The sequence below is a fragment of the Parasporobacterium paucivorans DSM 15970 genome (assembly GCF_900141895.1).
Classification (GTDB): Bacteria; Bacillota; Clostridia; order Lachnospirales; family Lachnospiraceae; genus Parasporobacterium; species Parasporobacterium paucivorans.
This window is the reverse complement of record NZ_FQYT01000010.1, coordinates 1-57,671: the sequence shown is the minus strand read 5'-3', so window position 1 is coordinate 57,671 and position 57,671 is coordinate 1. Positions and strand designations below refer to the sequence as shown.

Annotated in this window: 51 protein-coding genes, 4 tRNA genes, 1 rRNA gene, 2 pseudogenes and 1 other annotated feature (1 of these 59 running past the window's edge); of the genes and pseudogenes, 14 read left to right on the top strand and 44 right to left on the bottom strand. The window is 42.9% G+C overall.

Going from position 1 to position 57,671, the window contains the following annotated elements:
• Positions 1–1,938: the 3' portion of a pyruvate carboxylase gene (locus BUA79_RS05845; protein ID WP_073993431.1), read on the top strand. Its footprint begins 1,533 nt before the window's first position; only the last 1,938 of its 3,471 coding nucleotides appear in the window; its start codon lies off the left edge, out of view; the stop codon is at positions 1,936–1,938.
• A 58-nt stretch (positions 1,939–1,996) separates the two neighbouring features.
• Here the strand turns inward: BUA79_RS05845 and sigH are convergent, their stop codons facing one another.
• From sigH to ispF, 8 genes and pseudogenes are all read right to left on the bottom strand, one after another.
• Complete coding sequence (gene sigH, locus BUA79_RS05840; protein WP_073993430.1) at positions 1,997–2,611, bottom strand: RNA polymerase sporulation sigma factor SigH; 615 nt, start codon at positions 2,609–2,611, stop codon at positions 1,997–1,999.
• A 14-nt stretch (positions 2,612–2,625) separates the two neighbouring features.
• Positions 2,626–3,399, bottom strand: a complete 774-nt coding sequence (gene rlmB / locus BUA79_RS05835) for a 23S rRNA (guanosine(2251)-2'-O)-methyltransferase RlmB (RefSeq protein WP_094757329.1) — start codon at positions 3,397–3,399, stop codon at positions 2,626–2,628.
• 1 nt (position 3,400) lies between these two features.
• On the bottom strand, positions 3,401–3,850 hold the full coding sequence (locus BUA79_RS05830) for a Mini-ribonuclease 3 (protein WP_073993429.1): 450 nt from the start codon (positions 3,848–3,850) through the stop codon (positions 3,401–3,403).
• Entirely contained in the window at positions 3,835–5,244 is a 1,410-nt protein-coding gene (cysS, locus tag BUA79_RS05825; RefSeq protein WP_073993428.1) for a cysteine--tRNA ligase, read from the bottom strand. The genes BUA79_RS05830 and cysS overlap by 16 nt, the downstream gene beginning before the upstream one ends.
• Complete coding sequence (gene epsC, locus BUA79_RS05820) at positions 5,231–5,887, bottom strand: serine O-acetyltransferase EpsC (RefSeq protein WP_073993427.1); 657 nt, start codon at positions 5,885–5,887, stop codon at positions 5,231–5,233. Before epsC ends, cysS begins: the two co-directional genes overlap by 14 nt.
• A 40-nt stretch (positions 5,888–5,927) precedes the next feature.
• Positions 5,928–6,150 (bottom strand) — a binding site (T-box leader).
• Positions 6,151–6,208: 58 nt separating this feature from the next.
• Complete coding sequence (locus BUA79_RS05810) at positions 6,209–7,270, bottom strand: GNAT family N-acetyltransferase (protein ID WP_073993425.1); 1,062 nt, start codon at positions 7,268–7,270, stop codon at positions 6,209–6,211.
• Positions 7,271–7,279: 9 nt separating this feature from the next.
• Positions 7,280–8,071 (bottom strand): annotated as a pseudogene (locus tag BUA79_RS12890) (DUF2156 domain-containing protein); the annotation flags it as partial.
• Between the two features lie 111 nt (positions 8,072–8,182).
• Positions 8,183–8,689 (bottom strand): annotated as a pseudogene (ispF, locus tag BUA79_RS12885) (2-C-methyl-D-erythritol 2,4-cyclodiphosphate synthase); the annotation flags it as partial.
• A gap of 123 nt (positions 8,690–8,812) precedes the next feature.
• Between ispF and BUA79_RS05795 the strand changes: the two are divergent.
• Positions 8,813–8,885, top strand: a tRNA-Val gene (locus tag BUA79_RS05795).
• Between the two features lie 20 nt (positions 8,886–8,905).
• Positions 8,906–8,979 (top strand) — tRNA-Met (locus BUA79_RS05790).
• A 122-nt stretch (positions 8,980–9,101) separates the two neighbouring features.
• On the opposite strand, the gene BUA79_RS05785 is transcribed toward BUA79_RS05790, so the two are convergent.
• Both BUA79_RS05785 and BUA79_RS12490 read right to left on the bottom strand, forming a co-directional pair.
• The gene (locus BUA79_RS05785; protein WP_073993424.1) at positions 9,102–10,739 is read right to left on the bottom strand and encodes a class I adenylate-forming enzyme family protein; all 1,638 of its coding nucleotides are present in this window, start codon (positions 10,737–10,739) and stop codon (positions 9,102–9,104) included.
• A gap of 92 nt (positions 10,740–10,831) precedes the next feature.
• The gene (locus tag BUA79_RS12490; RefSeq protein ID WP_178138544.1) at positions 10,832–10,984 is read right to left on the bottom strand and encodes a hypothetical protein; all 153 of its coding nucleotides are present in this window, start codon (positions 10,982–10,984) and stop codon (positions 10,832–10,834) included.
• A 149-nt stretch (positions 10,985–11,133) separates the two neighbouring features.
• Here BUA79_RS12490 and BUA79_RS05780 point away from each other — a divergent pair, with 149 nt between their 5' ends.
• Positions 11,134–12,054 (top strand): diacylglycerol/lipid kinase family protein, encoded by a 921-nt coding sequence (locus BUA79_RS05780; RefSeq protein ID WP_073993423.1) that lies wholly within the window; start codon positions 11,134–11,136, stop codon positions 12,052–12,054.
• Between the two features lie 26 nt (positions 12,055–12,080).
• A complete protein-coding gene (locus BUA79_RS05775) occupies positions 12,081–12,767 on the top strand; it encodes a phosphatase PAP2 family protein (protein WP_073993422.1) in 687 nt (228 codons plus the stop codon).
• Here the strand turns inward: BUA79_RS05775 and BUA79_RS05770 are convergent.
• Together BUA79_RS05770 and BUA79_RS05765 are read right to left on the bottom strand one after the other, a co-directional pair.
• On the bottom strand, positions 12,693–13,709 hold the full coding sequence (locus BUA79_RS05770; RefSeq protein ID WP_073993421.1) for a glycosyltransferase family 2 protein: 1,017 nt from the start codon (positions 13,707–13,709) through the stop codon (positions 12,693–12,695). The two genes, BUA79_RS05775 and BUA79_RS05770, sit on opposite strands and share 75 nt — an antisense overlap.
• Positions 13,710–13,723: 14 nt before the next feature.
• The gene (locus BUA79_RS05765; protein ID WP_073993420.1) at positions 13,724–14,569 is read right to left on the bottom strand and encodes a CPBP family intramembrane glutamic endopeptidase; all 846 of its coding nucleotides are present in this window, start codon (positions 14,567–14,569) and stop codon (positions 13,724–13,726) included.
• Positions 14,570–14,713: 144 nt separating this feature from the next.
• Here BUA79_RS05765 and BUA79_RS05760 point away from each other — a divergent pair, with 144 nt between their 5' ends.
• The 3 genes from BUA79_RS05760 to BUA79_RS12485 all read left to right on the top strand — a co-directional run bounded on the left by BUA79_RS05760 (position 14,714) and on the right by BUA79_RS12485 (position 15,961).
• A complete protein-coding gene (locus BUA79_RS05760) occupies positions 14,714–15,430 on the top strand; it encodes an AzlC family ABC transporter permease (RefSeq protein WP_073993419.1) in 717 nt (238 codons plus the stop codon).
• Positions 15,427–15,735: an AzlD domain-containing protein gene (locus tag BUA79_RS05755; RefSeq protein ID WP_073993418.1), complete on the top strand. Its 309-nt coding sequence runs from the start codon at positions 15,427–15,429 to the stop codon at positions 15,733–15,735. Before BUA79_RS05760 ends, BUA79_RS05755 begins: the two co-directional genes overlap by 4 nt.
• Before the next feature lie 61 nt (positions 15,736–15,796).
• The gene (locus BUA79_RS12485) at positions 15,797–15,961 is read left to right on the top strand and encodes a hypothetical protein (protein WP_178138543.1); all 165 of its coding nucleotides are present in this window, start codon (positions 15,797–15,799) and stop codon (positions 15,959–15,961) included.
• A 50-nt stretch (positions 15,962–16,011) separates the two neighbouring features.
• Here BUA79_RS12485 and argS read toward each other — a convergent pair whose 3' ends face one another.
• Genes argS through BUA79_RS05735 form a run of 3 tightly spaced genes read right to left on the bottom strand, consistent with a single transcriptional unit; the run spans position 16,012 to position 19,980 of the window.
• Positions 16,012–17,784, bottom strand: coding sequence for an arginine--tRNA ligase (argS, locus tag BUA79_RS05750; protein WP_073993417.1), 1,773 nt, complete (start codon positions 17,782–17,784; stop codon positions 16,012–16,014).
• Positions 17,785–17,807: 23 nt separating this feature from the next.
• On the bottom strand, positions 17,808–19,019 hold the full coding sequence (locus tag BUA79_RS05745) for a UTP--glucose-1-phosphate uridylyltransferase (protein ID WP_073993416.1): 1,212 nt from the start codon (positions 19,017–19,019) through the stop codon (positions 17,808–17,810).
• 46 nt (positions 19,020–19,065) lie between these two features.
• Complete coding sequence (locus BUA79_RS05735; protein WP_143147877.1) at positions 19,066–19,980, bottom strand: hypothetical protein; 915 nt, start codon at positions 19,978–19,980, stop codon at positions 19,066–19,068.
• A gap of 157 nt (positions 19,981–20,137) precedes the next feature.
• Here BUA79_RS05735 and BUA79_RS05730 point away from each other — a divergent pair, with 157 nt between their 5' ends.
• Both BUA79_RS05730 and BUA79_RS05725 read left to right on the top strand, forming a co-directional pair.
• The gene (locus BUA79_RS05730) at positions 20,138–20,665 is read left to right on the top strand and encodes a cob(I)yrinic acid a,c-diamide adenosyltransferase (protein ID WP_073993413.1); all 528 of its coding nucleotides are present in this window, start codon (positions 20,138–20,140) and stop codon (positions 20,663–20,665) included.
• A gap of 54 nt (positions 20,666–20,719) precedes the next feature.
• Positions 20,720–21,067 (top strand): DUF1292 domain-containing protein, encoded by a 348-nt coding sequence (locus BUA79_RS05725; protein ID WP_073993412.1) that lies wholly within the window; start codon positions 20,720–20,722, stop codon positions 21,065–21,067.
• A gap of 38 nt (positions 21,068–21,105) precedes the next feature.
• On the opposite strand, the gene BUA79_RS05720 is transcribed toward BUA79_RS05725, so the two are convergent.
• The 4 genes from BUA79_RS05720 to BUA79_RS05705 form a co-directional block, all read right to left on the bottom strand.
• The gene (locus BUA79_RS05720) at positions 21,106–23,100 is read right to left on the bottom strand and encodes an ATP-dependent helicase (protein ID WP_073993411.1); all 1,995 of its coding nucleotides are present in this window, start codon (positions 23,098–23,100) and stop codon (positions 21,106–21,108) included.
• Between the two features lies 1 nt (position 23,101).
• Complete coding sequence (gene gltX, locus BUA79_RS05715; protein WP_073993410.1) at positions 23,102–24,562, bottom strand: glutamate--tRNA ligase; 1,461 nt, start codon at positions 24,560–24,562, stop codon at positions 23,102–23,104.
• An 80-nt stretch (positions 24,563–24,642) separates the two neighbouring features.
• Positions 24,643–25,089: a threonine/serine exporter family protein gene (locus BUA79_RS05710; RefSeq protein ID WP_073993409.1), complete on the bottom strand. Its 447-nt coding sequence runs from the start codon at positions 25,087–25,089 to the stop codon at positions 24,643–24,645.
• 5 nt (positions 25,090–25,094) lie between these two features.
• Positions 25,095–25,853, bottom strand: a complete 759-nt coding sequence (locus BUA79_RS05705; protein WP_073993408.1) for a threonine/serine exporter family protein — start codon at positions 25,851–25,853, stop codon at positions 25,095–25,097.
• 79 nt (positions 25,854–25,932) lie between these two features.
• On the opposite strand from BUA79_RS05705, the gene BUA79_RS05700 reads away from it, so the two are divergent.
• On the top strand, positions 25,933–26,610 hold the full coding sequence (locus BUA79_RS05700; RefSeq protein ID WP_073993407.1) for a hypothetical protein: 678 nt from the start codon (positions 25,933–25,935) through the stop codon (positions 26,608–26,610).
• Here BUA79_RS05700 and BUA79_RS05695 read toward each other — a convergent pair.
• The 15 genes from BUA79_RS05695 to BUA79_RS05625 all read right to left on the bottom strand — a co-directional run bounded on the left by BUA79_RS05695 (position 26,600) and on the right by BUA79_RS05625 (position 44,450).
• Complete coding sequence (locus tag BUA79_RS05695) at positions 26,600–27,130, bottom strand: ECF transporter S component (RefSeq protein ID WP_073993406.1); 531 nt, start codon at positions 27,128–27,130, stop codon at positions 26,600–26,602. The two genes, BUA79_RS05700 and BUA79_RS05695, sit on opposite strands and share 11 nt — an antisense overlap.
• A 17-nt stretch (positions 27,131–27,147) precedes the next feature.
• Complete coding sequence (locus BUA79_RS05690) at positions 27,148–28,014, bottom strand: DegV family protein (protein ID WP_073993405.1); 867 nt, start codon at positions 28,012–28,014, stop codon at positions 27,148–27,150.
• A gap of 232 nt (positions 28,015–28,246) precedes the next feature.
• Positions 28,247–28,654 carry an ATP synthase F1 subunit epsilon gene (atpC, locus tag BUA79_RS05685; RefSeq protein ID WP_073993404.1) on the bottom strand — a complete coding sequence of 136 codons (408 nt, stop codon included), beginning with the start codon at positions 28,652–28,654 and terminating at the stop codon, positions 28,247–28,249.
• A gap of 14 nt (positions 28,655–28,668) precedes the next feature.
• A complete protein-coding gene (gene atpD, locus BUA79_RS05680; protein ID WP_073993403.1) occupies positions 28,669–30,066 on the bottom strand; it encodes a F0F1 ATP synthase subunit beta in 1,398 nt (465 codons plus the stop codon).
• A 14-nt stretch (positions 30,067–30,080) separates the two neighbouring features.
• A complete protein-coding gene (atpG, locus tag BUA79_RS05675) occupies positions 30,081–30,965 on the bottom strand; it encodes an ATP synthase F1 subunit gamma (protein WP_073993402.1) in 885 nt (294 codons plus the stop codon).
• A gap of 4 nt (positions 30,966–30,969) precedes the next feature.
• Positions 30,970–32,982, bottom strand: a complete 2,013-nt coding sequence (gene atpA, locus BUA79_RS05670; RefSeq protein ID WP_073993401.1) for a F0F1 ATP synthase subunit alpha — start codon at positions 32,980–32,982, stop codon at positions 30,970–30,972.
• Between the two features lie 4 nt (positions 32,983–32,986).
• A complete protein-coding gene (atpF, locus tag BUA79_RS05665) occupies positions 32,987–33,466 on the bottom strand; it encodes a F0F1 ATP synthase subunit B (RefSeq protein ID WP_073993400.1) in 480 nt (159 codons plus the stop codon).
• A gap of 19 nt (positions 33,467–33,485) precedes the next feature.
• Positions 33,486–33,707, bottom strand: coding sequence for an ATP synthase F0 subunit C (gene atpE / locus BUA79_RS05660; protein ID WP_073993399.1), 222 nt, complete (start codon positions 33,705–33,707; stop codon positions 33,486–33,488).
• Between the two features lie 27 nt (positions 33,708–33,734).
• Positions 33,735–34,418 (bottom strand): F0F1 ATP synthase subunit A, encoded by a 684-nt coding sequence (locus BUA79_RS05655; protein ID WP_073993398.1) that lies wholly within the window; start codon positions 34,416–34,418, stop codon positions 33,735–33,737.
• 484 nt (positions 34,419–34,902) lie between these two features.
• Positions 34,903–37,536 (bottom strand): pyruvate, phosphate dikinase, encoded by a 2,634-nt coding sequence (gene ppdK, locus BUA79_RS05650; RefSeq protein WP_073993397.1) that lies wholly within the window; start codon positions 37,534–37,536, stop codon positions 34,903–34,905.
• 289 nt (positions 37,537–37,825) lie between these two features.
• Positions 37,826–39,202: a glycine--tRNA ligase gene (locus BUA79_RS05645; protein ID WP_242941650.1), complete on the bottom strand. Its 1,377-nt coding sequence runs from the start codon at positions 39,200–39,202 to the stop codon at positions 37,826–37,828.
• 36 nt (positions 39,203–39,238) lie between these two features.
• The gene (locus BUA79_RS05640) at positions 39,239–39,865 is read right to left on the bottom strand and encodes a hypothetical protein (protein WP_073993395.1); all 627 of its coding nucleotides are present in this window, start codon (positions 39,863–39,865) and stop codon (positions 39,239–39,241) included.
• Between the two features lie 67 nt (positions 39,866–39,932).
• Positions 39,933–40,586 (bottom strand): DNA repair protein RecO, encoded by a 654-nt coding sequence (gene recO, locus BUA79_RS05635; RefSeq protein WP_094757326.1) that lies wholly within the window; start codon positions 40,584–40,586, stop codon positions 39,933–39,935.
• 24 nt (positions 40,587–40,610) lie between these two features.
• Complete coding sequence (gene era / locus BUA79_RS05630) at positions 40,611–41,516, bottom strand: GTPase Era (protein ID WP_073993394.1); 906 nt, start codon at positions 41,514–41,516, stop codon at positions 40,611–40,613.
• Positions 41,517–41,528: 12 nt separating this feature from the next.
• Complete coding sequence (locus tag BUA79_RS05625; protein WP_073993393.1) at positions 41,529–44,450, bottom strand: insulinase family protein; 2,922 nt, start codon at positions 44,448–44,450, stop codon at positions 41,529–41,531.
• Positions 44,451–44,584: 134 nt separating this feature from the next.
• Between BUA79_RS05625 and BUA79_RS05620 the strand changes: the two genes are divergently transcribed.
• Positions 44,585–45,454, top strand: coding sequence for a DegV family protein (locus tag BUA79_RS05620; protein WP_073993392.1), 870 nt, complete (start codon positions 44,585–44,587; stop codon positions 45,452–45,454).
• 46 nt (positions 45,455–45,500) lie between these two features.
• On the opposite strand, the gene BUA79_RS05615 is transcribed toward BUA79_RS05620, so the two are convergent.
• The 4 genes from BUA79_RS05615 to BUA79_RS05600 all read right to left on the bottom strand — a co-directional run bounded on the left by BUA79_RS05615 (position 45,501) and on the right by BUA79_RS05600 (position 51,568).
• Positions 45,501–49,259 (bottom strand): phosphoribosylformylglycinamidine synthase, encoded by a 3,759-nt coding sequence (locus BUA79_RS05615; protein WP_073993391.1) that lies wholly within the window; start codon positions 49,257–49,259, stop codon positions 45,501–45,503.
• A gap of 12 nt (positions 49,260–49,271) precedes the next feature.
• Positions 49,272–49,976 carry a TIGR01906 family membrane protein gene (locus BUA79_RS05610; protein WP_073993390.1) on the bottom strand — a complete coding sequence of 235 codons (705 nt, stop codon included), beginning with the start codon at positions 49,974–49,976 and terminating at the stop codon, positions 49,272–49,274.
• Positions 49,973–50,818 (bottom strand): Mrp/NBP35 family ATP-binding protein, encoded by an 846-nt coding sequence (locus tag BUA79_RS05605; protein WP_073993389.1) that lies wholly within the window; start codon positions 50,816–50,818, stop codon positions 49,973–49,975. The genes BUA79_RS05610 and BUA79_RS05605 overlap by 4 nt, the downstream gene beginning before the upstream one ends.
• A 216-nt stretch (positions 50,819–51,034) precedes the next feature.
• The gene (locus BUA79_RS05600) at positions 51,035–51,568 is read right to left on the bottom strand and encodes a cysteine hydrolase family protein (protein WP_073993388.1); all 534 of its coding nucleotides are present in this window, start codon (positions 51,566–51,568) and stop codon (positions 51,035–51,037) included.
• A gap of 253 nt (positions 51,569–51,821) precedes the next feature.
• On the opposite strand from BUA79_RS05600, the gene BUA79_RS05595 reads away from it, so the two are divergent.
• Positions 51,822–53,357 (top strand): DEAD/DEAH box helicase, encoded by a 1,536-nt coding sequence (locus BUA79_RS05595; protein ID WP_094757333.1) that lies wholly within the window; start codon positions 51,822–51,824, stop codon positions 53,355–53,357.
• A gap of 44 nt (positions 53,358–53,401) precedes the next feature.
• A tRNA-Pro gene (locus BUA79_RS05590) sits at positions 53,402–53,476 on the top strand.
• Between the two features lie 52 nt (positions 53,477–53,528).
• Here the strand turns inward: BUA79_RS05590 and BUA79_RS05585 are convergent.
• The 6 genes from BUA79_RS05585 to BUA79_RS05560 all read right to left on the bottom strand — a co-directional run.
• Complete coding sequence (locus tag BUA79_RS05585) at positions 53,529–54,911, bottom strand: aminopeptidase (RefSeq protein ID WP_094757332.1); 1,383 nt, start codon at positions 54,909–54,911, stop codon at positions 53,529–53,531.
• A 68-nt stretch (positions 54,912–54,979) separates the two neighbouring features.
• The gene (locus BUA79_RS05580; RefSeq protein ID WP_073993386.1) at positions 54,980–56,032 is read right to left on the bottom strand and encodes an acyltransferase family protein; all 1,053 of its coding nucleotides are present in this window, start codon (positions 56,030–56,032) and stop codon (positions 54,980–54,982) included.
• Between the two features lie 279 nt (positions 56,033–56,311).
• Entirely contained in the window at positions 56,312–56,548 is a 237-nt protein-coding gene (locus BUA79_RS05575) for a hypothetical protein (RefSeq protein WP_073993385.1), read from the bottom strand.
• A gap of 77 nt (positions 56,549–56,625) precedes the next feature.
• Complete coding sequence (locus BUA79_RS05570; RefSeq protein ID WP_073993384.1) at positions 56,626–57,045, bottom strand: universal stress protein; 420 nt, start codon at positions 57,043–57,045, stop codon at positions 56,626–56,628.
• Between the two features lie 143 nt (positions 57,046–57,188).
• A tRNA-Trp gene (locus BUA79_RS05565) sits at positions 57,189–57,259 on the bottom strand.
• Positions 57,260–57,378: 119 nt separating this feature from the next.
• Positions 57,379–57,671: ribosomal RNA gene (locus BUA79_RS05560) — 23S ribosomal RNA — on the bottom strand; the annotation flags it as partial.

The window sequence follows — 57,671 nt, the reverse complement described above, 5'->3', positions numbered from 1 at the left end:
GGATCCAAGGATCTATTTAGAGAACTGGGGCCGGTAGGCTTCACACAGAAAATTCTTCATGATGAAAAGCTTTACATCACGGATACAACTATGAGAGATGCACAGCAGTCGCTCATGGCAACACGCATGAGAACCAGGGATATTGTAGCGGCGGCCAAAGCAACCAATTCTCTGCTGCGGGGGGCTTTCTCCGTTGAGGCTTGGGGTGGAGCTACCTACGACACTGCCTATCGCTTCTTAAAGGAATCCCCATGGAGTCGTCTTGAGCTTTTAAGCGAATTGATGCCTAATACTCTGATTCAGATGCTTCTTCGCGCATCCAACTGTGTTGGATACAGCAATTACCCGGACAACCTGGTGAAACAGTTTATCCGGACATCTGCTGAAAAAGGTGTGGATGTATTCAGGGTGTTCGACAGCCTCAACTGGGTTGAAAACATGAAAATGCCTATCGATGAATCATTGAAGACCGGCAAAATTGTAGAGGGCGCCATCTGTTATACCGGCGACATCCTTAATCCTGACGAGAAGAAATACACATTGGAATACTACCTTAAGAAAGCTAGAGAACTGGAATCCTTGGGATGCCATATTTTCACAATTAAGGATATGGCTGGTCTTCTTAAACCATATGCTGCCAAAGAACTTTTTACGGCTCTTAAATCTGAGCTGAAGATTCCTGTAAACCTGCATACCCACGATTCAACCGGAAACGGAGTCAGCACTGTGCTTATGGCCGCTGAGGCAGGAGTTGATATCGCCGACCTTGCTATCGAATCCATGAGTTCCCTTACCAGCCAGCCATCAATGAATGCAGTTGTGGAGGCCCTGAAGGGAACCAAGCGCGACACCGGACTTGAATTTGATGACTTGAATGAATTGAGCCGTTACTATGCCGGAGTCAGAAAAGTATATAAACAGTTCGAGAGCGAAATGAATGCGCCAAATACAGAAATATACAAATACGAAATCCCCGGAGGACAGTACTCCAACCTTCTTGCTCAGGTCAAGGGAATGGGATCGGGAGACAGTTTTGAAGAAATCAAAGCCCTTTACAAACAGGCAAATGACCTTCTTGGAAATATAATCAAGGTTACCCCATCCTCAAAAGCTGTAGGTGATTTTGCAATTTTCATGTTCAAGAACGGCCTGAACAAAGATAACATTCTGACCGCTGGAAAGGACCTTTCCTACCCTGAGTCTGTGGTTGAGTACTTCAAGGGACTGATGGGACAACCGGAAGGAGGATTCCCTAAGGAACTTCAAGAAATCGTATTGAAGGGTCAGGAGCCGATTACGGTTCGTCCGGGCACACTGTTACCGGATACTGACTTCGAAGAGATTGAAAAGCACTTAAAGGAAAAATTCAACTTAAAAGATCTTTCCAAAGAGGAAATGGAACAAAAGGTATTGAGCTATGCCCTCTATCCGAAGGTTTACGAGGATTATTGTGAACACACTGAAACATATAATGATGTTTCAAAACTGGATAGCCACGTATATTTCTATGGCCTCAGAAAAGGCGAGGAAACCATCATCAATATCGGAGAAGGTAAAGATCTGATCATCAAATTCCTTGAAAGATCCGATCCTGATGAAAAAGGATATGTGAATCTGGTGTTTGAAATAAACGGTTCTCTTCGAGAAACAAAAGTACTGGACAAAACACTGGAAGTGAAATCAGACCGAAAACTCAAGGCAGATAAGTCAAATCCTGCCCACCTCGGTTCAACGATTCCAGGCACCGTATCTCAGGTTGCAGTTAAGGAAGGCGACAAAGTTACCGTAAATATGCCCCTTATGTCCGTGGAAGCCATGAAAATGGAAACCACATTCGTATCCAAGGTAAACGGTATCGTAGACAAGATCTATGTCTCATCTGGCGATATCGTCGCTCAGGAAGAATTGCTGATATCCTTCGTATTGGATGAAGCATAAACAATAAACCACTAACGGCGCAGTACGAAAAAGTACTGCGCCGTTTCTATTTAAATTTCTATATTATCTGCATTACCTTGGCCTTGATTCTCTGCAGGGCATTGTCAATGGATTTCGGGGATTTATCTATCTGTTCCGCTATTTCATTATAATTGCTGCCTTCCATGTATAATCGGAGGACCTCTTTTTCAAAACTGCTGAGTCTTTTTTCTATTTCCAATTCAATCCGCTCAGTATTTTCCTTGTCAATGAGTATTTCTTCAGGATTGCTCATTCTGCAAAGGGATACGGCTTCCATTATGGAGTTGCTTTCATCTTTTTCAAAATTTCCGCTCCCGTCAAATGATATATAACCATTCAGGGGTGCGTGCTTTTTTCTCTGAGATGCATTAATGGCTGTATAAATCTGCCTGTTTATACACAAATTGGCGAAGCTAGAAAAGGAAGCATCCTTATCTGACCTAAAATCCCGGATAGCCTTGTAAAGTCCGATCATTCCCTCCTGGATCAAATCGTCCGTATCCCCTCCGACCAGAAACATGGCTCTGGCTTTCTTCCTGACCATGTTTTTATATTTTTCCAACAGATAATCCATGATTTCATCATTTCCCATCCGCAATAATTCAAGTAATTTTTCATCGGCCATTTGTCTATGCTTTTCTTCTATGGGCATATCTGTCCTCCCACTTATTTCCCTAGTCTTTGTCTCACAATTTCATAGGAAAGTACTCCTGCTGCCACAGAGGCATTCAATGAGTCAATCTGTCCAGTATTCGGAATGGTTGCTATAAGATCACAGTTTTCTCTTACCAGCCTGCTTACACCTTCTCCTTCATTGCCTATAACAATCCCGATCGGCCCCTTCAAATTCAGGTCATACATGAGCGTTCCATCCATGTCTGCACACACAATCCACAGGCCTTCCTTTTGCAATTCTTTTATGGCTGTCGACAGATTCGTAACCTTTGCCACAGGTGTATAATTTATTGCACCGGCGGATGTTTTCGCCACGATTGCCGTCAGCCCGACAGCACGACGTTTCGGAATGATGACGCCGTGAGCTCCTGCCGTGTTGGCTGTTCTTATAATGGCCCCCAGGTTATGTGGATCCTCAATATTGTCCAGCAGGATAACGAACGGATCCTCATTTTTAGCTCTTGCAGCACCCAGTATATCTTCCATCGTTGAATATTCATAGGCAGCTGCATGCGCAACGACTCCCTGGTGTTTCCCTGTCGTGGCCATCTGATCCAGACGTTCCTTGGTCACGAAATTAATTATGCTTCCCTGTTTTTTTGCCTGACGAAATATGGAATTAAGAGGGCCATCATGACAGCCTTCCAGGATAAACAGCTTGTCAATGGTTTTTCCTGAACGGAAAGCCTCCATTACTGCATTTCTTCCTTCAATTACGCTTACTTCCAGATCATCATCCAATTTATTGTTATCGTCTATGTCCATTTCAATCCCTCTTTTTATTGTTGGTGAATTTTTCAATTCCAGTTTTAACAAGGTACATCATTCTTTCAAATTGTCCGGACAGATACAGATAGCCGACTAACGCTTCCAGTCCCGTGGCCATTCTGTAATCCGCAACGGTCGCATTTTTTGCCATTGTTACAGACTTGGCATTCCTGCCTCTTTTATATACGCCCAGTTCTTCCTGTGTAAGCTCATCCATAATCTGCCGGGCAATTTGCGCCTGACTGGCTGCCTTGGCCAAATCACTTGTCATCTTATTGATTCTGCTTACGGCTGTATTGTATTTTGCTACGATGACCGTCCTGATAATGAGCTCATACACCCCGTCTCCGATAAATGCCAGACTGAGGGATGAATAGGAGGAAGGATTCGTCTCACCAAGATGAAACATTTTTTTGGTATGTGACAGAAAGTCTAACTCCTTTTCCATTTGACTCCCTCGCGCGTATCTTCCAATATAATCCCCTGAGCAGCAAGCATATCCCTTATTTCGTCGGAGCGTTTGAAATTCTTCTCTTTTCTGGCTATCTGTCTTTCATTTATAAGGCCTTCGATTTCTTCATCCAGAATCTCTTTTTCTTTTTCCGTTATGATTCCAAGTATGCCGCAAAGCTTCGTAATCCTTTGCTTCAGTCCCTCCAGATATGAGGGAGAGGATTCCTCGGATACAGCTGTATTCGTGAATTTCACCAGTTCAAATACAGCCGCAATTGCATCGGCAGTATTGAAATCATCTTCCATCGCCTCTTCAAATTTTACAATAAAGGTATCTGAATCCCGCAGGCTTTCTTTTTCCTTCTCGGTTTCCACTTTGCCCTTCTCCCCGTTTGCAATCAGATATTCCAGATTTTCAACAGCCGTCAAAATTCTGTCAAGACCGTTTTTGGAGGCCTGCATGAGCTCTTCGCTGAAATTTAAAGGGCTCCTGTAATGGGCGCTGAGCATAAAGAAGCGCAGGACCTGAAGATCGTATTTTTCACCAACATCCCTGACGGTAAAGAAATTCCCCTCTGATTTGGACATTTTACGGTTATCAATGTTCAGAAAAGCGTTATGCATCCAGTATTTGGCAAAGTCCTTTCCGTTTGCCGCCTCACTCTGGGCGATTTCATTTTCATGATGAGGAAAGATCAGGTCCTCTCCCCCCGCGTGAATGTCAATTTGGTCTCCCAGATACTTTCTGGACATAACCGAGCACTCAATGTGCCAGCCGGGTCTTCCGTCCCCCCAGGGCGATTCCCAACATGGTTCCCCTTCTTTCTTCGGCTTCCAGAGAACAAAGTCCAGGGGATCATCCTTCTCCCCACCGCCGGCCACTTTGATTTCACGGTGTCCGGCTTCCAGATCCTCCATATTCTTCTTGCTGAGCTTTCCATATCCTCCAAATTTACGGGTTCTGAAGTAAACGGTTCCATTTACGTCATATGCATAGCCTTTTTCAATCAGGATGGCAATCATTTCTATCATCCCTTCGATTTCCTCTGTCGCCAAAGGCGTATGAGTAGCGGGAAGAACATTCATGTTTTCCATATCTTTCTTGCATTCAGCTATGTATCTTTCCGAAAGTTCCTTGGAAGAGACGCCTTCTTCGTTCGCTTTTTTTATGATTTTATCGTCCACATCGGTGAAATTGGAAACAAAATTCACCTCATATCCCTTGTATTCCAAATATCTTCTTACTGTGTCAAACACAATCATCGGCCTGGCATTTCCGATATGGATCAGGTTGTACACAGTTGGACCGCATACATATATCCTTACCTTTCCTTCTTCGACTGGTTTGAACTCTTCTTTTGATTTTGTCAGTGTATTATATATTTTCATTCAATTTCTCCTTGATTTTTCTAATCTCTTCCCTCATCGCCCTATTTTCGCGCATCAACTGATTAAGATCCGCTTTAACCGGATCTGGAAGAATCTGATCAAGATCCGTTCTGGGAATTTTTTCGTTCTTCATTTTTACGATTCGTCCAGGCACACCCACAACTGTGGAGTTAGGCGGCACGGCCTCCAGTACCACAGACCCGGCACCAATTTTGGAATTATCCCCAATCGTAAAAGACCCCAGTATTTTCGCCCCTGCGGCAATCATGACATTGTCCCCTATGGTTGGATGCCTCTTTCCCTTTTCCTTGCCAGTGCCGCCCAGGGTAACCCCCTGATACATAGTGACATTATCGCCAATTTCGGCGGTTTCTCCGATGACAACACCATGTCCGTGATCGATAAATAGGCCTTTTCCGATTTTTGCACCGGGATGGATTTCAATCCCCGTCTTTCTGGCAGTCCTCTGGGAAATCCATCTTGCCAGGAAATAATGCCCCTTTAAATAGAGTTTATGGGCTCTCCTGTACTTTATAATCGCCCAAAAGCTAGGGTACAGAAGCACCTCCAACGGTGATTTTATGGCAGGGTCACGTTCCCTGATGACGCTGAGTTCATCTTTGAAATTTTTTATAAAACCCATACTTAGTTTTCTCCTGTAAAATAAAAAAAATCGCCTCTAAACAAGAGACGAAATATCTTCCGTGGTTCCACTCTTATGAAGGTTGCCCTCCACTCAATGCATGTAACGTATGCCAGGCGTGCTTCACTACTTGGGTCACTCCCCTTTTGCAAAACAGGCTCCCGGAGGCACTTCATTTCCACTAGCTCAGGATTACTTTCAGCCGACGATAATCCTTCTCTTTCAGCTTCATAAAAACTACTCTTTCCGTTCACAGCCTCTATCATATCAAATATGTATAAGTTTATGCAATTCTCTTTCATTTGTCAAGCAATTATTCACTTACACAATTTCATTCAGAAACACACCTTTATTTCCAACCAGATCCGGGAGTCCGTCCATTGCCAATCCGGTCGTCAGCCATTTTGAAAAAGTTTCTATATCCATCTCCAAATCGGGGCTGCTGGCGCTTTTTCTGATACTGCAGGAAAAGGCGTCACTTTTTATAATGAACGTATTGTTATTTTCCCGAATGACAGGATCGTTGAGTTTGAGGCACAGGTTGATTTTTTCCTTTGTCCTTATATATGATGTCAAGGCTTCCGGCCTGATTACGCGCGCCATGACCTTTGGCTGGTCCTCACAACCATCCCAGGGGAAAAGCACACCATTGATGCGGATCTCATGGCAGCCCATCCGATTGCAGACGGCAGATATATAAGCATCTCTGGCCATAGGCAGGCACACAAATTCGCTGATTTGCAGAGATTCATCATTGCTCAGGTAGCCGTACGCACATATGCCCTGATTATTCTTCAGGATAGCCAGAAAACCATTTTCCGCCTCCAGCTGCTGAATCATATTACTGTAATATTCAAAATTTCGGGATGAGTACATACGGAGATTTTCGTGAAGCAGTTTATCCGAAAATCCGACAAGCTCTTCAATATCGGCCTCTTGGGCCGCTACCAGATTGTATCCCGTCGCCTCAACATATTTGTTTTTTTCCATACATCCATAGGCAGAGTAAACACAAGCAAACCCATAAGGCAGATATACCTTATAGTCCACCGGCGCCAAATAGGCCAGAGGAAGTCCGGCACTATTCATATCGCAGAGAGCCCTTCTCATCAACGCCCCCATCCGCCCACTCCTGCGGTGCTCCAGGCTTGTGGCTACGGCAAATACATATTCCGATTCTACTTCTTTACCATTGATTGTAAGAGAACGGGGACATCGATGCAGCATGGATACCACGCTGCCATCCTGCATGTCCGCCAGTATCGCGTTTCCACCTACCCTGGTATTGTAATAAAAATCCGTAAACTTTTCGGTATCCCCGAACACCTCTTCATAAAGGGGGCGCGAAAGCCGTTTTTCACTTTCCTGCAGATATCTGATCATTCTTTTTCCCTACTTCTGTATGATATTGAATTTCTTTACCAGGGCAATCGGCTGATATGACAGTTTGGCCTTTCTAAGGCCTTCCAGACCCATATCGTCCTCCCTGTTCACCTTTTCAGCCTCAGGAAACAGATTTATCAGGAACTGCTGGTTGATGAATGCATACAGGCCATTAATCCTTGGGTTTGCCTTTTCAATATGAATGTAAGCGGTTTTTTCTTCATCCGCATAACTTCCCATAGAAAAAGCCTCCAGTTTTCCATCCAGATAAATACCGCCCATCCTGAATTTCAGAATCTGGCAATTTTTGAGCACAGATTCGATCCCCAATAGTTCGTAATCAACCCGGTTATATTCGTCTTCAATATCCCTTTCTGCGTTCCATTCCTTTAAAAAAACCAATATTTCCAGAATATTCTCACAGCCAAGCCTTTTGAACTCGTATCGGCCTTCATATTCCTTTTTGAAAGAATTTACATGGTTCTTTTTCTTGTGGAACTTCCTGCCCGCAAGATTCCTCAGACTTTCGGCATCGTAAATATAGTCGAAATACCGTCTGTCCTCTTCCACAATATATTTATCTTCCGGCAGGTTGAGGATATCTACCGCTTCCTCATCAGCAAGATACACACGCAGCTTCATACCCAGCTTTGTGTTGAAATAGTCCTGGACATCCTCAAAACACTCCTGCAAATCTTCATTGCGGCAAAGCGGGATGTTGGTAAACACCTCATCTTTATTTGTAAATATCCACATCAGCCCTTTATCATTAAAATAATATCTGGTGTTATAATAATGTCTCCACAGATATGCATCCAAAATGACACTCTCACAGGTTCCCGGATGACGTAAGGAAAAGTACCACTTCAACATGTTATAATCCACAGATTTCAGTTCATGAAGCCTTCTGCTGTCACTTATGATCTCATCATAAACAACCTCCGGGCTGTTTTCAGTCAGGAGGGTAATTGCATGAGCAGAGATCCCTTCTCCATTACCTGTAAATCCCATCCCCTCTTCCGTGGTCGCCTTTATATTAATCTGGTTTTCCGGAATTCCGAGGGCTGCCGAGATGTTTTTTATCATTGCCTTCTTGTAAGGCGATAATTTAGGATGCTGCGCAATAATGGTCGCATCTATATTGCTGATCTGAAACCATTTCTTTCTCAACTTATCTCCGACCTTTTCCAGTAACCGTATGCTGGAAATATTCCTATACTGCTCATCTGAATCCGGAAAATGTTCTCCTATATCCCCTAGTCCGGCAGCCCCAAGCAAGGCGTCCATAACGGCATGCGTCACCACGTCTGCGTCCGAATGCCCTTCCAAACCCCTTTCATAAGGAATCTCCACGCCACCCAGAATCAACCGTCTGCCCTCCACGAGCCTGTGGACATCATATCCCATTCCTACTCTCATACTATTCCTCTTTCAACTGAATTTTGATGTAATTATATCATAATATTTTTAAGTTTAAAAGTTTTAAAAAAGGGTTGACTTTTTTTTTGAATGATAATATACTGTTTAAGCAGTTGGTTCTCAGGGATCTTAGCTCAGCTGGGAGAGCATCTGCCTTACAAGCAGAGGGTCATAGGTTCGAGCCCTATAGGTCCCATTAGTAACATAATTTTATATGGCGGAATAGCTCAGTTGGCTAGAGCACACGGTTCATACCCGTGGTGTCGTTGGTTCAAATCCAATTTCCGCTACTAAGAGAAAGCCTTGAATTTCAGGGCTTTTTTCTTTTTACCATAAAGCAAAAAACTCGCCTAAAATGATACTTCCCCAAATATAAAGGAACACATCAATTTGATGTGCTCCACTTTTAATATCAGGCTTTATTCTGTGCGTCTACCAGATTCAAGGCTCCGTACGTTGCCCTTAGCTTCGGTTTTTCAATTTTTCCAGTCGGGTTCCTTGGTACATCCGCAAACACGATTTTCTGCGGCCTTTTGAACCGGGGAAGTTTTTTGCAATATTCCAGAATTTCCTCTTCTGAACAGGTGTGGTTTTTCTTAATCTCGATGATGGCAACGGCCTGTTCGCCAAGCCTTGCGTCGGGCAGACCAATCACTGCCGCATCTTTTATGGCCGGATGTGCGCTCAAAAAATCCTCTATCTGGACAGGGTAGATATTCTCCCCTCCGCTTATAATCACATCTTTCTTTCGGTCAACAAGGAAAATGAATCCGTCTTCATCCTGCATGGCCACATCACCGGTAAAAAGCCAGCCGTCTTTGAGCACTTCTTCAGTTGCCTTTGGATCTTTATAATAACAGGTCATCAGGCCGGGACCTTTTACGCACAATTCCCCCACATCGCCTTTAATTACTGTCTCCTTGTCCTCATTGACGATTTTAGCTTCCCACCCATATCCAGGCACGCCTATGGCTCCCACTTTATGGATGTTTTCAATTCCTAAATGGACGCATCCAGGACCGATAGATTCACTCAGACCATAATTTGTATCATAATCATGATTTGGAAAGTATTCCTTCCATCGCTTAATAAGGCTTTGAGGCACTGGCTGTGCGCCGATATGCATCAGTCTTAACTGATCCAGCCTGTAATCATCTTTTTTTAGTTCCCCGCTGTCCAGCGCATTTAAAATGTCCTGTGCCCATGGAACAAGCAGCCAAAGAATTGTGCACTTCTCTTTGGATACGGCATCCAGGATATATTCCGGTCTCGTTCCCTTTAACAGCACAGCCTTCCCACCCGCTAGAAAGCTGCCAAACCAGTGCATCTTTGCTCCTGTATGATATAGCGGAGGAATGCAGAGAAATACGTCATCTTTTGTCTGGCCATGGTGGTGCTGTTCCACCCGGCAGGCGTGCATCAGGCTGGTATGCTTGTGCAATATCGCCTTTGGAAACCCTGTGGTCCCCGATGAAAAATAGATGGCTGCATCGTCGTCATCATTAATTTCAATATTCGGGGAGGAACTGGAGCAGTTGGCTGTGAGTTCCCTGTAGTCATCTGCAAAGGTTGGACAGGCTCCGGAACCCACATATATAAGATGACTCTTCTGACTGACAGAATCTGCAATATCCTCTACGCGTCCGATAAATTCTTCGCCAAAAATAAGGACATCTACATCCGCCAGGTTCACACAATATAAAATCTCATCCGGCGCATAGCGAAAATTCAGTGGAACAGCCAACGCCCCTGATTTGAGAATTCCGAAATAGATAGGCAGCCACTCCAGACAGTTCATCAGAAGAATCCCAACCTTATCTCCTTTTTTAACCCCAATGTTCAATAGCATATTAGCCAGTCGGTTAGCCTTTTCATTGAACACATTCCAGGTTATTTCTCTGCGATAATAATGGGTATGAGCGGGCTCAGTCAGCTCGAATTCCTTCCAGGTAACCCTTCTCATCTCTTTGAGCTCCGGGTTCACCTCTACCAGGCATGTTTTGTTTCCATACATTTTGCAATTATGTTCTAAAATTTCCGTAATCGGCATGTTATTGCTTCTCCTTTAATGATTAGGCGCTTTAAAGCGTGTTAGTGTTGAGGTCAAAAAAAAATCCTCGACTGATGATGGTTTTGCCTGTTTTAGTCAATGAAGAATAGCTCCTCTTCAAAATCAATCGCCTCATTTCCGGATTCATTCAGTATCTGAATACATTTCCATGCTTCCTCCGTTGTCAAAACACCCTGATTTTCCAGCTCTCTTATGGCATCCACCTTGTTTTTTACTGCTTCCATAGGCTTTACCTCCTGCAACTTTTTGTTTATTATATACCTTATCACTTTACAGCACAAGTGCAACTTTCTTTTTTCAGAATTCATCTATATCATTTTTTTTTATTGTGCTATACTGTATATATCTTTGAAAGCACATTGAGGAGGATTCCATGTACCATTTTATCGTTAATTCATTTGCCAAAAATGGACTGGGGACGTCTGTCTGGTCGCGACTGCGTACAATACTCGATCAGAAAAACATCCGTTATACTGCACATTTTATAGGAAAAACCTCAGATGCCCTTGATATTGCACTTGAGATCACGACTGTCCATACGGATAAAACCAAGGTAATCGTTGTTGTTGGCGATGATGGTACTTTGAATGAAGTTATTAATGGTATTTCACTCTCAGAAGAAATCGTCCTGGGATACATCCCCATTGGAAGCGGAAGTGGTTTTGCCCGTGCTTTAGGAATAAGCAATGATCCCCAAAAGGCCCTGTCAGCCATTTTGAAACCCGGTACCTATAAATTAATAGATTTGGGAACAATCACGACGGGGAATAAAGAACGACGTTTTCTGGCAAGCAGCGGAGCTGGGTATGATGCCGCTGTAAACAGTTCCTTGCATACATCCAGACTCGCAAAATATCTGAGTTTTTTTGGGTTGTCCAAACTCGCCTTCATCATAACCGGAATAAAGTTAGTGCTTACCTATAAATCCAGTGATTCTGTAATCATCCTGGACGGTGGAAAGAAGCTCGATGTACGGGATATGCTTTTCGCTTCCATACATAACACCCGTTTTGAAGGCGGCCTCATGTTTGCACCGAAAGCAGACTGTACGGATGATTTGCTTGATGTTTGTGTTTTTGCTGATATTTCCCGCCTGAAATTTTTCTTCGCCCTTCTACTTGCTGTTATCGGTAAACACAACTTAATAAAGGGCGTACGAATATTCCGGTGTAAACATGTGCAGATTGATTCTATGGAACCGATTCCATCCCATTCAGATGGGGAGCCGATAGCAAAAGCAACAAGTTTCTCCGCCTTCTGCTCAAATGAAAAGATCAGAATGGTAATCAAATAAATCAGATATGAAAGGTACTAATTCACGTGAAGTCTCTACTTAAAAAATATGGTCAGGCATGGACGCTTTTATATTTCTTTATATATCTTCCATGGTTTTTATGGCTTGAACAGCGCACAACAGAAGTCACAATCATTTCCTCCAGAATCGATGCATATATTCCATTCTGCGAATACTTTGCCATACCTTACTTTTTATGGTTCATTTATGTCCCGCTTGTGACTCTTTTTGTTTTATTCATAGGCACAAAGGAAGATTTCTATAAACATTCGGCGATGCTGTTTATCGGCATGACCGTTTGCCTTGTTATATACACACTGTGGCCGAATGCCCAGCTTCTGAGGGTAGCAATCGATACAGATAAAAATATTTTCACCCAGGCTATTGCCCACCTGTACCAAACGGATACCAGTACAAATGTATGCCCCAGTATTCACGTGTATAACTCTCTGGTCTGTCATACTGCCCTTCTTAAGAACGCAATAATAAGGGACAAAAAGCACATCCGCTTCTTATCCCTTATTCTTATGATCGCCATTTGTATCTCAACCTTATTCCTGAACCAGCACTCCATCGTTGATGTTGTTGCGTCTCTTGCACTGTTTTTAATCATGTATACATTCGTGTATTCAAAAATATTAATTAAAACCTATAAGTTTCTGAAGAATTCTGTATCCGAATATAGTGATTCTTCGTCCGGCTCTTCCAGGTAAATTGACACCTAAACCGATAAACGTCCACCTGGTCTTATTAAATAAGACTGGGTTTTCTTTTTTTAGGTAACCCCACAATTCCCTTTTTTTGATGGCATCTGCCTCATTTTCCGAGAGGACCAGGAAAAGGGATGTTATCCCCATCAGGATTGTCAGGTAATGCCGCATGTATTTTTCCAATCCCACACTCGTCATCTGGGTCTTATTATATGTATCTATGATGATTTTATTTACATTGATCTGCTGGTCGATCCTCCGGATCATTGTCTGTTCATTCACGGACTGATCAGACCGGCCGATATAATATCTGTAGAGATCCACATCCAAATAATAAAGTGTCTTAACGTACGGGAGCGGCGCATATACGAACACGTTATCCACATAAAACTGATGTTCTGGCATCACAACGCCGGAATCCCGCAATACCTGGGTCTTGAATATGGCCGAATGCATAAGTATATACTGGGTATATCGGAAATGCATCTTGTTTTCCCAGGTTATCATCCTGTTTCTTGGCATAGCCCTGCGGCAGTTCATCACCTTTTTATGAATCGAGTTTTGATTTTCGTAAACATAATTGCATACGATCAGATCCGCAGTCTGTTCTTTATTATTCATTTTCCGAATCAGCTTCAGCAGTTTTTCATAAGCGGAAGACTCTAACCAGTCATCACTATCCACCACTTTGAAGTACAGCCCAGTTGCGTTCCTGATTCCGGTATTCAGACCGGCACCATGACCGCCGTTTTTCTGATGGATTACCCGAATCATGTCCGGGTATTTTTGAGCGTATTCATCCGCGATTTGGGCTGTTGCATCAGTAGATCCATCATCCACGATGATGATTTCCACATCTTCGCCGCCAGGCAGCAGGCTGTCGATACACTTTCTCATATATTCCTGTGAATTATAACAAGGTACAGTAATAGTCAGCAGCTTCATTTTGCCTCCATTTATTAAACTAGTTTTTTGAATTTTGTCTGAATGATTTTTATCATCCACAATGCGATTGCAGCTTCAACCAGCATAAATATTATGTATGAATAAAGATTTGAACTTATTTTGTTGCTTATATCCGTATAGAATAAAAATATGGAAAATCCATTGGCAAAAGCATGAAGAATGACTGGCGCCATTATGCTCTGGTATTTCTCATATACAAACACCAAAAGCATTCCCAGAATGAATGCATATATTCCCTGAAGCAAATTCATATGATATATTCCGAATATTATTGAGGATATCACAGCTGCCGCCCTTCTTCCGGAATAACGGGACATACGCCCATACACCAGGCCTCTGAAAAGAATTTCTTCCAGAACCGGCACAATGATAGCTAAAGTCAGAATCTCCATGAAAATGTTTCCGCCAAAAAGTGTATTCTGAACCTCTGCATAATTTCCAAACAAATTATCTATTGGAAGCAGAGAAAGCAATCGGCTCAAGGAAACGCTTGCCATCATCCCAAGTAGAGCCGCATAACCAAAACTAATATTGACTTTTTGCATTTCTACATCTATCTGGATATTTTTTCTGTACTTGACAAAATAAAGCAATAATGTCGCAATTGCAGCTACGCACGTTATCAGAAGCGACTGATTCAACACCGCATCCTGAACTGCTTTTGAAAATTCTGAATAATTATCCGCCGTCAGGATCTTTCCCTGATCCGTGAACGCAGATAGCCGGCTGCTGATGTATATAAAAGAAAATACATAAGTAGCCAGAACATTAACTAAAAAATAATATATGGGAGGCGAAATAACCTTCCAGAATTTTCTGATATCCGTCTCATAGTACATCTTTCATATCCCCTTTTTTGATAACATTACTAGTATAAAAGCAATGCCATCTTTTGTCAATCCATCCTTCTTTGCTTGATTTTAAGCATTTCCGATGCTATAATCGTTAAATCTGTATCAAAATCCACATTCCGGAGGTGTGTAATGAACAACGCATCCAACCGCTCCGATTTCAGGGACGGGTTCTTTAAGGGACTTCCCATTGCGCTCGGATACATACCTGTATCCTTCACGTTTGGGTTTATGGCGGTCAGCAACGGTCTACCCGTATGGATGACTGTTCTGATATCCATGTCAAACCTGACCAGTTCCGGGCAATTTGCCGGTACAAATCTGATTCTGGCAGGAGCAGGCTATTTAGAAATCACTATAACCACCTTTATAATAAATATCCGATACATGCTGATGTCTCTGGCTTTATCCCAAAAATTGGAGCCAGCTGTACGCCTGGCAGACCGCCTTATCCTTGCATTTGGTATAACGGATGAAACCTTCGCTGTGTCGTCCATGGAAAACGGAACTATTTCCAAACGCTTTTTCTACGGCCTCATCTCTGCCCCCTATTTCGGATGGGCTCTCGGCACTTTTGCCGGAGCGACAGCCTCCGGAGTACTTCCAAAGGAACTTGGAGGAGCGATGGGAATTGCTCTGTACGCTATGTTCATAGCCCTGATAATTCCCCCTGCCGCTAAATCCCGTCCGGTTCTTACCGTTGTTTTAGCTGCAGTTGCAATCAGCTGTATAATCCGGTATATACCATTTTTCAGTTTTATTTCGACAGGTTTCCGTGTCATTCTTGCGACGCTTGGCGCGGCTGCACTTGGTGCCCTGTTTTTTCCACAGGAGGAAGATGTATCATGACAAAACCCATCATCGCTATATTTCTTATGGCTGCCGTTACGTATCTGCCCCGTGTTCTGCCGATAGCCATCCTCAAGAAAAATATAAGTTCCAGATATATCCGGTCCTTTTTACACTTTATGCCCTATGCAGTTCTTGCATCGCTGACTTTTCCGGACATATTTTATTCAACCACCCAGACTGCAAGCGCCATGTTCGGAACTCTGGCCGCACTTACGTTGGCATATTTCAACAAAAGCCTTGTCGTTGTTGCATTAGGTGCAATCCTGGCAGTCTTCCTGTTTGAATCAATTCATCTCTTGTGATTTTCATCTTATTGTAATACAATTGCCTTAGAATGCATCGTATATAAAAGGAGGAAACTACTTGAGCCAGGAGAAGGTCGACCATCACAAAACAGAAAAAATAAACAGAAAAAAAATTCTCAAAAGACAGAAACGCATTAAGCTCTTGAAGAGAGTCATATTTACCATTATCGTCCTCGCCATTATCGCTTTTTTGGTCTGGTCCGTTTACGATTATCTTGCATAGAAAAGAGGCTGCAAAATGTGCAGCCTCTTTTCATCTTCACTTCATACGACTTACATCCTGTCAGGAGCCTCAAAACCCAGCAGATTAATACATTGTTCCAGAATCTCTTTCACAAGCACTATCAGCCTGACATAACTCATCTGTCTTTCTATATCCTCTTGCGCAAGAATGTTTGTCTCATGATAGAATTTATTAAACGCATTGGCAAGATCAAATACATAAGCACAGAGTCTGTGGGGAGCCAGCTCCTCGTAGGCACTTTCTATTACTTCATTATATTTCAGCAGTTCAAGCATAAGATTTTTTTCCTGAATCTGTTCTGCAGGCAGAATATCTGCAGCTTTAGCGGCTGATTCCGGAAATCTTTCTTTGTATTTCTCCAATATGGACTTTATTCGAACAATAGTATAAAGGATATAAGGTCCGGTGTTTCCCTCAAAGGATGTGAAACGGTCTATGTCAAACACGTAATCCTTCGTTGCCTGATTAGATAAGTCACCATATTTCAAGGCAGACAAACCGACAATCTCTGCCACCCGCCTGGCCTCCTCTTCTGTCTCAACCCTGTTTTCCATTATCTTATTATAAACTGCCTCGTTTATGCTGGTAATAAGATCCTCCAGCCGCATTACGCCGCCATCCCTCGTCTTGAAGGGTTTGCCATCCTTCCCATTCATGGTTCCAAAACCGATAAAAGTGAAGCGTGTCTTATCATCCACCAGCTTTGTTTTTTTTGCGCATCTGAAAATCTGCTCGAAATACAAACCCTGTCTTTTATCCACAACATAAATGATATGGTTGGGATCAAAGAGTTTTTTTCTTTCAACAATCGTTGCCAGATCTGTGGTATTGTACAGTGTTGCTCCATCTGATTTTATTATCATGCAAGGAGGAATTTCCTTGTTGTCTGTCTCTTCTTTGACATCCACCACGAGTGCACCGTCGCTCACTCTGGTATACCCTTCCCTTTTCATATACTCCACCATTTCGGGAATATACGGCTGCGCATCGCTTTCCTTTTTCCATTCTTCAAAATGAACATCCAGATTGTCATAATTCACTTTCAGATCAGCAACCGACACATTCAGGATGTGACGCCAGAGGGCAAAATATCCCCTTCGTCCACTCTGCAGTTCATAGGTGGCTACTCTGGCAGCATCCTTAAAGGTTTCATCCGTCTTTGATTTCGCGTTGGCAGCCGGATAGATTTCCTCCAGCTCCCCAATGGTAAAGGGTGCTTCCTGAGGATATTCCCCTTCGAAATTCTCGTCAAAATACGGGAGCTTAGGTTGCCTTTCCTTAAGTTCCGTAATTATAAGTCCCATCTGCAAGCCCCAATCACCAAGATGCACATCCCCAATGACATCGTGTCCCATGAATTTGCAGATCCTTTTAATGCTTTCACCGATAATGGCGGAGCGAAGATGTCCGACATGCAGGGGTTTTGCAATGTTAGCTCCGCCATAATCAATAATTATCTTAAGCTTTTCCTCGCTTTTGTCCATTCCTCTGTCGGGTTCATCCTTCATGGAATTGACATATTCTGAAACAAAGCCTTCATGAAGAATAATATTGATAAAGCCCGGATTCACCACATTGATTTCTTTGAAAACCGTCTTATCCGTCAGCTTTTCAACAACACTGGATGCGATTTCAAAGGGGGCTTTTTTGTATTGTTTCGCAGCTGGCATCGACCCGTTGCATTGGTATTCACATAAGTCAGGTCTGTTGGAAATCGTTACTCCAGCATATTTGCTGTCATATCCGCTTTCTTCAAAGGCCTTCGATATCTTTTCTTCCAGTAAATCTATAATTTTTTTCATTTCTTACTCCGTTCCGAATCCCTTTAAATGTTTTTGCCATTTTGGATCAACATTTTCCTGGCTGTATCAAGGGAGTCCTGACCCTCTTTATTCTTAATCGGTGCAAATTCCTCTTCCCTGACAACCTCATACACAAGACAGTCATCCATCAGGTTGATCATGTCCAGTACCAGAGTCTCGAATTTATAGCCATTAGGCACATCAGGTCTTACCTGTGTTCCACTCTCATCTATGTAAGGAATCTTTTTTTCAACAATATGAACCGGAAGATTTTTGTTCACCTTATCATCAAGGTCCTTCAGCCGGAATAAATAATTAAGGATAACTCCGTAATTATAGGCTGGATTTCCGGAAGGATCTTTTTCGGAAATCATTTCAGGCGTCAATTCATAGTATTCCACGATAGAGGGCTTACCGTTTTCCTTGCACATGACCCCGACCTTTTCGTCCGGATATGCTTTCTTTATAACCTTGGAGCCGCAGGGGTAACCGGATTCAACGGTCGCTCCCACAAAATACGGATCTGCCATTTTCTGTAAAACATTATCTACCGAAAAAACGTTCAGCCATTCTATGCCGGAACACTCTTTCCGGTCAAGTATTCCATATTTTTTCAGAGAAGTGAACCATCCTCCATTTCCATTCGGTGAAACGGCAATTTTTCCCTTTTCCTCCAGGTAGATTTTCCCTTCAAAATCTACAGCAGGTGTCATCTCCTGTATAAAGAAGGTCACGTAATCCCTGTTGTAGCCAAAATATTCATTTTCTTCAAAGAAAGAAACAGTATCATCATTATTTATATCGCTTGTCATGACAAAAAGATGAATCCAGGTTCCTCCGGTGGCCCTTACTGTCTCCATAAGGTTCTCTATAAGGATCTCAAAGAGGTACAGTTCTCTGTCAATGCCCACGTTCAGGGTTCCCTTGGGCTTATCAAATCCCAGCCTTGTTCCCTGCCCCCCTGCAAGAAGCACACATGCCACTCTGCCTTCCTGGATAGTGTGTAAACCGGTCTGATAATACTTCACCCTGTTTGGTGCTATTTCATCTATTTTCAGTGCCTCGATTGGCTCTATTTTCCCTTTTTTATGTTCGGAATTACTTTTTACCAATGACAGAATCCCAAAATCTATCTCTTCAATCTGTTTCAGGAGCTTTTCCTTCTGCTCCTTCCCTAGTTCCTCGTAAAACCTCAGCAAATGCTGCTGTCCATAATCTTCCAGTTTTTGAATCATGGCCATTCTCCTCAAAAGAGCCGGGGATTTAACCCAGCTCCAGTTTTTATAAATATATATCTAAATCATCATCGTCGAATGAGTCATTCTCATATTGCTTGTTCCAATCAATATTGTTAACCCGCTTAGGCTTTACCTGAGGTTTAACACTTTTGACATCCTTACGATAATTATCAGTTTTTTTCTTCTGGACAGCCTTTTTTTCCTTCTCGAGCCTTGTTATAATGTCCATTTTGGCAATCTGCTGTTCTTTGCTTTTTGTATCCTTTGTTGCAGGTGTCTTTGATCTGTTATCCTTGGAATTGCCGTAATCGCTATCCTTATCTTTATCGTAAGGATTCCCGTAGCTTTTTTTCCGATAGTCTGATCTCTGATAATCCGATCTTTGACCATCCGGTTTCTGATATGGCGGTCTCTGACCATCTGGCCTTTGATATGGCGGTCTCTGCCCGTCAGTCCTCGGTCCGTCGTTCCTCTGGTATGGCGGTCTCTGTCCGTCGGTTCTTGGTCCGTCGTTCCTCTGATACGGCGGTCTCTGTCCGTCGGTTCTTGGTCCGTCGTTCCTCTGATACGGCGGTCTCTGTCCGTCAGTCCTCGGTCCGTCGTTCCTCTGATACGGCGGTCTCTGTCCGTCGGTTCTTGGTCCATCGTTCCTCTGATACGTCGGCCTCTGTCCGTCGGTCCTTGGTCCGTCATTTCTTTGATACGGCGGCCTCTGTCCATCGGTTCTTGGTCCGTCATTCCTCTGGTATGGCGTCCTTTGTCCATCAGGTTTATGGTAGTCTGTTTTCTGACCATCCGGTTTGCGATAATCCGGTTTTTTGTACTCTCCGGGTTTTCCATCCGCTGATCCGGGGTTTCTGTTATATGAGTTGTTATTATTCCTGTAATCTTTCCTCTCTTCCATATTCCTGTTATCATTGTCTTTACTACGGCCGTCTCCAGCATTCCCTGTAACCACTCAATTACTCCTTTCTAAATTTGAAGCTATATAGTGATATTTTAAAGCATTTTGGCGTAAAGTCAATGTTTTTTTAGCTTTACTTGTGTAAAAAGCTTGTCAAAATTATTAAAAGGGGTAAAATATAATTAAAACCATATTTATAGGAGAAAATTTTATGAACAAAGGATTGATTCATATATACTGCGGAAACGGAAAAGGAAAGACCACTGCCTCCATCGGATTATGTGTACGGGCAGCCGGAAGTGGACTGAGGGTCCTGGTTGCACGTTTTTTAAAAAACAACAAGTCTGGCGAACTCAGTATACTCAATCAGATTCCGAATGTATTTATTATGCCTTTCGACAAAGATTACGGGTTCACTTTTAAAATGTCCGAGGAAACGAAAAAGGAGGCTAAAATCGCGTATACCAATCTGCTTATAGATTCTTTCGAAAAAGCGAACACAGAAGAATATGATTTGCTGATCATGGATGAAATCATCGCTACGAACAACCATGGCTTTGTGGATGACGAGCTGCTGCTGGGCCTGCTGAGAAACAGACATCCCGGGCTGGAGGTTGTCATGACAGGCCGCAATCCCTCCGACGCCTTGATTGAGCTGGCCGATTATGTTTCGGAAATCAAAAAAATCAAGCATCCATTCGACATGGGAATTCCTGCAAGAAAAGGTATTGAAATATAAGTGATATTCTGATAAAGTCAGTATATAAATATTTTGAAACGAAAAGGAGACCTAATGGATAAAGATAAGAATTGCGGATGCGACTGCGGATGCGGTTGTGATGAAGAATTTGAAACTACGTTAACCCTCTCTCTGGATGATGGTACCGATGTCGAATGTGGCGTTTTGTCAATTTTCCCTGCCGGAGAAAAAGAATATATTGCTCTTGTTCCACTGGCAGAAGCAGATGACGAAGATGGCGAAGTATTCCTCTACAGATATGAGGAAACAGAAGATGGAGAGCCCAAATTATCCAATATCGAGGATGATGAGGAATATGAAATCGTTGCCGATGCTTTCGATGAGATGCTTGACGAAATGGAATACGATGAAATGGACGAAGATACAGACGAAGAAGAATAGCAAATATTTTCGGACGGCACCCCAGGTGCCGTCCGTTTTTATTTTATTCGTATTATATTATTTGAAACTGCATATTTTGCGTCAAACAGAAGGGGTTTTTGCAAGCCGGGAAACTGTACCTTCAATTTTCCTTCTGAATATTGCTCAATAATTCCTTCGCCGTACTTGGCATGTATTATATATCTTCCAGGTATAAGTTCTGCAAAATCGCAGATCATTTCCCCTACAAACCGGGAAACCTTCATTTCTTTGTTATGGATCTCTTTCGGCGAGTAAATATGAAGGCAGTCCTTTGTCCTGGTGACAGCTACATAAAACAGTCTCCTTTCCTCTTCCAATTCCTCCTCCGAGACAGCTTTTCGGTACGGAGTAATCCCCTCTACTGCATCTGGAATGAAAACAGCCTCGAATTCGAGCCCTTTGGCAGAATGCATGGTCGAAATCTGGACATAATTCTTTTTTTCCCTGGAATTCCCCTGCTTTTTTAAAAGTTCTTCCGAATATTTCCTTATATGTTCAAACCAGGCATCAAAGGTATTAAATTCCTTGGCGCCCTCTTGAATTTCTTCCAGCACATCAAACAATTCCTCTTCGTTGATACGCCTTTGTGCGGCATATTCCCGGAGGTATTCATCGTATCCGATACCCTTCCTGATGTAGTTTATTGCAGAAAACGGATTCATTCCAGAAAGCATCTGCAGATCCCGCTCCAGTTTTTCAATCCGATCCTGCATCCAGATCTTATCAGAATAAGAATTTTTCAAACCAGCAAATGATATGATTTTTTCATTCAGAATCGCTCTGGATACGAAACGATTCGGCCTGTTAATGATTTTCAGGAACATTTCCCTGCTTCTGTCTCCAAGTGCAAGTCTGATATAGGCAATCATACTCTGGGATATCCAGTGTCTGAATAGATTTGGAAGCGTGTCCTTGACATAGAAAGGGATGTTATATTCCATAAGCTTTTCAATGAGCTTTCCTGCACCGATATTGGTCCGGTATAATACAGCGATCTGTCCAGGTTCCATGCCATCTTCCATGTACTTCCGGATTTTTTCCGTAATGAAGAGATTTTCTTCCTTCTGCCCCGGAAAATTCCGTATATCAATATAGCCTCCCTCTTCCCTGACGGCTATAATCTGTTTCTCATACCTGGACCTGTTATTTTTAATCAGATTCAGAGATGCTTTTACGATCCTTTTCAGTGAACGGTAATTGATATCCAGAAAAACCTTTTTTGCATCCGGGTAATCTTTACCGAAATTCAGCATAATTTCAGGCTTTGAGCCTCTGAACCGATAAACAGACTGGTCATCATCACCCACTGCAAATATATTGTCGTTTCCGGATGCTATCATCTTGATGATATCATATTGGATTTTATTGATGTCCTGAAACTCGTCTATAAGGATATATGTGTATTTTTTCTGCCAAATTGCCAGGATGTCTTTCCTTTCCTTTAACAATTCATAACATATCAGCAGAATATCATCGAAATCAATCCGATTAATGGATTGAAGCTGGCTCTCATACTCGCCGTAAATTTTTCTGAACACATCATCGGAACAGCTTTGAGAATAATAATGATCCAGGCTGATTCTTTCACCTTTGATGAGGCTGATTTCTGAAATAATACTGGAAATCAAATCGTTTTCATCTTCTGTCTCTATTCCCTGCTGAATGATGATTTCTCTCAAATACTGTTTTTTCTGCTCTTCCTGCAGAATATTGGCAGACGAAAAGTTATACGCATGCTTTATGATATTAAAATAAATGGCATGAAAGGTTCCGAATGTGACCGCCGGGTACAGGCCGTCCGTGATTTTTCGGAATCGGTCCTTCATCTGGTCTGCTGCCGCCCTCGTGAATGTGATCACAAGAATATTGGATGGATTGAGGCCGTACCTTTCTATTAAATTCTGGATCCTGGCAGTAATGACAGATGTCTTACCTGAACCGGGCCCTGCTGCTACCAGCATAGGCCCGGTGTTATGGCTGACTGCGAGAGTCTGCGATTGATTTAGATTCATGCTATTTTTCCTGGCTCAATTTTTCAATTCCAATCCGGACCCTTTGCAGAGATTCTTCTTTTCCAAGAATCTCCATTATTTCGTACGCGCCTCCCGGTGTCGACTGTTTGCCGGAAACCGCTGTCCGCAGGGGCCATAATACGATTCCATTTTTAACACCCTTAACTGAAATAAAGTCCATAATCAGATCGTGAAGGCTTGACACGGTGTAATCCTCATGTTTCTCAAGCACAGGAAGCAGCTCCTCCAAAATCGCAAGAGCGATTTCCGGGTTTGTCTTCATTTTCTTATGGGTATACATTTCAATATCATAATCTGGAAGATCATCTAGGAAATCCACCATTTCTCTGATGTCAGGGAGTACTTCAATTCTTGTCTTAACCAGATCAAGAATTTTCCCCGAATCAAGGTCTTTGTGTATGGCTTCTTTCAAAACCGGTTCTGCCATTTCATAAAATCTTTTATTGTCCATAGCTTTGATATATTCGCCATTCATCCATTTTAATTTGACTATATCAAATACCGCCGGCGATTTACTGATATTGTGGTAATTGAAATCCCTGGCCAATTCTTCCAGTGAGAAAATTTCCCGGTTATCCTCAGGGCTCCAGCCTAGCATGGCCACATAATTAACTATCGCTTCGCTTAAAAATCCCTGTTCAATCAGATCTTCAAAGGAAGAATGTCCGCTTCTTTTGCTCAGTTTTTTGTGGTCTGAATCGGTAATCAACGGAAGGTGAATATATACCGGAACTTCCCAGCCGAATGCTGCGTACAGACGGTTGTATTTCGGGGATGAGGAAAGATATTCGTTTCCCCTTACAACGTGGGTGATCTTCATCAGGTGGTCATCCACCACATTGGCAAAATTATATGTGGGATAGCCATCCGATTTCATAAGGACCATATCATCCAGTTCGGAATTGTCCACGGAAATCTCTCCGTATATCTCATCTACAAATGTAGTCTGGCCCTCTCTCGGATTGTTCTGCCTGATGACGAATGGAATCCCTTTGTCCAGGTTTGACGCAGCTTCTTCTTTGGTAAGTCCCAGGCAGTGTTTATCATAAATGGATATCTCCTTGCCTTCAATGACCTGTTTAAGGCTGTCCAGTCTTTCACGGTCACAGAAGCAATAGTATGCCTCTCCCTTTTCCACAAGCATCTTGGCATACTCCATGTACATGCCGGTTGCCTGCCTCTCACTCTGAACATAGGGGCCACTCCCCCCGTCCTTATCCGGTCCCTCATCGTGTTCAAGACCGGCCAATGACAATGTATTATAAATAATCTCCAATGCGCCTTCCACATAGCGCTCCTGGTCTGTATCTTCAATCCTGAGTATGAAATCTCCGCCTTCATGCTTGGCAATGAGATATTCATATAAGGCCGTCCTTAAATTTCCGACATGCATCTTCCCTGTGGGACTTGGTGCAAATCTGGTTCTTATCTTTTTATCCATTCTTTACGCCTCTTTCTGAATATTCGAAAAATCTTATGTATTATATACCAATCAGACATCTATTTCAAGTTCGGAATCTGTTACATTCCCGGCCACTTGACTTTGATGACTTTAAAAACCGAATCCACTATGAAAATCGCCATTGCAATTGCCCCTGCTGTCATGAATGTATAGACCATTTCCACCACGGCATCCAGAATCAGTCCATCCATGAAGTTAGATACACTCTGATACATTCCCATACCCGGCACCAGCGGAAGTATGCCCGCAATCAGAAAAACCGTTACAGGAGCTTTATATACCCTGGCCTGGACATGTGAGAGCGCCGCAATCAGGAAAGCGGCCGCAAAGGTGGAAACAACGACCGAATAACCGGAGATTTCATTCAAAACGATAAATACGGTTCTTCCCAGTGCACTGATAATACTCATATGCAGGAAATATTTCTTGGGTACCTCGAATATGATGCCAAACCCGAAGGCCACGAAGAAAGAAATCAGTATCTCTACCAGTATGTCTATTGTCATGAGATTTAATTCCCCCCGAATATCAAAAGTCCAACAGCGACTCCGATTGAGATTGCCACGGCCTTCACAAAAGCTTCCAGTGTCCTGGCCCCTCCGGATATGTAATCTCCCATCAGGGTATCCCTAACCGCGTTTGTAATCGCAACACCTGGTACCATAGGCATTATTGTCCCCGTTATGATTGTGTTTACTGCAAAAACATGTCCGCTCCATCTGTCCGTCAGAAGGATCAGAATGGTTGCCAAAGCAATTCCGACTACATTTCCGACGAAAGAATTGATTCCCGTCTTGCGGGCGAGGTAGGTTATGGCTGAAAGCAGAATACCAGCCGCAAGACCAAGAACGCAATCGATATAATCTCCTCCCAGAAGAAGCGGAAAAAATGCCGGAAGTATGGCAATACAAATGTTTGAAAGCGCAGGCCTGAACTGACGTATCTGGTGGATACGGCAAAGCTCCTCATAGGCTGTCTCCAAATCCATTTCACCGGCACAAAGTTTTCTGGAAACATCATTTACGAGATAGATACGATTCAGAAAAATCGCCCGTATTCTTGTATCCTGAACCACAGTCATCGCATCCATCGAGCTGTCGGCTATGGATGCAATAATGCTTCCGGACAAAACGACGGCCTGCGCATGCTCCAACCCGCTGATGCGGAGGATCCTGGTGACTGTATCCTCAACCCGGTAAGTTTCTCCCCCGCTCTCCAGCATTATCTGACCCGCCAATACCGCCGTTTTTAATAAAAGTCTGTACTGCATTTTTATGGCCCTCATTTTTTTATGTAAGCATCCGTAAATAAGTGATATACTAAAGAAAACACTTTATTAGGGAGAGCGTATGGGCAGCAATCCGGCAACTCTGAGTTTTCTGAGTATCATAGTAATCCTGTCCGGCCTGATGATTGGCAACCAGTCGCCGGACATAAAATACTTGGCTGTATTCCTTTGCCTAATCTATTCCATCTATGGCACATATAAGCGAGGCGCCGCTTCTATTCGGGCGCTGCTGATTCCTTCTGCCCTTTTCCTGGCTTTTATGGCTGATTATTATCTTTTGTATACCCGCCAGGGCGGTGCGGGAATCATCCTTTTCATTTTGGTTCAGTCCTGCTATTTTCTGTACATCCATCCGGTAAAAAGGATTTTGCCCGTGATGGCGTATCTGCTGCTCTTGTCCCTGGCCGCGGAAAGATTCTTCATTTCTCCAGCCGGCCCTGTAATTATCCTGTCCATCGTTTATGGAACTATGTCTGTCTTCAATATAGCAGGTTATATTGGCACGTTCATATATCGGCAGAATATACCTGGAAAGAAGCTTCTCCTTGCCGGAATCCTTCTTCTGTTCTTCTGCGACATTCACGTTGCCCTATGGAATCTGAACAGCTATATCTCATTCGATAATAACTTTTTCGAAACCTGGTCCGGAATATCCGGGAGCATCATCTGGCTCCTGTATCTTCCCTCCGTTGTCTGTGTTGCTTTGAGTTCAAACCCTCCAGACATGCCTAAAGTTTGATAAACTTAGCTACTGTCTTATAAATGATAAATGTAACCAGGCCGTTAATTCCTGCCTTGATCAAATTGAACGGTAGAATAATCGGCAGAATCATAGTTTTTATGACATCAACAGGGACACCATAGAAAATCGGGGTCAGAATCAGGTTCGCGACACACATCATGACAGCCATTGCAACGGTTCCACAGACAAGTGCCAGGATAGTGCCGTTTCTTTTTTTGTTGCGTTTGTAAATATTTCCTGCAACAACAACATAGGTTCCTGTCGCCAGGATATGCATGAGAATCCCATAAATCCCGCTTGCTGCGCTGACCGTCAATCCCTGGATTAAAGACGCGACAATAGTAATCATAATTCCTGCCATCGGTCCAAATGCAAAGGTTCCAATCAGAATCGGGATATCCGCCGGATCATATTCCAGATATGCGGCCGCCGGAAATATCGGAAAATGAATCAGGGCCACCAGGATGATTGAAATGGCGGTAAGAGCTGCCATAAAGGTAAGTTTTTTTGCTGACATATTAGTTCTCCATCCTTTTATTTCAATTTTTTTGTACAAGCTATGGCCAGAGATCCATGACCGATGTGACAGGCTACACTGAGGGAAACCGGTGACATATGTATAGGATATCCAGGAAACTCATCCTCAATTTCTGCCTTCCAATCCCACGCCTCTTCCTCGTTGCCGGCATATGCAGCCATGATGTTCATATCCCTGTTCTCAAAAGCCTCCGCATATTTTGCATTCATTTCCTCGCGAATTGCCTTAATCATCAATTTTCGGGCCTGGCTCTTTCCCCTGGAACTGGAAAATTCATCCAGCTTATCCCCACGTATTTGAAGGATCGGTTTGACCTCCAGGACTGTTCCAATGGCGTCTACTGTCGGTGTAATCCTCCCGCCCTTCTTTAAATACTTGAGTGTTTCAACTGTAACAAATATACAGGACTCGTCTTTATGGTCTTCCAGCTTCTGCTTAATATGCAGGGCGCTCATACCTTTTCTTGCCATCGCCAATGCCTCTAGTACAGACTGTCGCTGTGTTATGGAAATCCTTCTGTTGTCAACGACGGTTACTTTTCCTTCATATTTACCGGCCAGCATCCGGGCGGTTTCATATGCTTCGCTCAGCCCAGCAGACATGGGGATGTACACCAGCTCATCATGTCTTTTCAGAACCTTGTTCCACAATTTTAATATTGCCTCCTGGGATGGCTGTGAGGTAGATACGTCCGAATCCCCCTCCAGTTTCAGGTAAAACTCATCTTGTGTCAGGTTGATTCCCTCAAAATACAATTTTCCACCAATATAAAACGGCATTGGCAATACTTCAATTCCAAGAATATTTGCCTGGTTTTGTGTGATTCCACTGTTGCTGTCAGTAGCCACTGCAATTTTTTTCATTATCTTTCTTCCTTTGCTTTTTTAAGATTGTTTCCGGATGGTCCCAAACGGCCTTCACTACTATACCAAAAGATACCTCGCTTGTATATGCAAGAAAATCTGATGCATCTGGGCAGATGGGGCTATCGTATTTCCATTATAATCTGCACCTGTCATCTTATGCAATGTTTTTTTATATTAAGAAAAGCATCTGATGAGTGATATGTTTTTCATCAGATGCTCTCTATGGCATTTATTGACCTCTTTTGTTTGTGACGCTTAATCTTGACATTGCACGGGCTAGTGCAGCTTTGGACTGGTGATACTCCATTTTACTGAGCTTCAGACTCAACCGTTCTTCCGCCCTTTGTTTAGCTTCTTCCGCCCTTCGTATATCAATATCTTCAGGGCGTTCCGCGGTATCCACCAGCAGTATGACTTTATTATCCATTACCTCTGCCATTCCGCTGCTGACAACTGCCTTATGCCATTCTCCGTCAACTTTAAACCTTATTTCACCTATATTGACTGCGACGACCATCGGCCAATGGTCGGCTAAGATACCCACTAATCCATTGATAGATGGAAGAATAATTTCTTCTGAATCTCCTTTATAAAAGGTTTTATCGCTAGCCAAAATTTCCAATTGAAATTTCTTCATAAGCGTTCCTCCATTTACTCTGCTGTATCCGATTTGCCCTCTGCCTTTTTGATTACGTCATCGATGGTTCCGACATTAAAGAACGCCCATTCAGGGTATTCATCCATTTCACCATTTATTATTGCTTTAAATCCTCTTATCGTTTCTTTTAAAGGCACATAAGTTCCAGGTACACCCGTGAAGTTCTCGGCAACATGAAATGGTTGTGATAAAAACTTCTGGATTTTTCTGGCACGATAAACAGTCTGTTTATCTTCTTCGTCCAATTCTTCCATTCCCAGAATTGCAATAATATCCTGTAATTCCTTGTATTTCTGAAGAATTTCCTGGGCTCTTCTCGCTGTATCATAATGCTCTTCGCCAACGATATCCGCTTCCAGAATTCTCGAATTCGATTCAAGGGGATCCACTGCAGGATAGATACCCTGCTCCACAATTTTTCTGGATAAAACCGTTGTTGCATCCAGATGGATAAAGGTTGTTGCCGGAGCCGGATCTGTCAAGTCATCTGCAGGTACATATACTGCCTGTACCGAGGTGATCGATCCATTCTTCGTTGATGCAATTCTTTCCTGGAGTTCACCGACTTCTGTAGCCAATGTCGGCTGATATCCAACAGCTGACGGCATCCGTCCGAGCAATGCTGAAACCTCAGAACCGGCCTGCACATACCGGAATATATTATCAATGAAGAGCAGAACATCCTGATGCTCCTCATCCCGAAAATATTCAGCCATCGTTAGTCCTGTCTGGGCGACTCTCATTCGGGCTCCAGGCGGCTCATTCATCTGTCCGAAAATCAGGGCCGTTTTGTCAATTACACCCGACTCTTTCATCTCCGACCACAAATCATACCCTTCACGTGAACGTTCTCCGACACCAGTAAAGATGGAATATCCACCATGCTCGGTAGCAATATTCCGGATTAATTCCTGAATCATAACGGTCTTACCAACACCGGCTCCTCCGAACAATCCGACCTTGCCGCCCTTTGCATAGGGAGCAATCAAATCAATAACCTTGATTCCCGTTTCCAAAATTTCAACAACCGGACTTTGATCCTTAAAATCAGGAGCCTTCCTGTGTATTTCCCATTTTTCGCTATCTGTTATCGGTTCTCCATTATCTATAGTCTGTCCAAGCACATTAAACAACCGTCCAATGGTCTGCTTGCCTACTGGTACGCTTATCCCTGCACCCGTAGCTTTTACTTCCAACCCTTTTGACAAACCTTCACTTGAAGCCAGCATAATGCAGCGCACTGTGTTATTGCCGACATGCTGGGCAACTTCCATAACACCTGTTTTACCATGGTTTTCCACTTCTAAGGCTTCTTTGATAGCAGGAATATCATCTTCAAACTGCACATCGACTACAGGACCTAAAACCTGCACTATCATACCTTTATTCATGTTCCGCTCCTTCTCTACTTCTTATTCTTCAATGCTCTTGCTCCGCCAACAATCTCTGTGATTTCCTGGGTAATAGCGGCCTGTCTGACACGGTTATATTCAATGCGAAGCTCTCTAAGCATTTCCTTCGCATTGTCTGTGGAGGCCTGCATCGCTGTCATTCGAGCATTCTGCTCGCTCGAATATGACTCTACCAATGCGCCCAAAACAATTCCCAGTACATAGTCAGGTACAATCTGTGTCAGGACTTCTTCCGGTGAAGGATCGAATTCAACCAGCGCCTGATAGCCATCATGGGCCTGGTCACTAAAACTTCCCTTTTTTAGCGGGAGAAGCTGAAGCACTTCTGGTTCTTCCTTCATCGAGCCCACCATCTTTGTATAAATAATGTGTATTTCATCAATCTGCTTGTTATCGTAGGCGCTCATTATTTTTCTAGACATGACTCTTGCTCTTTGAATATTGGGATTATTGGCAGAGTAATTGAATTTTCTGTCGATATTGACATCCTTTTTATCAAAGTAACGTCTTCCGACTTCACCGACAATAAACAGTACGTCGTCAGTGCCTTGAGCCAATTTCTCTTCAGCAATTTTTATAATATTATGATTATATGCTCCGGCCAGTCCTTTGTCCGCCGTAACAACAATAAATCCCCGCTTTTTCTCAGATTGATTGTTTTCTTTTCCGGAATCAAAATAGGGGTGGGTCATATTTGGTACATGATCTAAAATCTTGGCAATTGTATCCTGAAGCGCCTGAAAGAAAGGCAGTGTATCACTAAGGCTTTTCCTGGCTTTTTTCAATTTTGATGAAGAGATAAGATACATCGCATTCGTAATCTTCATGGTATCTTCAATACTTTTTATTCTGGATAAAACCTCTTTTGAATTAGCCATTCTCTCACCTACTTTTATATTCCATAGTTATGCCTAATATCTTTTGAACAAGTTCATCGGAAAGCACCTTCTTTGTCTCAATTTCTGTGATGACTTCAGAATGCTTTTCATTTATATATTCAATAAGATTCTTCACAAACATGTTTTGCTCATTTACTTCGAGGTCAACAAGCATTTTATTTGAAGCAATGCAAAGCGTGATTATCTGTTCGGACAGACTCTTCGGATGATATAACGGCTGTTTCAAGAGTTCCATGAGCGAACGACCATATTTCAGCTGATCCTTAGTTGTTTCGTCCAAATCGGAGCTGAACTGCGTGAAGATTTCCATCTCCCGGAACTGAGCCAGGTCGATACGAAGGCTTCCTGCCGCTTTTTTCATGGCCTTTGTCTGTGCAGCACCACCTACTCGTGATACAGACAAACCAACGTTGACAGCGGGACGAAATCCTGAGAAGAACAGATTGCTTTCCAGGAATATCTGTCCATCCGTGATAGAAATAACATTTGTCGGAATGTATGCAGCAACATCGCCTGCCAAAGTCTCAATAATTGGAAGCGAAGTAATCGAACCGCCACCATGTGCCTCGTCCAGACGACATGAACGTTCCAGCAATCTGGAGTGCAGATAGAAAACATCTCCCGGATATGCTTCACGTCCTGGCGAACGTTCCAGCAGAAGGGACAGTGCCCTGTATGCAACCGCATGTTTTGATAAATCATCATAAACAACCAGCACATCTTTCCCTTTTTCCATAAAGTATTCAGCCATCGAAGTTCCCGCGTACGGAGCGAGGTACTGAAGTGAAGCGAGATTGTCAGCTGTGGCTGCAACAACTATGGAATATTCCATGGCACCATATTTCTTTAATATGCCAGTAACTTTGGCAACTGTAGAAGCCTTTTGTCCAATGGCCACATAAATACATACCACATCGTTGCCTTTTTGATTTAATATCGTGTCTATCGCTAAAGATGTTTTGCCCGTCTGTCTGTCTCCGATTATTAATTCTCTTTGTCCTCTTCCGATAGGAAACATGGCGTCGATGGAAAGGATTCCTGTTGCCATAGGCACATTTACAGTCTGTCTTTCAATGATTCCTGGTGCTTCGTTTTCAATGGTTCTGTATTCGCTGGACTCAATAGGACCCTCTCCGTCGATTGGTTCTCCTAAAGCATTGACGACCCTGCCGAGCATCGCGTCTCCAACAGGCACGCTTGCACGTTCTTTCGTTCTGAATGCTCGAGATCCTTGTCCCAAATCCTTGTCGGAACCAAGCAGAATACAACCCACTTCATTTGTCCTTAAGTCCTGAACCATTGCTTTTTCGCCATTCTCGAACGTTACTATTTCACCGTACATGGCATTGTTCAATCCAAAAACCGTAGCAATTCCATCTCCGATATACGTGACGATACCACTCTCTTCAACCTGCATTTTTGTATCAAAATTTTCAACGCACTCTTTAAGAACGGAAACCACCTCTTCAGCAGTAATTGCTTTCTCTTTTTTCAGAGCCTCTTTTAATCCCTGTCTCATTTTTTCGAAATTAGACTGGATATTTTTAATGTAGACTTTGTCCCCCACCTGTAGAATATTTCCACCGATCAGATTTTTGTTTTCTTTCAGCTCAAGAACCACCTCATCAGCATTGTATTCGGCGGCGACAAATTCTTTCACTTTACGAATTTCTTCTTCAGAGGGCAGTATGGCATAGGTTAATTCTGCATCAGCAATATTATTATTGCGTTTGAATTCTTTATCATATGCTTCATATACTTCATGGATATTCGAAAACATATCCTCTTTAGCCAACAACTTAAGAAACTCCCTCATTGTTGCAGGAAACAGCTTATCAATCACTTCATCTTTTTCAGATAGTTTTACGGCCGGACTGCTCAGGCAATCAAGCAAGTCCGTATTATCCTGCAGCAATTTATAACTTCCTACAACGTCCGTTTCTTCCGCAGCCTGCTCAAATAACATTTTTCCATATATTGCTGATTTTTCTTTCATTTGTTTATGCACCAGCTTTCATCAGTAATTCTTTTAGCAATTTTCTGCTCTTTTCTTCATCAATGCTCTCTTCGGAAGCTTTCATAGCTATTGCAGCCGCAATATCTACAATCGAACTCTGCATTTTTTCAAATTCGGATTTCTTTTGCATTTCGATATTTTTCCCAGCTGTCTCCATGATTCTGGCCGCTTCCAATTTTGCCTCAGCAAGAATTCTTTCATATTCCTTCTGCGCTTTTTCCCGTGATTCATTAATCAATTCATCAGACTTTACTTTAGACACATTAAGCTCGTATTCATATTTTTCTTGTAAAGCAAATGCAGAAGCCTCTTTTTCTTCTGCACTCGACAGAGAATCATCAATTAAAGACTTCCTTTTTTCAATCACAGCCAATAAAGGCTTGAATAAAAATTTTTTAAGTATAAGAAACAATATGATCAAATCGATAATCGTCCAAAGAAAGGTCAAATCTAATGATAACATATGCTATCACCTCTCTTTTCTATTTTACGAATAATATCAACAAGGCAATAACAAGTCCATAAATCGCAGTTGTCTCAGCTAATGCTGCACCAATGATTAACAATTTCATTATTTTGCTTTCTGCTTCCGGCTGTCTGGCTATGGCTTCAACGGCCTTTGAGGTTGCAATACCGATACCGATACCTGCTCCACCTGCTCCTATAATTGCTAAACCTGCTCCTATCGTAACTAATTCTGGCATAATTTTTCTCCTTTCAAATTAAGAACATCATTCCATGGCTTCATGAATATATAGTGAAGTCAACAGACAAAAAACGTAGGCTTGAATAAGCCCGTCAAAAATATCAAAATAAACACTGAGTGGGATGGGAATAATAACAGGTATAAGCAATTTGACCAGCTCCATTACGGTAAACCCACCAAACATATTCCCAAATAGACGCATGCACAAAGTCAATGGCCTGATAACGATTTCCAAAAGATTAATCGGCAACATGAATGGCATAGGCTCCAAAAAACTCTTTGCATAACCCTTGAATTTTTTCCCCTTAATTCCTGCATAAATAATCAAAACAATACTCATTACAGCAAGCGCTGCCGTGACATTTAAATCCTTTGTCGGTGGCACCATGCCAAAAAGCCCGCTGATATTTGCGCAAACAACAAAAATCATGACTGACGACAGCCAGGGAACGTATCTTTTCCCTTTTTCTCCCAACATACCTTCAAAAAAATCGAAAAGAAATCCAATCACTACCTCTAATGTTAATTGGATCTTACTCGTCGGCTGAACCTTCAGGTTCTTGGTTAGGCAAACGGATGCCACCAGCAAAATAGCCATAATAATCCAGGTATTCATAACTGATTCCGGAACCGGAATGCCACCAAACACAGGAATCGTGAAACTGACCTTATTTTGAAGTTCTTCCACCAGCCGTTCCGCGAAACTCATACTTAAATCACTTCCTTCCTGCAACTATTTATTTCAGCCGTGAACCTTCAGCTAAATATTTCTCAGTATAGTCCTGGATTTTTTATTTGTCAACACTTTTTAATAGGAAGAAACACTCTTAATAATATCTTTATATTTAAAAAAAAAACGGCAGAATGCTTCTTTCTATATACCTTCATCCGATTCTGCATCCAATTTGGTTTAGTGGTTTTAATTGGATGCAGAATCGGATGCATTTTCGGTACACTGCCCGTCATAAAGTCCACTCCCAGGATGATCTACAGGGAGTGGACTTTATGACACCAAATTTAACGAAGGCAGCTCCGCATACCAGATAAAATTCGATTACTACAATACCACCGACATAATTGAATTCGTAATTTCCAAGTCGATCCATTCGTGCTGCATAAATACCATTAGAGCGCAAAGAACCTGCCAACGAATTTCTTCATTGGCAGGTTCTTTGTTTATGATGCAGTCTGGTTTATTTTTTTGCGTCTGCCTGCTTGATTGCAGCCTGTGCTGCTGCTAATCTGGCAATAGGAACACGGAATGGAGAGCAGCTTACATAGTCTAATCCAACCTGGTGGCAGAATTCGACTGAAGATGGGTCTCCGCCATGTTCTCCGCAGATTCCCAGTTTGATTTCCGGTCTTCCCTTACGTCCTCTTTCAACAGCTATCTGAACAAGCTGACCAACACCGCTTTGATCCAGTCTTGCAAATGGGTCTGATTCATAAATCTTATTCTTATAGTAAGCATCCAAAAATTTTCCGGCGTCATCGCGGGAGAATCCGAATGTCATCTGTGTTAAGTCATTCGTTCCAAAGGAGAAGAATTCAGCTTCCGCGGCAATTTCATCGGCAAGCAGTGCAGCACGTGGTATTTCAATCATTGTACCGATCATGTATTTAATGTCTGAACCTTTTTCCTGCTTAACGGTTTCTGCTGTTTCAACGACTATATCCTTAACAAATTTCAATTCTTTTCTTTCACCAACTAAAGGAATCATGATTTCAGGAACAATGTTAAGGCCTTTTTCAGCGTTGACCTCAATAGCAGCTTCCATAACTGCCCTGGTCTGCATTTTTGCAATTTCCGGATAGGTAACCGCTAAACGGCATCCTCTATGGCCCATCATCGGATTAAATTCATGGAGAGACTCACATGTTTCTTTAACCTCTTCTGGCGTGATCCCCATATCCTCAGCTAACGCAATAATATCTTCTTCTTCTGTAGGAAGAAATTCATGCAACGGAGGATCCAGGAAACGGATAGTAACAGGATGTCCTTCCATAACTTCATAGATGGCTTTAAAGTCACCCTTTTGGTATGGAATCAGCTCGTTAAGAGCTTCCTCTCTGTCTTCTACTGTTTTAGAGAGAATCATTCTTCTGATTTTCGGAATTCTTTCTGGTTCAAAGAACATATGCTCTGTACGGCAAAGACCAATACCTTCAGCCCCTAATTTAATTGCATTTTCAGCATCTGATGGAGTGTCAGCGTTAGTTCTTACCTTTAATTTTCTATATTTGTCAGCCCAATCCATAAGTCTGTGGAAGTTGCCGCTTATAGATGCTTCCGTTGTCTGAATATCGCCTAAATAAATATCGCCTGTCGATCCATCAAGAGAAATATAATCTCCTTCTTTAATAACCTCACCGCCAAGTTCAAAATACTTATCCGCTTCATCAATTTTAATTTCACCGCATCCTGAAACACAGGCAGTTCCCATGCCACGGGCAACTACCGCTGCATGCGAAGTCATACCTCCACGGACAGTCAGGATACCTTCAGCTGCGCTCATTCCCTCAATATCTTCAGGAGATGTTTCTTTACGCACAAGAATAACCCGTTCGCCGGCATCATTATGATTTTTAGCATCTTCCGCAGTAAAGTACACACGGCCAGCCGCTGCGCCTGGGGATGCAGGAAGGGCAGATCCCAGTACCTTGCCAGCTTTTAATGCTTCTGTATCAAAAGTAGGATGGAGCAGCTGATCTAAGGCTTTCGCATCAATTCTCAATACCGCTGTCTTTTCATCGATCTTGCCTTCATCCACCAGGTCACAGGCAATGTGAATAGCTGCATGAGCTGTTCTCTTACCATTACGTGTCTGCAAGAAAAATAATCTACCTTCCTGAATGGTAAATTCCATATCCTGCATGTCTTTATAATGCTCTTCAAGTTTGTTTGCGATTTTCATAAATTCCGCAAAACATTCTGGAAGATCTTTTTCTAACTGAGTAATTGGCTGCGGAGTTCTGATACCAGCAACAACGTCTTCACCTTGTGCATTAATTAAGTACTCACCAAAAATACCCTTTTCTCCAGTTGATGGATTACGTGTAAACGCAACGCCTGTACCGGATGTATTGCCCATGTTGCCAAATACCATTGCCTGAACACTTACAGCTGTACCCCAGTTTCCAGGAATATCATTCATTCTTCTATATACAATGGCACGTGGGTTATCCCATGAACGGAATACAGCTTTTACCGCTTCCATTAACTGATCTACAGGATTTTGTGGAAAATCTGTGCCCAATTCTTTTTTATATAAATCTTTAAATTTCACAATGACATCTTTCAAATCGTCTGCGTCAAGGTCTGTATCATCATGCACACCTTTAGCTTCTTTAATGCCTTCTAAAACTTTTTCGAATTTTGATTTGCTAACTTCCATAACAACATCTGAAAACATTTGAATAAATCTTCTATAAGAATCATATGCGAATCTTGCATTTCCAGTTTTTTTCGCAAAACCTTCAACAGATTCGTCATTTAAGCCCAAATTTAAGATTGTATCCATCATTCCAGGCATGGATGCTCTTGCTCCAGAACGAACTGATACTAATAAAGGATCATCAACATTACCGAATTCTTTACCCTGCTGTTCTTCCAAAACTTTTAATGCATCAAAAATTTGTCCTTTGATTTCGTCAGAAATCTGTTTTCCTTTGTCGTAATAATCTGTACACGCTTCTGTGGTAACCGTAAAGCCCTGTGGTATTGGCAACCCTAAGTTTGTCATTTCGGCAAGATTAGCGCCTTTTCCACCAAGAAGGTTTTTCATATCTGCATTTCCTTCTTTGAACAAATAAACCCATTTAGCCACTTTAATTTCCCTCCTGTTGGTAATAAAATTATTATATTTTATCCGTTTAATTAATAGCGTGATTAGGATTGTAGCACAGGAAAACTTTATAGTCAATAAAGTTTTCCTGTTAAAATGTTGTCATATTCAATTTTCGGTTTTACAATTCTTTTACCAAAAAAAGATTCCCGGCTTACAATCATTCTTGAACAACCATATCCGAAGCCCGGGAATCTATATTTAATTACTGGAGATTACCACTCTCTGCTGTGCATATGTCTCCTGCATGCTGCCGGGCAGGAGCTATTGATTAAAATTCAAATTTATCGTGGAAGTAATTTAATAACTCATCAATTTTTACCCTGACTTGCTCCATTGTGTCTCTGTCCCTTATCGTTACGGCACCGTCTGCTTCGGATTCAAAATCATAGGTAATACAGAAAGGGGTTCCAATTTCATCCTGCCTTCTATATCTTTTTCCGATATTTCCCCTGTCATCAAATTCGCAGTTGTAATACTTGGAAAGAAGGGTATATACCTCTTCGGCTTTCTCTCCCAGTTTCTTTGATAATGGGAAAATTCCGATTTTAACGGGAGCAAGGGCCGGATGGAAATGAAGCACGGTACGCACATCCCCTTCTCCTATCTCTTCCTCGTCGTATGCGCTGCAAAGGAACGCCAGGGTCACTCTGTCCGCCCCCAGGGAGGGCTCAATTACGTAAGGTATATATTTGATTTTCTTTTCATCATCAAAATAATCCATCGGTTCCCTGGATACTTCCTGATGCTGAGTCAGGTCGTAATCCGTACGGTCTGCGATTCCCCATAACTCACCCCATCCGAACGGAAACAAAAATTCGATGTCAGAAGTCGCCTTACTATAGAAGGAAAGTTCTTCGGCATCATGGTCTCTGACACGCATCTCATCGTCTTTTACGCCCAGATCTTTGAGCCACTTGATACAGAACTCTTTCCAATAGGCAAACCACTCCAGATCCGTGTCCGGTTCACAGAAAAATTCCAGTTCCATCTGCTCAAACTCCCTCGTTCTGAAGGTGAAGTTTCCCGGTGTAATCTCATTCCTGAAGGACTTGCCAATCTGTCCGATTCCAAAGGGAATTTTCTTTCTGGAAGTACGCTGGACATTTTTAAAATTCACAAAAATGCCCTGTGCCGTTTCCGGACGAAGATATACTGCATTTTTGGCATCTTCCGTAACTCCCTGAAAGGTCTTGAACATCAGGTTGAACTGACGTATATCCGTGAAATTATGTTTGCCGCAAGTCGGACAGTTGATGGAATGTTCGTCAATATAGGCGCTCATCTCCTCAGAAGACCATCCGTCCAGTCCACTTTCAGGCTCAATCCCTCTTTCGGCCATATAATCCTCAATAAGCTTGTCTGCCCGGAATCTTTCATGACACTCCCTGCAATCCATTAAAGGATCAGAAAAGCCGCTGAGATGCCCTGACGCCACCCATGTCTGCGGATTCATAAGAATTGCACAGTCCACACCGACATTGTAAGGATTTTGACGGATGAACTTGGACCACCAGGCATTCTTAACGTTATTTTTAAGTTCTACACCTAGATTTCCATAATCCCAGGTGTTGGCAAGGCCTCCGTAAATCTCTGAACCGGGATATACAAATCCCCTGGTTTTTGCCAGGGCAACAATTTTTTCCATAGTTACTTTCTTTGATTCATTCACTGTCATACCTCTCTATTCATAAAATATATAATTATTTTCATCGGCAGTAGTTTTAATGACTTCATCATTAACGGCCACATTGCTGCTTGTATACCTTATTTTCCCATCTACTCTGAACGTCATCCCCTCATTGGTCACCAACACCTTAAGGGTGTCGGACGTGTCCATTTCAGCAAAAGAAATATCTTTCATGGCACCACCATCCAGATGTTCAATGAACAATTCATCCGGCTGGAATGTGTCCGGCTGGATTTCACTGGCTTTGGAAAGGGACATGGCAATCGCTTTCCCATTATATGTATACCTTGAATTATATGCGCAGTAATCTTCTACCGTTTTATATTGCAACTCAAGATACGCTGAGCCGCCAGACGTATACAGATCCACCATTGATACACCCGCACCTTCCGCAGCAGTCTGGTCGTATTCTTCGATTTCTTTTGTGACCGCTTCTTTCAGCTCTTTTTCGGAGTATACGCTCTTGTCAAAATCTTCGACAAAAATCGAAATTATGGAATCATCCTGTTTGATATATGTAAGCGTTTCCTCGGTTTTGAACCCATAGCCCTTCAGACCTGAACATCCCATACTGAATACCAGGACTCCCAGAAGGATAAGGCAAATTTTTGCATATTTCATTTTTTATACCCACCTTTAATAATATCGTTCCATTTTACCCTCATATTAAGAGATTGGCAATACAGTATTATAATTTTTCCAATATTTCAAGGGATTTGATCTTCTTATCCACATGTTCCCGGCAAAGTTTGTCGGCAATTCCAGACAATTCGCTCAATACCGGTCCCGTTACCCTGAATGTGTATAGTTTTTCCACTGATGAGGAGATTATATATTCCATTGCGTAGACCGTGGAGGGATTCATATTCTGGATCCGTTCCGGTCTGAGATCCGGATACAGCCCATTCACTGCCATTAGCCTCACTTCGAATATCCTCCGTATCAGACTGTCCTCGATGGAAGCGGTCGTCATGGCCTTCAAACTATAATACAGAAGGTTTATCATTTCCCTTGAATCTTCATTTTCACGTCCAAAATAATCACACATTTCCAGAAAATAGGTACCCTGACATACCCAGTTCAGATTGGTTGCAATCTCCGAAAAATAATTTTTCATATCCATACCCACAATATTGTAGGAACTTTTTCCGCAATATAAGGTAAACTCCCCCATACAAAATGGCCTGCTTCCAGCCATGAAAGTACTGTTTGGCCTCCTGGCGCCCTTAGCGAATGCGGAAATTTTTCCTCTTTCACCCGTCAGTATGACCAGTCTTCTGTCATATTCGCCAACAGGCATGGCGCTAAGCACCATACCTGTCAGTATTACCTGTCCTGTCACGCTTAACGCCACCACCTTGCTTTTTTAAATATCTTTCTTGTTGTAGCCGAAATTCTTGAGCAGAAAATCGCTGTCGCGCCAATCCTTTTTGACTTTAACCCATAACTGAAGGTTTACTTTCCGGTCAAGTGTTTTTTCAATCTCAAACCGGGCATTTGTCCCGATTTTCTTCAGCATTTCACCTTTTTTCCCAATGATGATTCCTTTGTGGGAATCTTTCTCGCACACAATGGTTGCTTCAATGTCTGTTATCCCTCCCTTAGGACGGGATTTCATGCTTTCTATGGTCACGGCAATGCCATGTGGGACTTCCTCATTCAGGACATGAAGGGCTTTTTCCCGGATCAATTCAGCCACTATCTGTCTCAATGGCTGGTCGGTAATGGTATCCTCATCATAGAACTGTGGTCCCTCCGGCAGATGGTCAAAGATCAGATCCGTCAACACATCGACATGGAAGCCTTCCTTTGCAGAAATCGGAACGATTTCTGCAAAGTCATATATTTTCCTGAAAGCATCAATAACTGGAAGCATTTCTTCCTTTTTGACCATATCTGTTTTATTGATCACCAGGATTACCGGTGTCTTCAACCCCTGCAGTCTTTCGGCAATTTTTTCATCCCCAGGTCCCACCTGTGTATCCGGTTCCACCAGCCACAGAATCACGTCCACTTCGGACAGGGTTCCAGTAGCCACGTCAACCATATATTCCCCCAGCTTGTTCTTTGCCTTATGTATTCCCGGTGTATCCAGGAAGATAATCTGGCCCTCTTCTCTGGTAAGTACGGTCTGTATTTTGTTTCTTGTAGTCTGGGGCTTGTTCGAGGTAATCGCAATTTTCTGTCCAATCATCCTGTTCATAAGTGTTGACTTGCCAACATTCGGTCTTCCTATTAATGTTACAAATCCTGATTTAAATTTCTTTTCCATTCTTTCTCCTGTCTATTCATAAAGACTGCGGATGTTATCAAAAAGATAACCTTCCTGTTCGATTTTATTTTCATTTCCTATCGCACATATGTAATTCTGCTGCAATACCTGCTCAATCATATCTGCCAGCTTGCGTATATCCTCCGGCACGGCCTGGATTACTTCCAGCCTTTCCCTCTGGATATCCTCATAAGACAGATTGCTCAGATATGCATTCAGAGATCTGGATCCTTTGTCCGATGGATTCAGAGGTGTGTCCAGACCACTCACGGTTCCTATGATGAACTTGGTCATCTCCCTCTCGTCAGCCATAAAGCTTCTCAGATACCCGGTGATGCCGTTATATACTTCCAGTGTCTTTGCCAGATTTGGATCCCGGTAGGAAACAAAGCATGTGTCCCCCGTGCGGCTGTAGCTGCTCATACAGCCGTACGCGCCGCCCTTTACCCGGATATTCTGCCATAGGTATTCATAATTCATAATAACCTTCAATATCTTCAACACACCAGTATAGGCAAATCCTGCATCTACGAAATTCCCGCACCTCGCTACGTACTGCACGGCGGCTGATGTCTTGAAGCCCTCATTCTTTTTCGAAAGCTTCAGGACCGGTTTTTCCATAACGGGGCTGTCCCCCCGCAGACATGAAATAAAATCACCCAGTGGTTGGGCACTTTTGGAAAACCCTTCACTGTCCCCGGTCACACTGACGATCAGATTCTCCTTATACTTCAGAAGAGATAACAGGGCATTCAGCCGTGAAATTACATTTTCCTTTTCACTCTCAAAATTCTTTTCCAGATTCTCAATGAATTTATAAAATTCAATTCCATTTGTAAGCTCCCTCAAATAGGCCGTAACGGAATAATAGGACATAGACCTCAGGCTTGCAGCAGAATGGCCTGAAGAATTCAACGACATCTGAAGCCGTGACTTTAACTGAGCCACAATTTCATACAGCCGCTTCTCGTCCCCCGTCTTCGTATGGAACAGAATCTCCTCCATCAGGGATAAAGCCATCGGGATGTTCTCATATAATACTTTTGTCCGTATTTCGGATGTCATCAGATAGTCCGTATTGTCCTTGGAATTCGTATACATGGAGTTGCCCACTGCAATTCCACCGGTGTGGATATTCACGGCATTGTTCAGCTCAGAATATGGATATTTATCAGTATCCATGTAGCCCAGTATAGACGGCAGCAGTCCCAGGTAAGGGATCAGTTCCTCCGGTATTCCATTTGCATTAAACAAAAGCTCAATATATGCAATTCCATTCGTAAACATTTCGTGATGTATGACCTTGACGCCATCTATTTCCTTCACATTGTTGCTGAACGGCTCAGGTTCAATTTTCAGATCTTCCCGTTTCAGGATTGGAATAGAATTGATTTCTTCTTCTGTAGAGGGTTCGTCCTGATAGGCCTCCAGGGCTGCGGTTTTGTCCACAAGTTCCTGGATTTGTTCTTCACTAAGACTTTCTTTAAATGCCTTCAGGCTTTCTGCCGTACGGTCATCCTCCTGTGCGGAAAGTCCCTTCCGAGGCACAAGGGTCAGAACCAATGTATGCGGATTTCCCAGGATATATTCTTTTATTAAATTTTCATAGTAGTCTGTCCCTATCTGTTCTTTAAGAAATGCAAACGTCTGCAGCTCCTCGATATGCATGAAAGGGTCAGATTCATCATACAGCCAGCTGTCCAGAGCCTGCAGCCCGATGATAAGGCCTTTCGGATAAGCCCCAAAATCCGCTTCCCTGTACTTAAACTCCAGACTGTTCAGTCCGGCCCGCAGTGAATCCTTGTCGATTCCTTCTTTCACGGTTTTTTCCAGAACTTCGTTGATAATGACCAGGAATTCCTCCTTCCTGTCCTCGTTTGTGTTTTTGGCTGTAATGGAGAAATATGGCTGAAGGAGTCCATTATCATATGTCCCAAGGATATCTTTTCCGATTCCCGCATCCGTAAGCGCTCTCTTCACAGGCGCTCCCGGCATACTTACAAGTGCGTTTTCAATGACCTGAAAGGCAACATAAAGCTCCTTATCCAGGACATGTCCCACTGAAGTATTGAAGGAAATATAAGTATTGTTTTCTTCCGGTTCAGCTTCTGATACCGGATATTCAAGCCTGATATCTCTGCGTTCCCTGAAAGGAGGCTGGGTGGCTATTTCAGATTCGACCTCCAGCATCGTGAAACTGCTCAGATACTCTCTGTCCAGCCATTCCAGTTTTTCCTCGAAATCCATGTCCCCATAAAGATAAATATAGCTGTTGGAAGGATGATAGTATTTCTTATGAAAAGCAATAAAATCTTCATACCTAAGCTCAGGGATTTTCTTGGGGTTACCGCCTGATTCAAAGGAATAACTGGTGTCCGGATACAGGTAATGCAGAATTTCCCTCTCCAAAACACTTTCCGGAGAAGAAAAGGCACCCTTCATTTCATTAAATACAACACCGTTGTATTCGATATCCGCATCCGGGGACTCCAGGCTGTAATTCCAGCCTTCCTGGCGGAATATTTCATCCTTGACGTAAATGTTTGGATAAAAAACCGCATCCATATAAACATTCATAAGATTCTGGAAATCCTTATCATTACAGCTGGCTACGGGGTATACCGTCTTGTCCGGGTAGGTCATGGCATTAAGGAAAGTATTCAGGGATCCCTTCACCAGCTCCACAAAGGGATCTTTGGCCGGATACTTCCTGGAACCGCATAATACCGAATGTTCCAGAATGTGAGGCAGTCCAGTGTCATCCTTGGGAGGCGTTCTGAAACCTATATAAAACACTTTGTTTTCATCATCGTTCTTCATAATGAAAATTTTCGCACCTGTTTTTTTATGCTTTAAAAGAATTCCCTCTGAATTCAGATCCCTGATGTCATGTTCCTTTATTATGTCGTATTTATCGGTGTTAATGATACCCATCCTGTCCTCCTGCTTCCTTTTCATTTACATATATACTATCACAGGATGCCTTTATCTTACAATAAAAACAATTATTGTAGCAATTTTTACCCGCGAATGCTATAATTCATGTAAATTGCCGAAAGGAGATACATATGGGAAATTTCGTAATAACCACCGATTCGACTGCGGACCTGCCAGCATCTTTTCTTGAAGAATACGGTGTAAAAATCGTGCCCCTCTACTACAGTATGGACGATATCATATACGGCGGAGAATTCCAGATGAGTGAAAAGGAATTTTTCGATAAAATGCGCTCCGGATCGGCAGCCACAACTATGGCAGCCAATCCGGATGCAGCTGAGGCCGTGCTCCGCGCCCATTTAGAAGAGGGCATGGATATTCTGCATATCAGTTTTTCATCTGCCCTCAGCAGCAGTTACAATTCCGAAGTCATCGCAGCAAAGGCGCTCATCGAAGAATTTCCCGAAAGGAAAATACTTGTTATCGACACGCTGTGTGCCTCCCTGGGAGAAGGCCTTGTAGTATGCAAGGCTGTCAAAATGCAAAAAGACGGCAAAACTATGGAAGAAATCGCAGAGTGGATTGAAAACGAGAAGCTCCATGTATGCCATCTCTTTACTGTGGACGATCTGAAGTACCTGGCAAGAGGCGGCCGTATCAGCAAAACAGCTGCTCTCATCGGTTCCCTTGCCAGCGTAAAACCGATTCTTCACGTCGACAACGAAGGGAAGCTTGTGCCACTGGAAAACGTCAGAGGAAGAAAGAAAGCAATTGCAAAACTCGTCGACAATATGGAATCAGCCATAAAGGGTTACGAAGACCAGAATGATACGGTTGCCATCTCCCACGGAGATTGTCCGGACGAAGCAGACCTGCTCGCCTCCCTTGTCCGCGAACGATTCGGAGACAGGGAATTCATCATCAACTGTATCAGCCCTACCGTTGGCGCTCACTCAGGCCCGGGCACACTTGCATTGTTTTTCATGGGATCTCCAAGATAATCCCAAAAATGCCGCCATCCGGCCTAAACCGGATGGCGGCATTTTTTTATTTAAAGTATTTTACACCGGATTCAAATATTTTCAAATCCTGATTCCCATAAATATTCTTTGCAATATCGTTTCCACATCTTTCCACATGAAGCATCTTGCCAAAACACCTTCCGTCCGGGCTGGTTATACCTTCCACGGCCATAAAGGATCCGTTCACATCCCATTCTTCATCTGTTGAAGGTTTTCCAAGCAGGTCCGTGTATTGTGTGGCAACCTGTCCGGCAGCAAACAGCTTCTGCAGCCATTCTGTGCTGGCCACAAATCTGCCCTCTCCGTGGGAAGCCGGGTTTACGTACGTCTCGTTAAGTCCGGCTGCTGCAAGCCATGGTGATTTATCAGAAACCACTTTTGTGTACACCATCTTGGACACATGACGGTTGATCGTGTTGAATGTAAGCGTCGGCGACTCTTCTTCCTGGCCAGTAATCTCTCCATGAGGCACCAGCCCAAGCTTAATCAGAGCCTGAAATCCATTACAGATACCCAGGATCAGGCCGTCTCTCTCCTTGAGAAGGTCGTTGACCGCATCCTTGATGGAGCTGTTCCGGAAAGCTGTTGCGAAAAATTTCGCCGAACCATCCGGTTCATCTCCGCCGCTGAATCCGCCAGGGAACATAATAATCTGGGCTTGGTCAATACTTTTTTTAAACTCCTGGACGGAGTCCCTTATATCTGATGCATTCAAGTTTCTGAACACCTTGATATCCACATCGGCACCTGCCTTTTCAAAGGCTCTTGCACTGTCGAACTCACAATTCGTGCCTGGAAATACCGGTATGAATACTTTTGGTCTTGCAACCTTATTCCTGCACGTGTAAACATTTGGACTCGTATACAGGGAGGTGTTTACAGGAGAAGATATAACGGAAGCACGGGTCGGAAATACCTTTTCCAGTGGATGCTGCCATACTACGACCGCTTCTTCCAGATCAATCTGTTTGTTACGGGAGGCAATCATCCTGGCCGAAATCAGTTCTCCGATAATCCTGCATGATCCGTACTCTTTCAGTTCCTCCACCCTATCCTGGTCCACCTCAGCAATTATGCTTCCCAGCTCTTTATAAAACAGTTCTTCTTCGGTTACATCATCCGCAAAACGGACTCCAAGCAGATTCCCGAAGGCCATTTTGGATGCAGCCGCCGATATCCCATATGCATCCACTGAATATGCGGATACAATTACCTTATTCAGAATCAGGCTATGTACCTGAGTATAAATTTTCTTAGCCTGTTCATAATCCGGAAGATCGAATTCATCTCTGGCAAGCTTGAACTGTACCAGTTTATTTCCTGCCCTTTTAAACTCTGGTGAGATAATTTCTCCCGATTTAGCCACGTCCACTGCAAAGGACACCAGTGTGGGCGGTACGCTGATTTCATTGAAAGTGCCCGACATGCTGTCCTTGCCGCCTATGGAAGGAAGACCCAGCCCGAGCTGTGCATCATATGCTCCCAACAGGGCTGAAAATGGTTCACTCCAGCTTGAAGCATCCTTCGAAGTCTTGCCAAAATATTCCTGGAAGGTGAAACGGATTTTTTCATAATCGCCGCCGGCAGCCACTACTTTCGATACCGATTCCATAACCGCATATACAGCTCCGTGATATGGACTCCATTTTGAAAGATAAGGATCAAAGCCATAACTCATGATGGACACCGTATCGCAGTTTCCTTTTAATACGGGTATTTTCGCAACCATGGCCTGAATTTCGGTCATCTGATGTTTTCCGCCATATGGCATAAGAACTGTTCCGGAACCGATGGAAGAATCAAACCTCTCCACCAGGCCCTTCTGGGAACACACATTCAGATCTTTCAAATTGTTGTAATATTTTTGTTCGAAATCTCCTATTTCTGATGCAGTAAAATAGTTTTCGGCTTTGTCCGGAATCCTGACGCTTACCTGCGCCTCCTGACGTGCCCCGTTTGTATCCAGGAAAGCCCGGGATACATTCACCACATCTTTGCCCCTCCAGGTCAGCACCAGCCTCGGGTCTTCTGTGACCTCTGCGACTACCGTCGCCTCCAGGTTTTCTTCTGCTGCAAATGCCAGAAATCTGTCCGTATCAGATGGTGCGACAACAACGGCCATCCTTTCCTGAGATTCGGAGATTGCCAATTCTGTTCCATCCAGACCTGCGTATTTTTTTGGAACTTTGTCCAGATTGATTCTGAGGCCGTCAGCAAGCTCACCGATGGCCACTGAAACCCCTCCCGCCCCAAAATCATTGCATTTCTTAATCAGACTGCTTACTTCCGGGCGTCTGAATAGTCGCTGTATTTTCCTCTCCGTAGGAGCGTTTCCTTTTTGGACCTCTGCACCGGAGGATTCTATGGATTCCTCCGTATGGACCTTGGAAGATCCGGTCGCTCCTCCGCAGCCGTCGCGTCCTGTACGGCCGCCAAGCAGAATTATAATGTCGCCTGGATCAGGAGTTTCTCGGATTACATTTGCTCTTGGAGCAGCCCCCAGCACAGCTCCAATCTCCATCCTCTTTGCAACATAACCAGGATGGTATATTTCTTTTACCATACCTGTCGCGAGGCCAATCTGGTTTCCGTAGGAACTGTAGCCGTGTGCAGCTTCCCTGACGATTTTTTTCTGGGGAAGCTTCCCTGCCATTGTTTCCTCGACTGGGACGGTCGGATCTGCCGCGCCAGTGACTCTCATCGCCTGATACACATATGTCCTTCCAGACAGCGGATCACGGATAGCGCCTCCCAGGCAAGTGGCAGCCCCTCCGAATGGTTCGATCTCTGTCGGATGGTTGTGCGTCTCATTTTTGAAGTTGAGCAGCCATTCCTGGGTCTCACCGTCGATTTCGACTGGTATCACAATGCTGCAGGCATTTATCTCCTCACTTTCCTCCTGGTCATCCAGTTTTCCTTCTTTCTTGAGTTTCCTCATAGCCATCAGGGCAAGGTCCATAAGACAGATATATTTATCTTTTCTGTCCCCAAATATATTTCTTCTGTCTTCTTTATATTTCTCAAAGGTCTCTTTCATGCGTTCTGCATAGTAGCCTTCACCAAAGCCTATATCCACCAGCTCGGTCTGGAACGTAGTGTGGCGGCAGTGGTCCGACCAGTAGGTATCCAGCACCCTGATTTCTGTGATGGAAGGATCTCTCTTCTCTTCTTCGGAAAAATATTTATGAATATGAAGAAAGTCATTTATTGTCATGGCAAGTCCAAGACAATTATACAGGCTCTCAAGCCCGCTTCTATCAAGTCCTGCAAACCCCTGGAGAATCTCGACATCTCCCGGCTCATCATAAACGGTGATCAGGGTTTCCGGCTTCTTCAAACCACTTTCCCTGGAATCGACCGGATTGATGCAGTATTCACGCACCGCATTGAATTGCTGCTCTGTCAGATCTCCTTCCAGAACATATGTGACAGCCGTACGTATTACCGGTTCTTCCTCTTCATTCAGCAGCTTGACACACTGTTCAGCCGAATCTGCCCTCTGGTCATACTGGCCAGGAAGGTATTCAACGGAAAAAATATGATCTGATTCATTGTGAGGAAATTCTTCACGGTATAAGATATCAACCGGCGGTTCAGAGAAAACGATACGGACGGCCTGTTCAAAAACATCTTCCGAGAGGTTTTCTATATCATACCTGGCAAATATTCTGACTTTCTCCAGTTTATTTATATTTAAGTAACTCTCCAGCTCTTCTTTCAGCTGCTCTGCCGCTACCGCATATTCTGTTTTTTTCTCTACATAAATTCTTTTCACTTTACCCATAAGCACCTCCGGTTAATGTTCTTTCGTATTTTTCTTCCCAATTATAACACGTTCCACAACGATTGACAAAATGAGGATAATGACCATCGAACATCCGAATATGATTCCGATTCGGACGACGGTATCCAGGAAAAACCCCTCAGGCAGAATGTTGATGAGCCTGTCCGTTTCAGGGTTCAAAATCCATAAATCATTCGTGAAAAATATTTTATGGAACAATGTAAACACTTTATTAAAATCCGCCCACATGGCAGCTCCCAGAGCCGCCACGAGAATGGCGAAGGTAATTATACCGTATTTTATGCACCTTGACAATACGAATACCGGCCTCTTTCTCAGGAGGACGAGTACAAGCAGGCAGACCGCCATTACTATCAGGGAAATAGACCGAAGCAATAGCCCCTTTGCAAAAAGCAGCTTAACATCCTCCATGTGGGAGATCTCCCTGTCATTAAAGAAATAGCCCTTTTCTCCTGCAATCACTGTTTCAATCATCAAATCGTCCCTGTCATCCACAAGATATTTCATCATTTCATCGGTTACATACAGGATGTCTTTCATCTCCATGTCAACATCCCGGGCCACATCATATTTTGTGTATTCCCGCTCATAAAAAGCAAGACCGCTGTAAAGTGCGGCCTCGAAAGATGTCACTAGTGTTACTATTATTAATGCCAGGGCAAATATTCCGCCCATCATCCATCTGATCATATTCATCGAAGCATCCCATCAATTTTATCAACAGCTTTAGCAATATAGGGGTTCTCTGCTTCATCAAATCTTCCCTCATCAGCCAGTTCTGCTATATGCGGCATGACCGGAACATTTCCGAGCATTTCCAGCCCTTCCTTTTCAGCTTCCTCTTCTGTTTTTCCTTTGCCGAAAATGTTGATTTTCTTTCCGCAGTCTGGGCACATAAGATAACTGTAGTTCTCAATCAGACCCAGGACAGGAATATTCATTTTCTCCGCCATGTTGTACGCCTTTTTGACAATCAGGTTTACCAAATCCTGAGGAGAGGTCACGATGACAATTCCATCCACGGGTATGGACTGGAATACGGTCAGGGGAACATCTCCTGTCCCCGGAGGCATATCGATCAGAAGATAATCCAGTTCGCCCCAGACAACGTCTGTCCAGAACTGCTTGACGACTCCTGCAATGACAGGGCCCCTCCAGATTACCGGAGTGTCATCGGTTTCCAACAAAAGGTTGATGCTCATGATTTTTATTCCGGAAACGGATGCCTCCGGATGAAGACCCTGTTCCGAGCCCTTGGCCTTCCCGGTTATACCAAACATCTTCGGAATCGATGGACCTGTAATGTCCGCATCCAGAATCCCTACCTTATATCCCTTTTTCTGCAATTCCACAGCTAAAGAAGAGGTCACAAGTGATTTGCCGACTCCACCTTTACCGCTGACGATACCAATTACCTTTTTCACATGGCTATAGGCATTCAGGTCTTCCAGCAGGCTCACCTGCTGCGCACTTTGGGAACAGCCTTCGCAGCTTCCCTGAGAACATCCAGTATCTGAGCATTTTCTTTCATTGTCCATTATGATACACCTCTCCTTAATTGATTTGAGATATTATATCATATTTTCTTTGTTTGTATATGTGAATTAAAAATCTTTATTCTGCCTTGCTTACAAGGATTTACAGGAATTGTCTCATAATGATATATTTTGAATTTGCGACCATAATCCTGGGGATCTGACCGGACACATAAAAAAGCCTGTCCGTCTAAGCGGGCAGGCTTCAAATATTTTCTGTTATTTTATATGTATCTGACAGGATTGCATGATTTCAAGAGCATGTTCATGGGCTGTTGGAGTAGAACCTGCACAGCAGGATGGGTCCACCCATACTTCCGCTTCCGTCAGAAATGTCTTGACCATCAGGGCATTTGAAATCACCGACATATTCGTGGTCAGACCTGCAAATTCAAAGTCCGTTGTCCGCAGGTATACCCCATTAATGAGATCCTGCGCGAAGTCGCTGGATCCAAATGAAAATTTTTCATATATTTTATATTTCTTCATATCAAAAGAATCCACTATTTCGGGACATATTTCCCATCCCTCGCTTCCTTTCATCGCATGTTTCACCGGAAGATAGGTTCCTTCTTTTGTCACAAGGAAATTATCCAGATGGGTGTCTTTTGTAAATACAATTTCCTCACCTGTTTCTTCATATTCCCTGATTTTATTTACGACGTTTTTGACGACAGCCCTTGCCTGCTTGGTTCCAAGGGGGCCATCGATAAAATCGTTTTGCATATCAACGACAATCAACAGTCTCTTCATCTGATCACCTTTCACTCACAATGGACTTCTGCCCATTTTTAGTTACCCTTCTATTTATAATATATTTTCGCGGATTAGTAAAGCAAAAAAGAAAAACTATTTGTATTTATCAGATATGTGTGATATTATAATTAAACTTTGTGTGCCTTCCAATAGATAAGGCATTTTTTAGGATTGAATCCAGAAAGGATACATTATATTGAAGTTTGAAGAATTTAACATTAGCGAAAAGATACTGCATGCAGTAACAGATATGGGGTTTGAAGAAGCATCCCCTATCCAGAGTAAGGCCATTCCATTAGTTATGGAGGGCAAAGACATTATAGGCCAGGCGCAGACAGGAACCGGAAAAACCACGGCATTCGGCATACCGGTACTGGAGTCCATCGACCCAAAAGATAAGGCTGTTCAGGCAATAATTCTTTGTCCTACGAGAGAGCTGGCTATCCAGGTATCCGAGGAAATCAGAAGACTGGGCAAATACATGCATGCTGTCAAAATCCTGCCTGTATACGGCGGCCAGGAGATCGTGAAACAGATAAAATCTCTGAAATCCGGTGCACAGATTGTAATCGGTACTCCAGGCAGAGTCATGGATCATATGCGTCGCAAGACCATCAAGTTTGACAACGTTAAAATGGTTGTACTGGATGAAGCAGACGAAATGCTTGACATGGGCTTCCGGGAAGATATCGAGACTATCTTGCAGGGAGTTCCAGATGAAAGACAGACACTCCTCTTTTCAGCCACTATGCCAAAGGCAATTCTTGATATTGCAAGAAAATATCAGAAAGACGCCACAACCATCAAAATGGCGCAAAAAGAGCTTACTGTATCTAACATCGAGCAGTATTATTTTGAAGTGCGTCCAAAGAATAAAGACGAAATTTTAACAAGACTTATAGATATTTATTCCCCTAAGCTTTCCATCATCTTCTGTAATACCAAGAGAAAGGTCGACGAACTTGTGGACCTGCTTAAAGGAAGAGGATATTTTGCTGAAGGACTCCACGGAGACATGAAACAGGCTCAGCGTGACAGGGTAATGAACAGCTTCAGAAAAGGAAAAACAGAAATTCTGATTGCAACAGATGTTGCTGCCAGAGGAATCGATGTAGATAATCTGGATGCCGTATTCAATTACGACCTTCCACAGGATGATGAATATTACGTTCATAGAATCGGCAGAACAGGACGTGCCGGAAAAGCCGGTGCTGCCTACTCTTTCGTAGTCGGTAAGGAAATTTATAAATTAAAAGATATCGAAAGATATTGCAAGACCAAAATCAAGGCACTTCCGATACCTTCCCAGGATGACATCCGCAATACACGTATTGAACATGTATTCAAGAAGGTTGCCGATATTATCGAAAACGAAGATCTGACAGATATGCTGAACCTGGTAGATGCTGGAGTTAACTCCAATGATTTTACCGCCATGGACATTGCTGCAGCATTCCTCAAGATTGAGTTGGGCGATACAGAACAGCAGAAGCCTGTCTCTGTCAGCAGCTCAGATTATAACTTCGATAACACCGGCGGCGAAGAAGGCATGACCAGACTGTTTATTAACATAGGTAAGAACCAGAAAGTCACACCAGCCAATATCCTTGGAGCCATTGCTGGCGAAAGCCGCATTCCTGGTGACGTGGTAGGTGCCATCAACATCTTTGACAAATATACATTTGTGGACGTACCTAAAGAGCTTGCTCAGGATGTTCTGAAAGCAATGAAAAACGCAAAAATTAAAGGCAAGTCCGTGAACATTGAACCTGCCAAAAGTAATTGATATTTCGTTAAATATGTTGTATAATACTTAGGTCCTGAATATATCGGGGTGTGGCTCAGTTTGGCTAGAGCGCACGGCTGGGGGCCGTGAGGTCGCAGGTTCAAATCCTGTCATCCCGATTATAAAAGCCTAAATAAAAAACGAACCTCGTCATCTGGCGAGGTTCGTTTTTTATTTCATATCTTTCAAAAAAGCAAGATATCCTGTCTTCGTCTCATATATATCCGATTTGCTGGTTATTTCCCATGGCGCGTGCATATTCATGACTGCAACTCCACTGTCAATAACCTCCATGTTATAATTTCCCATTATATAGGCAATGGTTCCTCCGCCGCCCTGGTCTACCTTCCCGAGCTCAGCCGTCTGATAGGTTACGTCGTTATCTTCCATAATCTTTCTTAACCGGGCCATATATTCTGCGTTCGCATCATTGGAACCGGATTTGCCCCGGGAACCAGTATATTTATTGAAAACGATTCCTTTCCCAAAAAAAGCCGCATTTTTCTTTTCCATAACAGACGGATAATTCGGATCAAAGGCAGCACTGACGTCAGAAGACAGCATATTAGAATTCTGAAGCGCCCGGCGCAGCTTGATGTCGGAATACTCAGTCATCAGGTTGATTATTTCAGCTACCGTGTTCTCAAAGAATCTGGAATGCATCCCTGACGCTCCTACGCTCCCCACTTCCTCTTTGTCCACCAGAATGCAGGCGCAAGTGCGGTCATTATCTGTATTCTCAAAATGAGCCATCAGAGACGTGTAAGCGCATACCCGGTCATCCTGTCCGTATCCCATTACCATGCTCCGGTCAAACCCGTAATCCCTGGCTTTTCCGGCAGGTACGATTTCCAACTCTGCAGACATGAAATCTTCGTCATCAATATCATACTGTTCTTTCAGCATTGACTTTATAAAGGCCTTAGTAGCATCCTTTTCTGTTCCTTTCAACGGAATGCTTCCTACCAGTACATTCAGATCTTCACCATCAATGACCTTAGAAGCTTCCTTCACCATCTGTGTTGCGGAAAGATGAACCAGCAGATCTGAAATGCCAAAAACAGGATCTTTTTCCTCTTCTCCGATTGCCAGGCTTATTTTGGTGCCATCTTTCTTTACCACAATACCATGAATTGCGAGAGGAAGAGTAACCCACTGGTATTTCTTTATTCCACCGTAATAATGGGTGTCCAGAAAAGCCAGCTCCGAATCCTCATACAGAGGGACCTGCTTAACATCAATCCGGGGAGAATCGACATGTGCCCCCAGAATTTTCATGCCGTCTTCCAGCGGTTTCTCTCCAATCAGAAAAAGGGCCACTGCCTTGCCCATATTATTGATATAGACCTTGTCCCCACATTTCAATGGAATATTTCCCGAAATGTGATCGCGCAGATCTCTGTACCCTTCCCTTTCTGCCAGGCGGACTATTTCCTCCACACATTCCCTTTCTGTCTTGCATTTTGAAATAAATTCCTTATACCCCTCACAAAAAGCAAAAATTTCATTTCTTTTGCTTTCGTCATATTTTAACCATGCATTTCTTGTATCCATTTTTATATCCTTTCCAGTCTTATTCATAATAGCTTCAATTATAGCTTTTGGTACTTCAAAAATCAAGTTTATTTGCGGTCTGCAGACGAACCTCTGAGTAATTGCTCCAGCTTCAGGAGCGCTATGCCTCCCAGGCAGCATATCAGAATATTTATCAGCATCTGAATGACCTTATCTGCCGTGATTATCCTCCATATCCTGAATCCAAAATAGTGATAATAGAGCATCTGCACAAGATATATATGGAAAGAAGCTTTTCCGATCAGCATAAGTATGTCCGATACAAAACTGTTCATTCTTATCTTGCGAAATTTCCTGAAAACCAGATAAAATATCGGAAAAATATAAAATGCTGTAATCATGCAGGTATATTGCCAAAAATTAAAAATACGCAGTCTGAAATCCGTGTATTGAAGCAAAAGCAGGTAGGACAACCCGACCGCAAACATAATAGCCAGTGTACTTTTCTTGATTCTGACGTTTTTATTAAAATAAAGCCAGGTGCCCAGTGCTATCATGAACAAATATCTCAGCATGATCAGCCGATAGGTTTCCCCAATGACCGGTCTATAAGCCCCTAAATTGTTCAAGACTATCGTAACGGCTATTTCATACATAATATTCAGAATGCCGCAGATGAACAGTCCTCTTAGGCTGCCTTTCAGAAAAAAGCGGAAAATAAATGGATATAGAAGAATGACCTGAAAAAAGACCGGTATATAATAGCTGCCAGGTCCATACCCTCCTGTTATAAAGGATGAAAAAACGCCTCTAAATTCCAGACCGGCTTTTCTTATGAATACTTCCGCTAAAATCTGCAAAATAAAGATCATGAAATATGGAAGCAGGTATCTTGAAATTTTCTTTTTCATAATCTGCAGTTTATAAAGGCTGCTAATATTCTCGTCATATTGTCTTTCAGAGGTCAGTGCCAGTGTATATCCCGAAACGATCATAAATATGGGGACCGCCATGTTTATCAGAAATGGAACGAACGGACTCCTTAGCTCCTGATCCGACCAGGGAGTATGATTTGCAATGACCAGAAATATGGCAACTGCCTTCAAATAGTCAAAAATCATCACCCTTCCGGATCTGGGTTGAATATATTTTGTTGTCATAAATTACCTCATACTGTCAACTTAAAATTTGCACATTTTATCTGCATATAAATTATGCCCATGCCGGGCACACCAAAAATCTCCCAATGTCTTATAAAAAGATTTTGGGAGATTCCCATATATTTCCAAAACTTTACGCATTCAGCAGATAAAGCCTGGCACTGCCCTTTTTTCTATACACTTGACAGTGAAAAAGAAAACCGAACTCCTGATAAAGATTTTTGAAGTCTTCTGTTTTCCCTGGTGGTTCTGTGCTGTTTCCTCACGATTCTGCTGGGTTTACATTTTATAACATTCATCTCCTGTTGATGCCAGCGCATGCATAAGAGAATCTAATGCTTTCTTCGCGTCTTCTTCTGTATCGTATATCCCCATCGTTAGCCGATCTTCGAAATTGATAATCGCAGATATCACGTAATATTCTTTTTTCGAGGATGTTAGGCCTTTCACTTCACGGCAAACCATAAATGTCCTGCTATCTGTAATCTTATTTCCATCCTGACTTTTGACTATCATCTCTTTACCTCTCAATTTCATATTTTGTGCATAAAGTCTTTGTATCCCAACCTGCATTTCAGTGTTTATATTAACTATTATTTAACAATAAAAACAGAACACTTGCTAAGGGCTGATATCGTCTGGGTCACACTGCCTATGGCAATACCTGCCGCAGCTGTTTTACCAAGGCTTCCCATTACTATGATCTCGACGTTATTTTTTTCTGCATGTTTCAGGATTTCCTCTGAAGGATTTCCCTCGAGTATTTCATGAATATAGTTTACATTTGATTTTTTCGCAAGCTTTACACATTCATCAATTAAAGCCTGATAGGAGGCTTTCCAAATTCCAATCAGATACTGGTTGGATTCATCACTTCCTACCAGGTATCTGGTGTCAATCACGGAAACTCCCAAAAGCTCTGCCTGATAAGACCTTGCCAGTTCCAATGCCTGATTCATAACATTTTTGGCATAATCCGAATCGTCTAAAGCAACCAATATCTTCTTATTCATTTTTTTGACCTCCTCATTAAAGAATGATCGATGCCTTGTATCTCTTAACCTCAATATATAATATATATTTTCATAAGTAAACAAATTTGAACAAAAAAACCTCAAAACCCTTTTTATAAGGTTTCTGAGGTTTTTCTTAAAAACAGGGGATGAGAGAATCGAACTCCCACTAAAGGTTTTGGAGACCCTTGTCATACCACTTGACCAATCCCCTTTATATTATATGCTAAAAACCTTATCCAGATATAGCATAAGGCCGCTGATTTATCAATTCTGAAGACTGCACCTTCAAAACTGCACACAGAAGAAACTCAGACATCCGCCTATGACCTCTTGGTCAAGCCCTCGACCTATTAGTATCAGTCAGCTGAATACATTGCTGTACTTACACCCCTGACCTATCAACCTCGTCGTCTTCAAGGGGTCTTACTGGCTTGTGCCATGGGATATCTCATCTTGAGGGGGGCTTCACGCTTAGATGCCTTCAGCGTTTATCCCGTCCCGACTTGGCTACTCTGCCATGCCTTTGGCAAGACAGCAGATGCACCAGAGGTCAGTCCATCCCGGTCCTCTCGTACTAGGGATAGCTCCTCTCAAATATCCTGCGCCCACGCCGGATAGGGACC

Coding starts and splice junctions, on each gene's coding strand:
- sigH (WP_073993430.1), bottom strand. CDS start 2,611: ATGCCCATAGAAGAAAAGCATAGACAAATGGCCGATGAAAAATTACTT.
- rlmB (WP_094757329.1), bottom strand. CDS start 3,399: ATGGACATAGACGATAACAATAAATTGGATGATGATCTGGAAGTAAGC.
- BUA79_RS05830 (WP_073993429.1), bottom strand. CDS start 3,850: ATGGAAAAGGAGTTAGACTTTCTGTCACATACCAAAAAAATGTTTCAT.
- cysS (WP_073993428.1), bottom strand. CDS start 5,244: ATGAAAATATATAATACACTGACAAAATCAAAAGAAGAGTTCAAACCA.
- epsC (WP_073993427.1), bottom strand. CDS start 5,887: ATGGGTTTTATAAAAAATTTCAAAGATGAACTCAGCGTCATCAGGGAA.
- BUA79_RS05810 (WP_073993425.1), bottom strand. CDS start 7,270: ATGATCAGATATCTGCAGGAAAGTGAAAAACGGCTTTCGCGCCCCCTT.
- BUA79_RS05785 (WP_073993424.1), bottom strand. CDS start 10,739: ATGCCGATTACGGAAATTTTAGAACATAATTGCAAAATGTATGGAAAC.
- BUA79_RS12490 (WP_178138544.1), bottom strand. CDS start 10,984: ATGGAAGCAGTAAAAAACAAGGTGGATGCCATAAGAGAGCTGGAAAAT.
- BUA79_RS05780 (WP_073993423.1), top strand. CDS start 11,134: ATGTACCATTTTATCGTTAATTCATTTGCCAAAAATGGACTGGGGACG.
- BUA79_RS05770 (WP_073993421.1), bottom strand. CDS start 13,709: ATGAAGCTGCTGACTATTACTGTACCTTGTTATAATTCACAGGAATAT.
- BUA79_RS05765 (WP_073993420.1), bottom strand. CDS start 14,569: ATGTACTATGAGACGGATATCAGAAAATTCTGGAAGGTTATTTCGCCT.
- BUA79_RS05760 (WP_073993419.1), top strand. CDS start 14,714: ATGAACAACGCATCCAACCGCTCCGATTTCAGGGACGGGTTCTTTAAG.
- BUA79_RS05755 (WP_073993418.1), top strand. CDS start 15,427: ATGACAAAACCCATCATCGCTATATTTCTTATGGCTGCCGTTACGTAT.
- argS (WP_073993417.1), bottom strand. CDS start 17,784: ATGAAAAAAATTATAGATTTACTGGAAGAAAAGATATCGAAGGCCTTT.
- BUA79_RS05745 (WP_073993416.1), bottom strand. CDS start 19,019: ATGATTCAAAAACTGGAAGATTATGGACAGCAGCATTTGCTGAGGTTT.
- BUA79_RS05730 (WP_073993413.1), top strand. CDS start 20,138: ATGAACAAAGGATTGATTCATATATACTGCGGAAACGGAAAAGGAAAG.
- BUA79_RS05725 (WP_073993412.1), top strand. CDS start 20,720: ATGGATAAAGATAAGAATTGCGGATGCGACTGCGGATGCGGTTGTGAT.
- BUA79_RS05720 (WP_073993411.1), bottom strand. CDS start 23,100: ATGAATCTAAATCAATCGCAGACTCTCGCAGTCAGCCATAACACCGGG.
- gltX (WP_073993410.1), bottom strand. CDS start 24,562: ATGGATAAAAAGATAAGAACCAGATTTGCACCAAGTCCCACAGGGAAG.
- BUA79_RS05710 (WP_073993409.1), bottom strand. CDS start 25,089: ATGACAATAGACATACTGGTAGAGATACTGATTTCTTTCTTCGTGGCC.
- BUA79_RS05705 (WP_073993408.1), bottom strand. CDS start 25,853: ATGCAGTACAGACTTTTATTAAAAACGGCGGTATTGGCGGGTCAGATA.
- BUA79_RS05700 (WP_073993407.1), top strand. CDS start 25,933: ATGGGCAGCAATCCGGCAACTCTGAGTTTTCTGAGTATCATAGTAATC.
- BUA79_RS05695 (WP_073993406.1), bottom strand. CDS start 27,130: ATGTCAGCAAAAAAACTTACCTTTATGGCAGCTCTTACCGCCATTTCA.
- BUA79_RS05690 (WP_073993405.1), bottom strand. CDS start 28,014: ATGAAAAAAATTGCAGTGGCTACTGACAGCAACAGTGGAATCACACAA.
- atpC (WP_073993404.1), bottom strand. CDS start 28,654: ATGAAGAAATTTCAATTGGAAATTTTGGCTAGCGATAAAACCTTTTAT.
- atpD (WP_073993403.1), bottom strand. CDS start 30,066: ATGAATAAAGGTATGATAGTGCAGGTTTTAGGTCCTGTAGTCGATGTG.
- atpG (WP_073993402.1), bottom strand. CDS start 30,965: ATGGCTAATTCAAAAGAGGTTTTATCCAGAATAAAAAGTATTGAAGAT.
- atpA (WP_073993401.1), bottom strand. CDS start 32,982: ATGAAAGAAAAATCAGCAATATATGGAAAAATGTTATTTGAGCAGGCT.
- atpF (WP_073993400.1), bottom strand. CDS start 33,466: ATGTTATCATTAGATTTGACCTTTCTTTGGACGATTATCGATTTGATC.
- atpE (WP_073993399.1), bottom strand. CDS start 33,707: ATGCCAGAATTAGTTACGATAGGAGCAGGTTTAGCAATTATAGGAGCA.
- BUA79_RS05655 (WP_073993398.1), bottom strand. CDS start 34,418: ATGAGTTTCGCGGAACGGCTGGTGGAAGAACTTCAAAATAAGGTCAGT.
- BUA79_RS05645 (WP_242941650.1), bottom strand. CDS start 39,202: ATGGAAAAAATTGTTGCCCTGGCAAAAACCAGGGGATTTGTATATCCC.
- BUA79_RS05640 (WP_073993395.1), bottom strand. CDS start 39,865: ATGAAATATGCAAAAATTTGCCTTATCCTTCTGGGAGTCCTGGTATTC.
- era (WP_073993394.1), bottom strand. CDS start 41,516: ATGGAAAAGAAATTTAAATCAGGATTTGTAACATTAATAGGAAGACCG.
- BUA79_RS05625 (WP_073993393.1), bottom strand. CDS start 44,450: ATGGGTATCATTAACACCGATAAATACGACATAATAAAGGAACATGAC.
- BUA79_RS05620 (WP_073993392.1), top strand. CDS start 44,585: ATGGGAAATTTCGTAATAACCACCGATTCGACTGCGGACCTGCCAGCA.
- BUA79_RS05615 (WP_073993391.1), bottom strand. CDS start 49,259: ATGGGTAAAGTGAAAAGAATTTATGTAGAGAAAAAAACAGAATATGCG.
- BUA79_RS05610 (WP_073993390.1), bottom strand. CDS start 49,976: ATGAATATGATCAGATGGATGATGGGCGGAATATTTGCCCTGGCATTA.
- BUA79_RS05605 (WP_073993389.1), bottom strand. CDS start 50,818: ATGGACAATGAAAGAAAATGCTCAGATACTGGATGTTCTCAGGGAAGC.
- BUA79_RS05600 (WP_073993388.1), bottom strand. CDS start 51,568: ATGAAGAGACTGTTGATTGTCGTTGATATGCAAAACGATTTTATCGAT.
- BUA79_RS05595 (WP_094757333.1), top strand. CDS start 51,822: ATGGGGTTTGAAGAAGCATCCCCTATCCAGAGTAAGGCCATTCCATTA.
- BUA79_RS05585 (WP_094757332.1), bottom strand. CDS start 54,911: ATGGATACAAGAAATGCATGGTTAAAATATGACGAAAGCAAAAGAAAT.
- BUA79_RS05580 (WP_073993386.1), bottom strand. CDS start 56,032: ATGACAACAAAATATATTCAACCCAGATCCGGAAGGGTGATGATTTTT.
- BUA79_RS05575 (WP_073993385.1), bottom strand. CDS start 56,548: ATGATAGTCAAAAGTCAGGATGGAAATAAGATTACAGATAGCAGGACA.
- BUA79_RS05570 (WP_073993384.1), bottom strand. CDS start 57,045: ATGAATAAGAAGATATTGGTTGCTTTAGACGATTCGGATTATGCCAAA.